The following is a 57,671-nucleotide window of genomic DNA, read 5'->3' as shown; positions in this document are numbered from 1 at the left end:
TAACAAAGCTGCGGCTTCTGCCTTGTTTTCCGTGATCAAACTACTGAAGCGGATTTCGTTATAAGCATAGTCTTGCAGCGGAATATCAGGCGCTAAAGAATCAAGACAAAATGGATTAACCCCGGCACTGATCAACGCAGGATTAAAGCGAAGTAGTGGCCAGAATCCACTTTTTACGGCCAGTTGTTGTTGTCGCATGCCATGACGCATATCAATGCCATGAGCAATGCAGTGGCTATAGGCAAGGATGATTGATGGGCCATCATAGGCTTCCGCTTCTCTGAACGCTAAAATACATTGTTGCGGGTTGCTTCCCATTGCCACTTGTGCGACATAGATGTTGCCGTAAGCGATGGCTTGCAATGCCAGATCTTTTCTGGCGACTCGCTTACCCGCGGCGGCAAATTTTGCAACTGCACCTAAAGGCGTGGCTTTAGAGGCTTGACCGCCAGTATTGGAATAGACTTCGGTATCGAGCACCAGAACATTCACATTTCTGCCACTGGCTAAAACGTGATCCAGTCCGCCAGAGTCGATGTCATACGCCCAGCCATCGCCACCGACCAACCAGATACTGCGCCTGACCAGATGATCAACGAGTGACAATAGATTACGTGCCTGATCAGAATTAAGCCGATGAAGAATCTTTTTTAAACTCGCGATGCGCAGTCTCTGCTGTTGAATTTCAGATTCTTCAATTTGTCGGGCAGCGAGGATGTCGCTGACAAGTTGATCGCCTATTTGTTGCGTCATCATTTTCAGGATGTCTTGTGCCATCGCTAAATGTTTGTCAGCCGCGAGCCTGAACCCGAAACCAAATTCGGCATTGTCTTCAAACAGAGAATTTGACCATGCTGGACCTTGTCCTTTTGCATTCAAAGACCAAGGGGTAACAGGTAAATTGCCGCCATAAATGGAAGAGCAACCTGTTGCATTCGCAATTTGGGCACGATCTCCGAATAACTGCGATAATAATTTAAGATACGGCGTTTCGCCGCAACCGGCACATGCACCCGGAAATTCAAATAAGGGTTGCAGAAATTGGACACCACGTACGTTATCAAAGTCGACCAGGGAACGACTGTTAATGGGGATCGTTTCAAAAAAACGCAAATGTTCTTTGGCATTTTCTAATATTGGTGCTTTTTCTACAAGGTTGATGGCCTTTGATGTAGTGTCCGATTGTGTGACGACAGGACAGGCTTCAACACACAGTCCGCAACCAGTGCAGTCTTCCAGATAAACATCCAGACTAAAGCGCTCTTCCGGATAACCGCGCGCATTGATAGCAGCTGTTTTAAAATTGGCTGGCGCACCAGAGAGTTGATCCTGATTATAAAATTTTGCCCGAATGACGCTATGAGGGCAGACGATAGAGCATTGCCCGCACTGAATACAGGTCTCTGCATCCCATTCGGCGACCCAATCTGAGATATTACGTTTTTCAAAAGAGGCTGTACCGGACGGAAAACTACCATCGGCCGGCATCACACTGACGGGGATGCTGTTGCCTTCCTGGCGTAACATTTTGGCAGTCATTTTTTGAATGAAAATAGGTGCACCAGGTGGCACAGCAGCGATCAATTCCAGCGAGTTGCTTACTTTGTCTGGTATCTTGACTTCATGCATGTTGGCGATTGCCATGTCGACTGCGGCATGATTTTTCTCAACTGTGCCAGCACTTTTTCCGCCATAGCTACTGCTAATCGCGGCTTTTATGTGCGCTATCGCCGTTGCCACTGGTAATACTTCACTCAGCGCAAAGAAGCAAGTCTGTAATATCGTATTGGTCAGGTTACCTAGCTGCGCTTTTTCTGCAATTGCTTGAGCGTCGATGACAAATACTTTCAATTGTTTATTGATGATGCTCTGTTGCACAGACCGCGGGAATTGATCCCACACCGTGCTTGCAGAGAAAGGGCTATTCAATAAAAATGTCGCCCCCGTTGCTGCCAGACCTAGTAAGTCTTGCCGGAATAAAAAATCAAAGTGATGGCAGGCGACAAATTCTGCAGAGCTAATCAGATAGGGGGCATGGATTGCTTCGTGTCCATAACGTAAATGAGAAACAGTTTGCGCCCCGGATTTGTGTGAATCGTACACAAAATAACCTTGGGCAAAGAAGCCAGCGCTTTCTGCCAGTATTTTGACGGTATTTTTATTAGCACCCACGGTGCCATCTGCTCCCAGGCCATAAAAGACCGCGCTTCTATTTTTGTCAGGAATCGCAAATTGCGCATCAAAGCTAAGGCTAGTATGTGAGAGATCGTCATCAATGCCAACCGTAAATCCGTTTTTAGGTTCCACTTTTTGTAGCTCAGCAAAGACCGCCATGGCCATGCCGGGAGAAAAATCTTTTGAACCCAGACCATATCTGCCGCCAATGACTTTTGGCATGGTGCCGCGTTTGCCGCTCGTGTAGTCTTGGGCAATGCTGGAGATTACGTCAAGATATAAAGGCTCACCACTGGCACCAACTTCTTTGCATTGCTCTATGACAGCGATACCTTTGACGCTATCCGGGAGACAGGCAAGGAAATGCGAAGCAGAAAAAGGGCGGAATAAACGAACCTGAATGACACCAATTTTTCTGCCGTTCTGGTTCGCCAGCTTGACGGTCGCTTTCACTGTCTCAGCACCAGAACCCATTACAATGATGACGTGTTCTGCATCTGCCGCGCCAGTGTATTCAAATAAATGATAATGGCGACCGGTAAGGGCAGCAAATTGCACCATGACTGATTCACAAATGTCTGGCAAATCTGCATAGTAGGGATTGACTGCTTCTCGCGCTTGAAAAAATGTATCTGGGTTTTGTGCTGTCCCACGAATAAATGCATGTTCAGGATTTAATGCGCGCGCTCTATGTGCCAGAATCAGGCGATCATCGATCATGGCGCGTATTTGCTCATTGCTTAACAAAATGAGTGTATTGAGTTCATGCGAGGTGCGAAAACCATCAAAGAAGTGCAGCACTGGAACGCGCGACATTAAGGTCACCGCCTGCGCAATCAAGGCTTGATCATGTGCTTCTTGTACTGAAGCGGAAGACAATAGCGCAAAACCGGTGGTTCTGACGGTCATGACATCCGAATGGTCGCCAAAGATCGACAATGAAGACGTTGCTAATGAACGCGAAGCAATATGAAAAACCGCACAGGTCAATTCGCCAGCGATTTTTATCATGTTTGGCAGCATCAGCATCAGCCCTTGGGACGACGTAAACGTGGTTGTTAATGCCCCTGACTGTAATGCACCGTGAACCGCACCAGCGGCGCCACCTTCACTTTGCATTTCTTGTACTACCGGTACGTTGCCCCATATATTGGTGATACCTTTGGCTGACCATTCATCGGCCAGTTCTGCCATGGTGGAGGAGGGCGTAATTGGAAATATAGCGCAAATTTCATTCACCCTATATGCGATATGTGCCACTGCAGTATTGCCATCCATGGTCGTATATTTGCTCATGATGTTCTTTCCCGGAATTTTGTCCCGTTATTTTGTGTGAGCTGAGTCTGTTGCTTGTTTTAGCAATCAGACTGAACAAGATCCTGCATCATTTCCATCGCATGACTAGGACAATGATCAACGCACACGGCGCAACCAGTGCACAGATTCAGATTGACCTGGTAGGTTGGGGTCTCTGCGTGTTTTGAGATTGCGGTTTCCGGGCAGGCGGCGTAACAACTGTCACACTCAAAGCAATTACCACAAGATAAACAACGTTTTGCTTCATGCAGTGCCTCGGACGGTGTTAGTGTGCTGATGACCTCGTCAAAGCTCACTAGCCGCTCTGAACCTTGAAGCTCTTTCTCTTCTAACGAAACTGCCGGACTGTAGACGGGCAAGCGCAACATATCAAAACTCACAACAGGGTGTTTTTTATATGCCTCGTATTTGGTTTTACGTAGCCATGCATCCATATAGGCAGCAGCTTTTTTGCCCATGCCAGTCGCGGCTGTGACGCTATGTTGACCATCGGTGGCATCACCACCGCTAAAAATGCCGTCCACTCCCGTCATGAATTGACGATCAATATGAATATTTCCGTGAGGACTGCGTTGAATTTGCGGTACTTTTTCTAAAAAACCACTCGCACAATCCTGACCTATCGCCAGCACTAAGGCATCTGACGGAATATCTTCAAATTCGCCGGTACCTATAATATTTCCGTGTTCATCCGTTTGCATTTTTTCGACCTTTACGTGGTCTGCAAAGACTTCAGCAACGCCCCGCATCCAGGCGAAGCGTACACCTTCGCTTACGGCTTCTTTCACTTCAAACGGTAGCGCACTCATATGCGCGGCATCACGTCGATAGACGATGATGGTGTCATCTGCTCCAAGGCGTTTTAAAGTGCGCGCCGCATCAATGGCGGTGTTGCCACCACCTAAAACCACCATCTTGCGGCCAATCCGTGGAATTTCTTCTTCATCAAAGTGGTGAAGCAGGGTGATCGCATCCATGACCTTTCTGGTATCTCGCGTTGGAATATCGATGTGTTTAGAAATTCCGGCGCCTATCGCAACAAACACAGCATCAAAATTGCCTGCCTTTTGTTCTTCGACAAGATCACTGACCGCATGGTTTAAAATGATGCGAATACCGATTTCTTGTAATCGATTAATTTCGGCTGCAACAATATCGCGTGGCAAGCGATAAGCTGGTATCCCATATTGCAACATACCACCCGGCAATCCGTTTGAGTCATGAATCTCCACTTCATGCCCACGCATATGCAAATGATAGGCTGCGGACAAGCCAGCTGGTCCTGCACCGATGATCAGGATGCGCTTGCCAGTAGGTGACGCATCAAATGGTAAGTGCCATTTTTGTGCTATCGCTAAGTCACCGAGATAGCGTTCTACCGAATGAATACTGACGGCGCTATCCAGTTCATTGCGATTGCATTTGCTCTCACAAGGGTGGTAGCACGCACGCCCATGTATGGCGGGGAACGGATTGTCTTTGACGATGTCCTCCCACGCCAGTCGATCGTGACCGGCTTGCGCATGTGCCAGCCATGCCTGAATATTTTCACCAGCGGGGCAAGCTTCATTGCAGGGTGGCAGCAAATCGACATAAATTGGATGTTGTGTCCGGCGAGGACCAACGCCAAGTGATTTTGCCAAATTTACTTCCGGGGTCAGGTCTTGTAGTATCGAAGAGCGCATATTGAATTGCCTTTACTGTACTTGTCTGATTTTGTTCAGCTTGCTTGCCGTTCCGGCAGCGCCTTACTACCGGTTTCTTTAATAAAACAAGCCATGACGATGGCGGCAACGATACCTACAATGCCAACGGTACCTGCCTGTTGAAACGTTTCCAAAGTCATCGGTGTGTCGCCAGATAAATGGTTTAACAGCCAGCCATAAGCTGGAGCCATCAAAGCACTTAACGTGAAAACCAGAAAATTGATCGCGCCAGTTGCACTACCTTTGACTTTGTCCGGATTTAATTCTTTGATCATGGTGTACGGAATCATCGCTGCACCCGAGCCTAAGCCGAGTAACAGCCCTGGCCAATAAGCTGGCAGGAGTTCTCGTGGTGCGTAAAGAATCACCAAAGAGATCGCCAGCATAAATACGCCGCCAGCGATCAACACTGGTTTTCTGCGACCAATCACATCGGTCAGATAGCCGAGTAAAGGGCAACCAATCACCCAACCCAACGGAACCATGGATACTTGTCTGACCGCTTCATTAAATTCAAGGTGCGAAGCCACGCGTAAGAATGGGACGCCCCAGATCATGTCTCCGATCGTTGTCGGCAAAAATAAGAGCCCAGCACTAAAGCCGCACAAATATGATTGCGGATTCGTCAGGACTATTTTGTAGGGCGCAAACATTGCCCACAAAGAGGTTTTTTCAGAAACGGGTGAAGACTCAGAACGTGGAGTGAGTACCATCATGATGACAGCGACGATAAAGCAAGCAATACCGGCATCGATCCAGAATTGTTGCCACGTTATGATGCCGTGTATCAAAGGCGCGACCAGGAATTGCCCTGCTGAACCACCCAGCATCCCAACGCATTGAGTAAAACCAATTGCCGTTGCCAGATATTTTCCGGGAAACCCATGTGTTGCCAGATACACTGCACCAGTAAAGGCGAATGCCCCGCCAGTCCCTTGCAGCAGTCTGCCAAATTCTGCCGATAATGAAGAACCCCATCCGAATAAAATTGAACCAGCTGCCAGCATTGCTATCCCGGCAGGTACCACAAGTCTGGCACCGAAGCGATCCAGAAAAGCGCCTGCGATCAGAGCGAATAGAGAATACGTGTAATAGTACAACCCGATTAAGGTGCTGATGCCTAATGCGGTCAAAGAAAATGCTTGCGTCAGCTCCGGCAACATCACACCGGGCGCCGAACGCATCGCGTACTGCGCAAAATAAAAAGTCAGGCAAAACAACCATGCAACGATAAATTGAATTTGTACTTTACTGCTGACAACTGGTTGCATTAATACACTTTTTTTGCTGCTGCTCAAACCTGTTACCTGCGGAGTCGCGTTAGAAATGAATGTGGGGTCAGTAGACATCAGAACTCCTGTAAGCAAAAGGGTGTAGCCCGAATCACTTAACTTTATTTGGATAGGTGTGTGTCATCTGTACGCCACCGAACTTGATGTCTAAAAAATGTCTGTACTCTGAATCCTTTTTCTAACGTGGGTTGTCGCACAGATGAAAAGATAGCTGTTGAGCAAAATGTTCTTTCCGGACAGAACACGAATTTGTGACGTTCAAATCTACTTGAAAGGTTTTATATGCAAAGCGAACATTCTGCAATTTACGTATTTAATACGCACAGTGATGCCGAAGACGCGATAAGAGCCTTGGGGAAATCAGGATTTGATGTCAAGAAACTGTCCTTAATCGGTAAGGGGTATCACAGTGAGGAACATCCGATTGGCTTTTACAGTACCGGCGACCGAATTAAATCCTGGGGCGGTATTGGTGCATTCTGGGGCGGAATCTGGGGCTTGTTAGTAGCACCGGCAGTATTTGTTTTGCCAGGTCTTGGGGTAGTAGCGATGGCTGGCCCCATTGTTACCACCATTGTTGCTGCATTAGAGGGGGCAGTCGTGATTGGCGGCATATCCGCAGTTGGTGGCGCATTATCAATGATTGGAGCATCTAAGGATGAATTGATCAAATACGATACAGCAGTCAAAGCGGATAAATTTGTATTGATCGTTCACGGCGATGCAGAAGATGTATTGCGCGCAAAAAATGAACTGAGCAATTCCCGGGCTGTGGTTGATCTCCAGTGACAAAATAAGACTATTTAGTTTGACTGCCGCTACACCGTCAAACGTGTTTGCGGCAGTCAGAAAATATCGGGATGAATGCATTGTTTTGCTCAAAATACAGCGCAATTTCAGCTATTTCATAGGAGGTCGTTATATTTATTTTAGTTTCAATATAACTTTCTTGCTTACCGGTGTTCTGCGGATAAGTTTTTGTACAGGTTGTTGTGTGGCCTCACTTAATTGAAAAATGGAGACGTGGGCTGATAGGGCTGTCGCCAATGTTTGCAAATGCGATGCAGCGCTTGCAGCCTCTTCGACCATCGCCGCATTCTGTTGAGTTACCTCGTCCATTTCATTAATTGCTCTGTGCACTTCGTCAATACCGGTACTCTGTTCCTCGCTGGCTAACATTATTTCACCCATAATATCGGTTACCTTTTTGACGCTCCCGACAATCTCTTCCATGGTGCTACCAGCCTCTGTCACCAGTTTGCTTCCCATCTCGACTTTTTCCACAGAATCACCAATCAGGATCTTAATTTCTTTGGCAGCCGCCGCGCTTCTTTGTGCAAGATTACGTACCTCGGTAGCCACCACGGCAAAGCCGCGACCTTGATCGCCAGCACGTGCTGCTTCCACAGCGGCATTTAAGGCGAGGATATTTGTTTGAAATGCGATGCCATCAATAACGCCGATAATATCGACGATCTTTTTAGCTGAGTTGTTGATGGACTCCATCGTATGGACCACTCGCGCTACGACGGCACCGCCTTTGACAGCCACATCCGATGCAGAAAGCGCTAACACATTTGCCTGTTTAGCGTTCTCAGCATTCTGTTTGACAGTCGAGGTTAGCTCCGTCATTGAGGTCGCAGTTTTTTCTAAAACTAAGGCTTGTTGTTCTGTACGGATTGATAAGTCCTGATTGCCTGAGGCGATCTCAGAGGAACCGTCATAGATTGCATTCGTAGTACTTCGCACTTCGCTCACTATCCTGACCAGACTCTCACGCATTTCACTCATGGCAGCCAGTACACTGCTATGATCATTGCTGGCGATATGAATTTCTGCCGCCAAATCACCAGCGGCGATATTTTGTGCAATAGAACTGGCATCACGAGGTTCGCCGCCCATTGCCCTGGTAATTGTTCTGGCAATAAATGTAGCGACAATAGCACCAAAGACGATTGCACCGAGACACATTATTAGCATTAAGGTCTGAAAACCATTCGCAGTTTTTCTGGCCGAAGCTGATTCAACACGATTTAAATTTTCTTCGTAGTCGATCAGTTTATTTATCCGCGCCAGCCATTCTACAAATGCAGGTTTAGCTTCGTTGAGCAGCAATAGTTTTGCTTGGTCAAAATCACCCGACTTACGCAGCGAGATTACCTGGTTGATCAATGGAAGGGTGCGTGCTTCAGTTTCTTTTATACTGCTCAGTATTTGCTTTTCATCATCGCTAATTTTTTTTGAACCTGTAAATAGCGTATCCAGCGGGCCGGCAGACTTATTATAATCAGCTGCGAGACTCGTGATCCGTTCTGTAACCACCTGTAGTTCAGTATCAGTAGGCACTAATACGACATCGCGTAAGGCAATTGCGCGGTCATGAACGCTGCCGCGAAAATTGATGGCATAACGCTGCTTTACACTATTGAAGTCACCAATAGTAATCAGCCCTCGGGCAATTGAATTTACTTCGCCAACACCGATCGTCGTAACGACGCACAGTAAGGCCAAAATGACACCAAACCCAAGCCAGAGTCTGCCTCTGATGGTCAGACCATTTGCGATATTGGAATTCATATTAAGACCTTGGAAATGAGTATGCTGTGAACGAATTGCTTTCGTTCAAAATCGGATGCAAGCAAGTAAGCAGAGGAAAATTACTCGTACGTCTCGTTGCGGATTGTGTTGAATGATAATTCTTAAGGCAGCTGCGGACTGGAGTATGCCCTAATTCATTCAAGTTCACCTGAGGCGTGAAATAAACAGCGAGTTTAATAGGACTTACACAAATTTATCCCTGATAACAATAAAACCTGAAAAAGTAGCATATCAAAAAACTTTGTTTTTCTATTGTCGTCGTGGTCATGTCAAATTAGAATAATTTTGCATAAATCCTAGTGAATCTTGCTCATTGAAACAAGTAATACCTTATCTTTTAATTCTGGAAATTTTCGTACCTTCGACACTGATGCTGACCATTAAGCCTTGCTGATCAAAGATAAAGGCGTAAGCGTCATCTTTGAGACTCGAAGTAGAGAAATTTTTTGCAGCACCTTCATTCATTACAACAACAGTGGGTCCAACGCCTACTTCCCATCCCTTTGCTTCACGGATGCTTTGCTCGACACGATCGCTCATTAAGAAAATCACGTATCCGTATGATTGAGCACCAGCTTGCCAGCCCCATGAAGCCGAAACGGAGTTGAAGTATTCATTCATTTGGCCGCTTTTGAGCAAAACGCCTTCGCCAAAACTTCCGCCAAATACCAGGCCAGCTTTGACTATCTTAGGAAATACCAAAATTGAACGGGCTTTTTTTGACAATTCAAGTGCTGTAGGATTGCTGTGATAAAGCGCTTTTAAAGACTCATTTGCCTCAAGATTGAGTTCTGCTGCGGTGCTTGCAGCGTAGGCCTGATTGATCCCACCGGCGAAAAACAGGCTGGCGAACACAAGGGCGGCGGTTTGATAAATAGAACGTAGTTGTTTGTTCATGATGTTATTTTCCTTGTTGTAGCCAATATATAGAGGTTGAAGTGTCTTTACTCCTCAAAGTAAAGACACTTGAATTCTTTATTTAGCAGTAGATTTACAGGCTGTTGCTGTATTTTTTGCGGCTTTGTCACAGGATTTCATTGCGTGATCAGCGCATACTTTTGCCTCTTCCACTTTGTTTTTCGCAAGGTGTGATGCTGCATCCAGATGATGTGAGGCTGCTTCAGTATGATCGTTAGCTGCTTGTTCGTGTAAGCTTACTGCTTCGCTATTTGTTGTCATTTTTATTTCTCCAGTTTGGTTAGTAAGAAAATTTGTATGCCGATCAGCGTTTTGGCACACTCATAGCGTAGTGGACTATCTGTTTCATTTCGGTGCGTTATCGAACATATTCTCAATGCGTTACCGTGTTGCTTTTTAGACGGTAAGGTGAATGCAACCGGCACTGCATTCGCAGTTTGCCGAAACCTAATTCGCTCCCACTGGAGTCCGAAGAAATTCTAAACGTAGTTGATGTGGTTGCTTGTCGTCAACCAGATCAATATGTAATTTTTCAGACAATATCCCATCGAAATACAATTTGGAGATTTGCTCCGGATCGTCGTGAACTGTGACGTCAATGTGGTAGTCAGTGTCGCAATAGCGATAATCGAGTTGATAGCCGTTCCAACTCAGGCGTAAGCACGGTGAAATGTGTAGTTCCGTATTGCGGCGATGGATGCCGAGCAATGATTCCATCATAAACGTGTACATCCATCCCGCAGAACCTGTATACCAGGTCCATCCACCGCGTCCTATGTGGGGTGCAACGCCATAGACATCGGCGGCAATCACATAGGGTTCCACTTTGTAGACTTGGATTGCGGTAGGTGTATTGCCATGGTTGATCGGGTTGATAATGTCAAACGCCTCCCAAGCGTGATCGACTTCACCTAGTTTGGCAAATGCCATTCCCGCCCAAATTGCGGCATGCGTATATTGCCCCCCATTTTCACGTACCCCAGGCACGTAACCTCGGATATAGCCAGGATTTTGTCCGGACTGATCAAATGGTGGATCTAGTAGTTGAATAATCCCTTTTTCTTTGTTGACGAGTCGTTGATACAGAGATTCCATTGCTTGCTTTCTATGCGCCGGATCACCTGTTGAGGTCAAAACGGACCAACTCTGAGAGATCGAATCGATCTGGCATTCAGCATTTTTTGTTGAACCTAAAGCACTTCCATCATCAAAGTAAGCGCGCTTATACCAAGCTCCATCCCACGCCGCCTTATCAATTAACCCTGCAATTCGTTTCGCCTGATCCTCGCAATGCTTGGCGTAGACGTCGTCTTCTTTCTGTAGTGCCAGCGTAGAAAATTGCATTAAGACTTCATGCAGAAAAAAGGCGAGCCAGACACTTTCGCCTTTACCTTCATTACCAACTTTATCCATACCGTCGTTCCAGTCACACGAGCCCATTAAAGGTAATCCGTGTGACCCAAAGCGTAAGCCATGCTCTATGGCTTGTACGCAGTGCATGTATAAGGTTGCTGTTTGCTGTGAACGGGACGGCTGATCATAGTAAGAATCCTCGTCGGAGCTGAGCGCACGACCTTCAATAAATGGAATTTTGACGTCTAAAATGCCGGTGTCGCCACTGTTGTTGACGTAGCGGGAAACTGCTAAAGGTAACCATAAATAATCGTCAGAACAATGTGTACGCACGCCTCTTTGTGTTGGTGGATGCCACCAGTGCTGCACATCGCCCTCAATGAACTGATGGGCGGCGCATAACAAGATCTGTTCTCTGGCTAATTGATGTGCTGTATGCGCCAGCGCCATAGTGTCCTGCAATTGATCTCTGAAGCCAAATGCGCCGCCAGATTGATAGTAGCCACTTCGTGCCCATAAGCGGCAAGCTATCGTTTGATAAAGTAACCAGCCATTTGCCAACACGTTGAGGGCAACATCTGGTGTCGTCACTTTGATAATACCTAAGGTTTTTTTCCAGTATTCTCTGACTTCAGCTAACGAGCGTGCCGCCGCATCGGCGTTCAGATAATGCCGCATTAACGTTTCGGGCGAACTTGATGATTGATCCGTTGCCCCTAAAACGAAAATCAATTCCTTTTGTTGACCGGGATTTAAATCAAAAGCAATCTGTAGCGCAGCACAAGGATCGTAAGCTGCACCCACCTTGCCAGATAGATAGCCCTTACTCATTGCCGCCGGATCATATAAATTGCCATTACGTCCGATAAATTCAGCGCGATTACCGGTAACAGAGCAATTGCTGCTGTTGACGCTAAAGAAGGCTACTCGTCCAGGGAAATCTGTATTGTAAGAATTGCGAGCGCAAATGCCGTTGTGGCTGGCATTCATTTCTGTGACGATATGCATTGCCGATTTATTTGATAAATCTGCCAATACCCATTCAACATAGCCTGTGACGGAAAGTTGTCTATGCAATTGTGATTCGTTGATAATTTTGAACACCACGTACTTGATCGGTGCGTTCAAGGCGACATAAATGGTCAATTCAGTATGAATCGCTTCTTCTGTATGCGTAAAAACACTGTATCCAAAACCATGCCGTACGTAATATTCGCCATTGCCGCAGTGGGGAAGAGCGGTCGGCGACCAGAATTTGCCGGTTTCTTCATCGCGTAAATAAAATACTTCCCCACCCATATCGGTCACCGGATCATTGTTCCACGGTGTCAGCCGGAATTCATGTGCATTTTCTGACCAGGTGTATGACTGACCACTGTTGGAAATGATGCTCCCGAACATAGGATTCGCCAATACATTGACCCAAGGTGCAGGGGTAGACAAGCTATGACTATTTGTGATCAGGTATTCTTGGCCATCGTCCGAGAAACCACCAATACCATTTTCAAATTGACGTGACGGCTCCTTTTCTGCGGGTACCTCTGAAATTGATGGTAAATAAATTTGCTTCTTTTTGATTGGAATAAGATTTCCAGGACGGATATCCGCCAGGTCACGGCGATTTAATTGCTCTAAAAGCGAACCGCGATGATCATTCAAAATGATACGTGCCACCGATTGAAATAAGATTCTGTCTTCATTTGAAATTTGATCGATAGAGCGCACAAAAATGCCGCCCGGTTTCTCTAAGGCGTGCGTTCCGATCACCGATGAAATTAGCCCCAGAATCTGATCTTGAAGAACTTGTCTATAATTGGCGTGATCTTCGTTCCAAATGACCAGATCGACCGCTAAACCTCTTGATTGCCAATAGGCGTGGGCTTGTATCAGTTGGCGCGCCAGTTCTATATGTTCCTGACTGCTAATTTGCAATAAGACAATCGGCACGTCACCTGAAATAGCGTAGCTCCAGAGCGCAGATTGACCTCGATGGTTCTGCATCAGAATATCTTCGCTGGCACGCAGCAGAGGATTAACGTAGATCACAGAATTCGCCAGTCGCGCATAGAGTTGCGCGTCTTTTTCACTGATATTTAATTGACGGAGTACAACCTGACTGTGAGTCCAAGACAAGTCGACCACGCGTTCAGCCAAATGTTGGTCCTGATATTTTTCTATGAGTGCCAGACACGTCTCGCGTGTTTCTGCGATGCCAGTGACGATATCGATGGTCGCAGTTTGTTCTGGGTTTAAGGTAAGTTGATAGCGAATGGCGACAATGGGATCAAGCACTGAACCGGCACTATTCGACAAGGGGCCAGAATGCTTCATGGCATTGGGGTAGGTGCAAGTATTGTTACGGCCAATGAATTGCAGCCGGTCAGTTTCGTAAGAAACTTCATCGGCATTTACACCATGTAGCGCCATTAAATGAAACATCGTTGGCACTTGCTCGGTGCTGGAGCGGGGACGGCGTACGCATAAAATAGCCGCTTGTTCAGGCAGTATTTCGGTTTGGACAAATAATTTACTAAAAGCCGGATGCGAATTATCGGCAGCAGGCAAGGCCAATACGACTTCTGCATAGCTAGTGAATTCTATCGTCCGTCGCCGCCCTGAACGGTTAATGATACGGGTACGACGCAATTCAATATCGTCTTCTGGTGAGACGACAATTTCAGTATGTAAGTCGATATTATTATCGCGCCGGCGAAATTCAGCCCGACCTTCAGAAAATACAACTTCATATTGAGGGGAATTGACCAGGCTTGGCTGAAAAGCGGTAGACCAGAAACGTCCTGTTTCAACGTCACGCACGTAACAAAAGCTGCCCCAGTCATCACAGGTGCTATCTTCCTTCCAGCGAGTCACAGCCATATTATTCCAACGACTGTAACTACCTCCGGCGCTGGTCACCATGACATGATAATGTCCATTGGAGAGCAGTTGCACTTCTGGTGTTTTAGAATTCGCTTGTGAAATAACCCGTAGTGGGGTGGTCTCTTCGTTGGTGCTACTGCGGATATCAGCCAATTCTGTGGTGTTGGCATACTTCGCGGTTACTTTAGGCACGCGCTCATAGAGTAAAGGTATGGTTGCTTTGAGTAAGGGATCGGACTCAAACAGTGCTTGCAGAGGTTGGTCTAATAATAGATACGCTAAGGACAATAAGCCCATACCTTGATGGTGTGACATAAACGAATGGATCAAGGTGTGATCCTGACCACGGGGCAAGCGTGATGGCGTGTAATCTATCGCCTCAAAAAAGCCAAAAGCGCCACAAAATCCAACCGCTGCCATTTGCATCAGGTTCTCGCATGCAGCTTCAGGTTCAACCATCAACGCCATCATAGAAGCATAAGGCGCAATGACCAGGTCATCACCCAGACCGCGTTTAAACCCGAGGCCAGGTACGCCAAACGCGCGATATTGGTAGTTTAGATTAGTATCAAAAGCGTTGTAACCAGATTCAGAAATCCCCCACGGTACGCCGCGCTGGAAGCCATACTCAATTTGTCGTTTTACAGCTGCATGGTAGGTTTGTTCCAGTAGCGTATGCTCAAACGTAGGCATAATCAGCAGCGGCATCAAATATTCAAACATTGAGCCACTCCACGATAGCAAGATAGGTTCACTACCGGCGATCGTGAGTTGACGCCCCAACGCAAACCAACTTTCTTGTGGAAGCTGACCTTGAGCGATACCAATAAAACACGCCAACCTCGCTTCCGAAGCCAGTAAATCATAACGACTGACATCGCAGCGTCGTTCATTGATGTTGTAACCTATCGACAATAAATGGGTGGTCGTGTCGTATAAAAAATCGTATTGCACCTCAGAAAAAGTGGTCGCCATGTCGGCTAAACGATGTATTTCAGCGATACGCAATTCGGCCCGGTGTTGCGCTTCAATGATTAATGCAGTCCACGAGCTATTTTTTTCCTCATCCTGATCATACTGATGTACCGCCAGACTATCTGCCATTGTCTGATGATGGACGCAACTTAAATTCGCCAATTGCTTTAAGCTAGGTATTCCCTTTAATTGCGGAAAGTGTTCAAAGCAAACTGGAATTTGTGCATCGCTGATCCATGGTGCCAGATAAAGTATTTCGCCGACCTGACTTTGACATTGGCTTAGTAAGGCAGTACTCCAGATTGAAACATCAGGATTGACCGGCTGCCCTAGTGAGCTGGTTCTGGATTCTTCAATCAGAGAAATTAAATTGTTGAGATCGCAGTAAGTGGTATGCAAACATAGCGGGCGCGTTTGTAAAAGTTGCATCAGCTTGTCGTTTATGACCGAAATCACAGGGGAGAGAATCCCATTCAACGCCTCTGTCAGTGCTTCAAACGTATCGTAGAGCCCTTGATATAAGCGAGGATGAAGAATCGGTTGCTCAATTAAGTCTATCAATGCAGGGCGTAACGTAAGCAGATGCCCAGATAAATTTCCGCTATCCACCGTTGACACGTACATCGGTTGTAAAGGAGTCAGCGTGAGGGTGTCGTACCAATTATAAAAATGGCCTTTATATCTGTCTAATACTTTCATGCTTTGAAACGTATTATTGGTACGTGTAAGAAGTTGTCCTGCACAGATATAAGAAAATTCGAAAGCAACGACATTTGCCAATAAAGACAAACCAATATTGGTAGGAGATGTACGATGCGCGACAACTGCAACTGGATCCAATTGCACGTTATCTGGTGGCAGCCAATGATCTTGCGAACCCACATATGTCTCGAAGAAGCGCCAGGTTTTTCTGGATAGCAGATGCAGAAACGTATTTTGTGTCGCAGTAAGCTGTTGAATCTCGCGTATTTTGGGTAAGCTGATCCAGTAAGCAAGGAGAGGTGAAAATAGCCAACAAAGGATAAAGGGGGCGCATGCGGAGACGCTACTGTTCATGTCTGATGTGAGGACGATAAATAGCACACCCGCTAACATCGGACCAATCCACATCTTTTTTAAGGCGTAAAGAAAGCTATTCTTGCCTGATAGCATATCCAGGTGAGACGGGTTCCATTCGAGTAAGTGTTGATGCGAATATAAAACACGCCATTGTGTACGCAGGATGGCATCGGTATTTACCCATGCCTCATAAGGCAAAAAACAGAGGTGTAGAAACGCATACGTCAGCTGTAGCTTCGTATTTTTAATTAAGGCGACGAGATGCTGATATAGCAGAATATCTGTCGGTTTCTTGAATAAATTTAATATAAAGGAGGAGATCGATGGAAACGCCAATAAAATTACCAGCGCCCAGGACCAAAATCTGGGGCTGATCTGTGATGAGAGTAATAGCCATCCAACGAGCAAAAACAAGATCTGAGCCAGAGGCGTGACACTACGCCGTAAATTGTCAAATAATTTCCAGCGAGAGAGATACGAAAGTGGATTTTGGCACGTCTTTTTTGCATCGGAATTTTCTGTCAAAGAGCCTGGGACATTTTTCAACATCCACGAAGCTATTTGCCAGTCACCACGCACCCAACGGTGGCGGCGACGCATATCAGTAAGATAGCTAGCAGGATAGGCTTCGATCAATGGAATATCACTAAGCAGGCCCGCGCGCGCATAGCAACCTTCTAAAAGATCATGGCTTAAAATCCGATTTTCTGGCATTCGGTTCGCAAGTGCCTGCTCAAAAACATCAACGTCATAGATACCTTTGCCGATGAAGGATCCTTCATTGAATATATCTTGATACACGTCTGACACCGTTCTGGTGTAGGGATCAATTCCCACATCCCCGCCATACAATAATTCATACCTCGATGCATGCAAGGAGGGGATGCCTACGGTGATACGGGGTTGTAAAATTCCATATCCCTCTGTCACCCGACAAAGATGATCGTCGTATTTAGGCTTGTTTAATATATGCGCCATTGTCGCAACAAATAAGGAGGCGGCGTCACGTGGCAATTCGGTATCTGTATCGAGCGTGATCACGTACTTTATTTTAGCCAAACCGCTGGTGTCACCCACCACCAGAGAAAATGCATTGCCGCTCAAATCGCGCAAGTATGCATTCAGGCTGGCTAACTTGCCGCGCTTACGCTCAAATGACATCCATTTGTTTTCTTGCGGATTCCAGATTCGTGGCCGGTGAAAGAGTAAAAAATAAGAACCACCTGTACGCGGATACTTTATATTTAATTGCTCGATATGGTGGGTTGCCCGTTCCAGTAAAGCATCATCTGAAGCGAGTTTTTCCAGATCTGCATCCGAAAAATCCGTCAGCAAGCCATACTGTAGATGAAAATCCTGGTTTGCCAGAAAGCGTACTTCCATGGCATTACATAATTCATCTATATTTTCGGTGCTAAACAACATGGTAGGCACTACCACCAGACAACTACATTGTTGCGGAATTCTCTTTGAAAAATCCATCCGTGGCAGCGAATGCGGTACGGCCATCAGAGTGGCTAACCAATTGATAACGGAGACAGAAAATTGGCTGGCAACTAAAACACAAACGATAGAAAATGCGACCAACAAATATGATTTATCTTTCAGATCAATCGCCGGCAACACAAGGCATGTTGTGACGATAAGGCTTAACAATACAATGCTGCCTGTATAGATGAGAAAAGCATGTTTTTTTGTACTGCGGCAAATTTTCTCCCATAAACTAAGCTTCACATGTGCCACATCTTCGAGTGTTGGCAAACCCTGATCAATCAAAAAAAAGCCAATGTGCGAGCGACGATCATGTGGAACCTGTTTAATCAATTCTTTGTTGGCTAAATCCAGTGCGGCTTTTGCGACATCGACTTCAGATAATTCACTTTGCTTTGCGATGCTTTCTACAACATGGCGATAACGGTCACGCGTTGCAAAATCCATATGTAGATAAACTTGTGCCGGATCCTGTTGTAAGACTTTGTCCACCGCGCTCATACTTTCAACAAATTCACGCCAATCCATCGCGCTAAGTAGCCGTAAACTGCCAATGCTATTGCTGATCGAAATTTGATCCGCGGCTTGCTTTTGCGATTCCTGCTGAACTAATTTTTCTATCGTTTGCCCTGTTTCAGCAAGACGTTGTGACAACCAATTCAAGGGCAAAATTAATGTTGGCGCCTGACCTTGCAGACGTCTTACCAGCTCAGCGACAAATGAACTATCCAGTGGCGGGTGTGAGCGTGACATGTCAGCCACCAATAGAATCAGATTGCTGGGATCCTTCTCGGCGGTGGTAATCATGGCATCCGCCCAGACAATCGCGAGTTTGCGATTTTCTTGCGTAGTCGCCAGGCGCGCGGCCACGCGGCGGAGGTTTTCTATCAAAGCTAGTCTTAGCATGATAGGAATCGCCCACAACTCGCCTAGCTTTAAGGTGGAGATGACTTGATAAGCCATAATAAAGTGGCGCAAATTTTCAGGGTCGATGCGCCCATCGCCATGCGATATCGTTTCTAAAGCAATTCCATACACCCGTGGTTTCCCGGTGCAATTGCCAGTCGAAAGGCAGGGCAGCTCTTTACTGTAATTTTTAGGAAGATGATGTTTGGCTGTTCTGATCTGGTCTTCGATGAGATAAAAATTATCCAGTAACCATGCCGCGGCCGGAGTGACTTGGTGACCATCTTTGATTACTTCGGTCAGCAGACCACAGGTAGTGACGATAACTTCTTCGTTATTTGATAAACGTGATAGAAGCTGATCTGAATGGAAAGTGGGACTCAGTACATGGCCTATCGCGAGAATTCTTCCATGTTGTTCCATCTGTAGCGCGCTAAACAGTTCAGCCCGTAACGGTGATTCCGTCGTGTTTTGTTGTCGATGCGAACGGAACCATAGACGCTTCATGAGCCAGTTAGTGCGCAAGCTGTAAAAACCATCGGAAAGGTATTGTTGGATAGTTTTCAAATGGCACGCTACTTTCTTTTGACGATGAGTTAAATCTCGATATCACGGTATTGATTGCGGGGGGAACCACACATTTTATTGATCTTAGAGCAATGACCGAAGCTTGTAGGTACGCTGACGTACATAGTGGCTCGGAATGAAGAACAGATCGAAAGTAGATCGAAAGCAGATGGATAGCACTAGGTGCGGCATCGTACAGATACGATATGCCAGTCCAGGATACAAAGTCATTTCAGATTTACTGATTGTCTTTTACGGAGAAAACAATGCTTACCGCACATCCTCAAGCATCAAATTTGTTGCGCCTCATTTTTGCCAGCAGCTTTTTTGCATATATTTTTACAATCAGCGCTTGCAGCAATCTACAGACACCAGCAACGGCGGATGTTGCTGTTTCTACTTCAGCAGTGAATGGTGCTGCAGCAGTTGGCGGTGGTGAATATGCGCCGGCAGAAATGCGCTCAGCCCGGGAAAAACTTGCTCAGGCGAATACGGCAATGGCCGCACATGACTATCAAGCTGCGTCTGATTATGCAGCGCAGGCGCAAGCAGATGCCAAACTTGCTCAAACCAAAGTGAGCTCAACCAAAGCGCAGCAGGCGGCAACGGCTTTGCAGGAAGACATCAGGGTTTTACGCGAAGAGCTAAATCGCGTGAACAACAAATAAATGCAGCAAAAAAAATCAATAATCAAAAATGGAGAAACATCATGAATAAAATTTCTATGACGCCAGGCGCGCTATTGATGGTGGCAATGTTGACTGCTTGCAGCACTGCGCCGAGATCGACGAGTTTATTAGATAACACGCGACAGCAATACCAGATGGCACAAAACAATCCACGCATTGCCCAGTTAGCACCAATAGAAATGCGTCAGGCGGATGATGCAATGGTGTTAGCAAATAATGCTGCAAGCAATAATGAAAGTCGCGAAGAAATAGATAAACTCGCTTACCTCGCTGGTAAAAAAATAGACATTGCAAAAGAAGCGGCAAAACAAAAGAATGCAGAAAATAAGATTGCTAATGCAGGAAAAGAACGCGATGAGATGCGCCTCGATCAACGAACACAGGAAGCGAACCAGGAAAAGAATAGGGCAGATCAGGCAGTTTATGCAGCGCAGGTAGCCCAGGCGAATACGCAGACGGCACAACAAAACGTCACGGCTTTATCAGTAGAGCTGGTAGATCTCAAAGCAAAAAATACCGATCGCGGCATCGTAATTACCTTGGGGGATCTTTTATTTGGCACCAATGATGCACGCTTGAATCCTGACGGGATGCGTGAACTACAAAAATTAGCCACTGTTTTGCAAGTGCATCAACAGCAAACATTATTAATTGAGGGGCACACCGATAGTACCGGTGGTTCAGCCTACAATTTGCAGTTGTCGGAACGTAGAGCCAATGCGGTCAGCAGCGCTTTGCAACTGATGGGCGTGCAAAGAGCACGAATTACAATGCACGGCTATGGCGAACAATTTCCATTATTAGATAACAGTACGGCAGAAAATCGACAGATGAACCGTCGCGTTGAGATTATTCTTTCGGATGACGCAGGGCACATTGTCAATCGCTAAATCATTCGAATATGGGGGTAACGTTGGTACTCCCATGTTTGATTTTTATTTGCCCAGATAACTCTACGTATAGGAGAATCGCATGCATAAAAAAAACAAGTTACATCCCTTACCTGCGTCAGCAAAAGTCGATGTAAAGGAGAAAACAGGTCAATTCGACTCTGATCTCTTGATACAAGAAAGTAAAGCAGAAGAAGCTGCTCTCGATGAAGCTTTATGGGAAACTTTCCCGGCCAGTGATCCGATTGCTATTTGTATTACACCTGTAGAAAAAGTTCTGTGTGATCGACATGAAGTGATACCTTAGCCTTTTATTTTTGGTCAGTGCAGGGAAAATATTATGTCGCCGTTCTTTCAGGAAGCAGGCGATTGTATTCTTTCTTTACAACCATATAGCATTCGCACGTTCGTTTTTCCAGACCAATTCTATCCAGAATTTTAATATGGCCACGCGTATAGCTAATCAAGCCTGCATTTTGTAATTTGAGTGCTGCTTCGGTTACACCTTCACGCCGCACACCTAACATATTAGCGATGAGTTCCTGGGTCATGATCAAATCTACGCCATTCAATCGATCCAGACTGAGTAACAGCCAACGGCATAGCTGCTTATCCAGCGTATGGTGACGGTTGCATACGGCAGTCTGCGACATTTGCGTAATAAGTGCCTGCGTGTAACGGAGTAAAAGATGTAGAACAGGTCCGGCTCTGTTGAATTCTTCCTTGATGGCGGAGGCAGATAGTCGAAAACCCGCTCCTGCGCTCTGCACAACGGCACGGCTAGGTGTTGATTCGCCTCCCATAAACAAAGACACACCAACGATGCCTTCATTGCCAACCACGGCAATCTCGGCCGATCCACCATCCTCGAGAACATAAAGCAAAGAGACAATGGCTGTAGTCGGGAAGAAGACGTAGTTTTGCACCCCCCCCGATTCATATAGAACTTTGCCTAGTGGCATATCAAAAGATTCGAGTTTTGAAACTAATCTTGCTAGTACATCTTCCGGCATGCAAGCTAACAAATGGTTTTCATGCGGTTTCGTACTCGGGTTCATAACGTTTCTTTACCTGAAAGCGATGTTGATGTTACGGCAAGTGTTCAATGCAGCACACTACGAGTTATTGATTAACACCAATTTCACATAAAATTTTTGGGGAAATTTCTAACACTGAACGACATTGCTTGCACTTCTACGTCATGCGGTATTTGTTGTTAGGTTGCTCTAATTGTTACATCTTGTATGTGCGATAGAGCACATAGTGACATAAATATCGTTGCGTACAGCGAAATGCTTGTTACTATCGAATCTGTACATAAGCGTAAAGTTTATTTCGATCAGTATACTGATGTACTTCATTGAACCCTGTAAATCAATTTGCACTGATCGACTACTACTTTAGGTATAGATTTAAAGCATTTAAATGCCTCTTCCGCTAATTAGTCGCAGCAGTATCATAATCACAGCGATCACTAACAGTACGTGAATGAACCCACCTATGGTATAGGCGCTCACCATCCCAATCAGCCACAGAATAATTAAGACGACAGCAATCGTATAGAGCATGAGTTTCTCCGAGTGATGGTTTAAATAGAAGCAAATTTGTTTGATGTCGTTATGTCTTAATACATAGCAACGATCGATAGCGCCTGAATACCTATGATCAGAAAAATTACCTGGCCTGTCGGTGCGCCAGAGCACAAATAGAAACATTGATTTTTTTATGTACGATTTATTTTAGTAATTTTTTGTTTGTTTTTAGTCATATGTCCGTTTCCGCACAGAGATATACTTGACGAAACATTAAGCTTCATTTGCATCGTTGTATTGATGTCTGGTTTTAAATGCTTTTTCGCCGCTTTGTCTTCATCAATCTAATGAATGAAAGCAGGATGTTCACCATGAATAATAGTGCGTATAACCCGAATCAAAATCATCTACTGGGCGCTTTACCTGACAATGAATACGACAGACTTGCTCCTTATCTGGAGTTAGTGAGTCTGAAAACAGGGGATGTACTCTATGAGTCTGACGGTAAACTTAGTTATGTTTATTTTCCGATTTCATTAACCATTTCATTGCAAAACTTGATGGAAAATGGCAGTTCCTCTGAAGTTGCAGGGATCGGAAACGAGGGAATGTTGGGGACGATGTTGTTGAAGGGCGGGCAAACCATGCCAACCCGAGCAATAGTACAGATAGCAGGACATGCTTATAAGCTGAAAGCTGACATACTGCTCAAAGAATTTTATCTTGCCGGTCCTACCTTGCGATTATTGTTGCGCTATACCCAGGCTTTAATTACGCAAACTACTCAAACAGCGGTCTGCAATCGTCACCATTCCATAGAGCAACAATTGTGCAGATGGTTATTGATCACAAACGATCGTGTAGTGTCGAAAGAAATCAAAGTGACCCAGGAAACGATCGCCAACATCCTCGGTGTCAGACGCGAAGGGGTCACCGAAGCAGCTGGTCATCTACAGAATCTTGGTTACATTCATTACCGGCGCGGGCACATTACGATAAGCAATCCGCTTGGTTTGCAAGGACTTGTTTGCGAGTGTCATGCTGTTGTCAAAAAAGAGTTTGCCCGACTCATGTGTGATGACTTGCATCGACAAGGTATGCGTCAAACGTCATCAATCGTATTGGCACCAATATTCACACCTGCCTCGCCTCCGGTAACGCCGAAGCTTCCACCACCACCACGCCCGGTCACGTCGAATAGTTCTGGACTACTTAGTAGCTGAATGGTAGTTGCTAGTTTCGCCTCCCACTCATCGGTACAGTGATACTTTAAGCGGATGAGTGGTTTTTACCTTCGCGATACAATTCAATGAACATGGTTATTTGCGTTTATCTCAATCGCTGGTACAGTATTTTTTTCAATTGCTGCATTCTCACTGATTTCCGAGAGTAGGCGTTGATATTCATTTTTTACTACGCCGTAACATTCGCAAACATGATTTTCCAATTCAGCGCGATTCAGTACACTAATACGACCGTTACGGTAATGAATAATGTTCAAGCGCTCAAGCTCACCCGTCGCTGTACTCACTTTATCCTTGCGGACTCCAAGCATATTGGCGACCAAACCTTGCGTCATGTCGATATCATCGACGGGAATGCGATCCAGACTTAAAAGTAACCAACGACAAAACTGTTGTTCAAGGCTGTGGTGCCGATTGCATACCGCCGTTTGTGTCATTTGCGTAATCAGTGCCTGAGTGTAACGCAGGAGTAACCGTAGAAATGGACCTGCGCGGCTAAATTCATCTTTAAGAAATTCAGCTTTTAAGCGGTAGCCAAAACCTGCACTTTGCACGATTGCCTGGCTTGATGTACTTTCACCGCCCATAAATAAAGAAATGCCTATAATGCCTTCATTGCCGACAATTGCAATTTCAGCGGATGTTCCATTTTCAAGCACGTACAAGAGCGACACCACTGATGTCGTCGGAAAGAACACGTGCTCTATAGCCGAATCTGCTTCGTAAAGTGTTTGCCCCAAAGGCATTTCGACTAATTCTAAATGGGCAATCAGTCTTTCTAACGACGTCGCCGGAATGGCAGCTAACAGATGATTTTTTAAGGGACTGTTCAAGATATTCAATCAAAAAGAAAAGCGTAAGCTTTGTCTGATTGCCTTCAATTAAGATAACAAGAATAGTCTTCCGGTACGCTCAGACCAGACTCGCTCTTCATGTGAAGACATTATTTTTTTAACAATAAAGTAAGTATTTTCTTAACTCTATCGAAAAAAATTGCGTAGTATGCCCAAAGGCTTCTATTGCAATAGAGTATCAGTATTATGTGCCTTGTATGTTCGATAGCGCACACATAATCGATAATCTTGCCAGACTTAGCGCCTGCTAGGCATTTTGATGTTCTTGCGGCTGGTGTAGCATGTGATCAAATTCTTGCCTGATGACCCAGTAACATTCGCAGACTTTTTTTTCAAGACCTGCGCGGTCCAGGATAACAATACTGCCGCGACTATAACGTATTATATGTTGATCTTGCAGTTTGCTCGCAACTTCAGTGATGCGTTCACGTCGAAAGCCCAGGCTATTAGCGATCAACTGTTGCGTCATCTTCATGCTGTTGGACGATGAACGATCCATATTTTGCAATAACCAGCGACACAATTGTTGCTCCACATTGTGATAGCGGTGACAAAGCGCAATTTGCGTCATTTGTGTAATCAGTGCCTGAGTATATCGCAACAGTAAGCGCAAAAACGATCCAGCCCGATCGAACTCTTCTTTGAGATAGCGACCACGTAGCCGATATGCATCGCCGGCGCGTTGCACGGTCGCAGAATTGATCGCGCTATGCCCGCCCAGAAACCAGGAAATGCCAACTATACCCTCGCTACCAATCGATGCAATTTCAGCGAGTTCGCCATCTTCCATCATATACAACAAGCTAATGACCGCTGTCGTAGGAAAATAGACAAATTCCTGACGAGCGCCAGATTCATAAATGATATCGCCAACCGCCAAATTTACCACCTCTAAATTAGGCTTTAGTCGCTCGAATTCAACCAACACTAAGCTTGCCAGGAGACGATTTTGCATCGGACTGATAGGCGTGGACATAATTAATTAACCTTGGTGTCAAAACTTGAACGTCGATGTAAATCGACGCATGAAACAAGTGATTTTGTCGGGAAAAACAGGCATTCCGACGAATCAACAAATAAGAGAAAATATCGTGCATCAAATAGATCCAATAGGATCAGCAAATGGTAGCTGACCCAATGATAAAAACTTTATCCCAAGGCTATCACAGCGGGTAAAAATACTATGCGCGCTGTCACACACATGATTAAAAACAAGTTAAGCAGACGCAAAATTTTTCAATTAATTCTAGTTTTGAAATAAATAGCGCCCCCTGTTGGCAGATTTGCCGTGATCAGTGCCGATAGCAATCCCGATGATTAAATGACTGTGCGATATCGTACTGACGCCGACAATCGTCTACCGTAAATTCTGCTGCAGTTCATCTACCGAAAATCATCATGAATTCACTTCCCGAAAACGATCTGACCTGGCATCTCACTACTTTGGTATTTGAGGTTCGTATATTGATGCACGAGGTCGAGCATATTGTAGAAAAATTGGAAGGGGAGTCAAATCCTCAGATGAGAATATTACGAAATGAATTGGTGCAAAAAGTAGAGTGTCTGGAGCAAATAATGAATCGCATCGCGCCAGCCCCTTCAAGGGTAGTAATAAACGAAACCGTGCAGGATATTGGAGAGAAAATATCCTCAGAATCTCCGTGGCAAGCGTTGGCGGTTGCTGGCTTGGTTGGTATGCTTAACACCTGTGGTGTTGAACAGTTCTGTAAAAAAGAGCGTAAATAATGTTGAAGCTTAGTCTCAATACGGAACATATTTTCATCTCATGACCAATTCAGTCTTGATCGTTTCCAATAACGCTGCAGATATTAAGCAGCTTGACTATGCATTACGCAATGAGGCGGCTGATCAGTACGACATAGAAAGTGCGATCAAACTCTCTGAAGCAATAAGCTACCTGACCTCACATAAAGTAGACGCTATTTTATTGGATTTATCTTTGCCCGACAGCCAGGGAATGAATAGTTTTCACCGTTTGAGCAGAATCGTCCCTTTTACACCGATATTGATATTAGTTGATGAAGCCGCTAATTTATCGATTGATAAATCAGACTCAACCGGAATCGCGGGATACTTAGCGAAGTCGCATTCCCCTAATTATCTGGTTGCGCAGACCGTGAGAAATGTGCTTCAACATCAGTTAAAGCAAACGATGAGCTTTATTGAAAAAACACGTGCAGAAATCATTCTTAACTCTATTGGTGATGCGGTAGTAGGAACCGATTTGGCCGGGAACATTGACTATTTGAATGTCGCTGCAGAACAATTAACACAGTGGACAAGGCAACACGCTAAGGGGCGTGCGATTGCCGATGTTATGCCGATTATCAATGCAGAGACACGGAAGAGTACCCGTAATCCTGTTGATGTTGTACTCGAAAATGACCATCCCAGTACTCTGAAACCAGGAGCTGTGTTGGTTCGTCCTGACGGAAGCGAGCTCAATATTGAAGATTCAACCGCGCCCGTGCATGACTCTAGCGGGTCTTTAGTCGGTGCCGTGATGGTGTTTCATGACATCACTGCAACGCAGGCGATGTCGGCGAAGCTGGCCTATTTCGCTAAGCACGATTTTTTAACCAATCTCCCTAATCGCATACTTTTAAACGATAGAATTTCCCAGGCCATTAACCTCGCTAACCGCAGACATACGCAACTCGCTATTCTATTTTTGGATCTGGATAATTTTAAGCACATTAACGATTCGCTGGGACATGGGGTCGGGGATCTGCTATTACAGTCGGTAACTGAAAAGTTATGTAGTTGTGTCCGTCATTCAGATACCGTGAGTCGGCAAGGCGGGGATGAATTCATTATCCTGATAAATGAAGACCAATCTGGTGAAAACGCCGCACTGACCGCGAACAAAATTCTGCGCGTTTTATCCAACTCGCAGAATGTCGGGGAACATGTTCTTCATGTGACAACCAGTATTGGGATTAGTATTTATCCCAATGATGGTGAAAATGCGGAAACACTGATCAAAAATGCTGACACGGCGATGTACCAAGCGAAAGAACGCGGGAGAAATAACTTCCAATTTTTCAAAAAAGAAATGAATGAGCGTGCGGTTGAGCGGCAATTGATTGAATCCAATCTCAGGCAAGCGATCGACAGAAAAGAATTTGTTTTGCATTACCAACCAAAAATAAATTTGAGAAGTGGTGTAATTACCGGTGCCGAAGCTTTATTACGATGGCCGCATCCATTGTGGGGCAATGTTAAGCCAGCACGATTCATCGGTATTGCGGAAGATTCAGGTTTGATTGTTGAAATAGGTCGATGGGTATTGCGTGAGGCATGTTTACAGATGAAATCGTGGATAGAAAATGGCATTCTGATTCTCAATATCGCCGTCAATATCTCAGCGTTAGAGTTTCGTCGACTTGATTTTGCTACGTCGGTCGCAGACATACTGGCAGATTGCAAATTAGATGGTAAATACCTGCAGTTAGAAATTACTGAAAGCGTGTTGATGCAAGATGTTGATCTCAGCACAGATATCTTACGAGAACTAAAGAAAATGGGCGTGAAAATTGCTGTGGACGATTTCGGTACCGGTTATTCAAGCTTAAGTTACTTGAAAAAATTTCCGATCGATGTGCTAAAAATTGACCAATCCTTTGTCCGTGATATTGGGGCATTAAACGAAGATTGCGCCATTGTCAGTGCCATAGTCGCTATGGGAAATAGCCTTAATTATCTTGTCGTTGCTGAAGGTGTAGAAGATACGACACAAATGAATTTTTTAAAAAAGATACGTTGTGAAGAAGGGCAGGGTTATGTCATTGCTTCGCCGATGGAAGCCAATAAATTTTCTTTCTTCGTTGAGAAAAATCGGTCTGTAGTTTAAGTATTGGAGCGTCTTTTTTTGACCTTTGTTATTCATCATTTGCCGCGAATGTTCTTTGGCGTACAGAAAAATCAAGCAAATCTGCTAGCCTGAATTCCACTCTTAGAAATTAATCCAAGCCAGCATTAATTTTTATTGGGATTAAAAAATGACATTTGTTTTTGAACTTAGCGGAGAAGGAAAATGATGAATAAAGATCAGATGCAGGGAACCGCCAGAGAAATCGTCGGAAAATTTCAGAAAAATTTTGGCGAAATATTTGGAAACAGGTTACAAAAAGAGAAGGGCACGACCAATCAATTATCAGGGAAATCACAAAAATCTCTTGGTGATATTAAGGCATTTATCGCCAAAAATTGAATTTGATTGAGTGGCGAATTAAATTAGTTCGACAATATGTTCCAGGTACTTGCCAGAGTTCATTTTGGAAAAGTACCTTTTTTTGCCTTGCTTTCACTTCCTTATCTTGTTTCCAGATCGTATCTGCTGATGGCTAGTCCCCGTTCCAACTATCAAGCCTCTTGTAAGCAGACACCACAATCAATCTTTCTTTATCGCTGAACAATCCGATATAAGTGTGTTATCGCACAGATGCTTAAAGTGCAAGCCTCTAGTATTTGCCTGACTGCGGAAAACTCTGCATGTGGAGCACATTTTGATAGGGGCAATCATGTTTTTACCGAGTGTCGGCGGCAAACATAAAGAAGTAATTGAGAATTGGCTCAGCCAGGCGAAGGCGTTCGTTAGCCAATATGCCAGGTTCATCTGGACTGTCGGGCGCAATCTTGTGGTCATATTTTTTCTCTGCGCCCTGAGTATTCTCTTGCTTTCCAAGGCGTTTTTTATGCCTCCCATTCCGCTGAATAAGCTTGAAACTGTTGCGCTTACTAGCTTATACGCAGTTAATTTTTATCAATTTCTTCTGTCGCAAATCCCATCTTGGCCAGAAAGTATGCCGTTTAATGGCGCCAACATTCATTTCGATGAGGGATATATCCAGATTTTTGTCTCTCTCATGGCGTCAGTATTGGTATTTATCGTCGTGATTATGATGATTTATGCGGTACGGCACGTACTCTTCACTTTGAATCGTCTTTTTGGCAATCAACGCCACCCCTATCTGGATATCGATTGCGCACGATGGCCTTTGGTGACCGTATTTATCGCTGCACATAACGAAGAGAAAGTGATCGAAGGTTGTCTTAAAGCGCTTCTAAACAGTAATTATCCAGTGAGCGCGTTGAGGATTGTGCCGGTTAATGATCGATCAAGCGATGGCACGCGCGACATCATTGATCAATATGTAAGCCAATTCCCCGGGCGCATTACACCATTTCACCGCACCAGTGGAAAACCAGGCAAGGCCGCTGCACTTAAAGACGCGTTGGTTCATGCGCATGGCGATCTGGCGATCATTTTTGACGCTGACTACATCCCCGGGCGGGGATTGTTAAAGCAATTGATTGCTCCATTTTTTGATCCGGAAGTAGGCGCAGTGATGGGGCGGGTAGTGCCCATCAATGCAGGTGTCAATTTGCTGACACGCATGCTGGACTTAGAGCGTTCTGGCGGTTATCAAGTTGATCAGCAAGCGAGGATGAATCTCAAATTAGTACCGCAATATGGCGGTACTGTCGGGGGCGTTCGCTTGTCTGCCGTTGAAGCTTCAGGTGGGTGGCACGACAATGTTTTGGCCGAAGATACCGATATTACCTATCGGTTATTGATCAATGGCTGGAAAACCATTTATACCAACCGCTCTGAATGTTATGAAGAAGTACCTGAAGACTGGGCAGTAAGGATAAAACAGGTGAAACGCTGGGCCAAAGGTCACAATCAGGTTTTAGTGCGCTATTGGTATTCGTTTATTAAAAGCGATTATTTGAGTTTGCGCGAACGCGTCGATGGATTATTGCTGCTATTCGTCTTTGTGATGCCACCTTTATTGTTGCTTGGTTGGTTTCTGGCCGTTGCTTTGTATTTTTTGAATGCTGGTTCTTTAGTTTCCGCTTTGATTCCTGTGTTTGCATTGCTTGCTTACGGCACCATGGGTAATTTTGCGGCATTTTTTGAAATAACAATTGCCGTTCTGTTAGATGGTAACCGGCGAAGAATTTTGTTGTTGCCGTTTAATCTTTTAGGTTTTTTCATCAGTCTGTTTGCGATTTCTTCATCGGTCACCAGCTTAATTGGGGACCATCTATTCAAGCGCGATATGGTGTGGGAAAAAACCATACGCTATCGGAAGGCGTGAACCATGACCGAACTTTTTTTGTTTTGGCCCGCTTTTGGATTTATTTGTCTTGGATTAATGTTGACCGCATTTCGGCCTGCATGGCGTGAATGGCGCCAACCGACTGACTGCGCGCCCTTGACAGTAGGAATCGACTATAGCAACGACGTTATTTATTTTGCTGAAAAATTCCGAACGATGGTACAGGCATATCGGCGCGGCGAACCACAAGCAAGTTCTTCATTCCAGATGGTGAATGCGGATATAGAGACAATGAGGTGGAGTAATGTAACGCGCCCATTGCTGTCCTTGACTTCGTTGGTGAGCCGACAAGCGATTCATTGCGTTCAGCCATTATTCATTGACGGCGATATCCATTTACATGACGGCGACCGGCTTGCTGCTCTGTTTGCGCAGGGCAGCATACATATGGAGTCCGGTAGTGAAATTTATGGATGGGCACATGCTGAAAAGGGCGTCGTTCTTGGGCCATGCTGTAGTGTGCGACGCCGGCTGTCCTCTATGACTAGCATTGAACTGGGGGTCGAATCTTCTTTTGAGCGTGTTCATGCACCGACAGTCTCTTTCGGTGAGGGAACTCCCAGACTAAGTTCACCTGTTCCGGTTCCTCAAAAAGAACGGTTTTTTAAAGACATGCCCAATGCCATTCTTCGGACGACGGTTCTGTGTCGAGTTACTGGTGACTGCGTATTACCGGCACACGCCATATATCGTGGATCTTTGGTTGTGAGCGGTTGCTTATTTGTCGGCGCCGGAACAACAATTATCGGCGATATCAAAGCACGAATGGGCATCGTGATAGAAGCTGGTGCACAGATTTTGGGCTCTGTGGTGAGTGAACGACGGATACAAATCTTACAATCCGCAGAAATTAGTGGGCCGTTGATTTCAGAAAGCATCATTCATCTCAACGAGCATTCTATTATTGGTTCGCTAGAATTTCCCACGACTGTGACAGCGAAAAATATTGTTGCTGAAGCTGGTGCAATTGTCCACGGTACCGTTTGGGCACGTGAGCTGGGTATCGTATGGTCATTCTGAGAGCTCTTTCAAGAACTATATTTTTCAACTGTATTTTATGTTTATCTGTGCATGCTATTGCTGCGGTCAATGCAATCACAACATTGGATTTATCGACGTACTCTGATAAGGATGGTGCGATTTCAATTCAGGAGCATGGCGACACCATCGATCCCTATTTTGTATTACAAGCCTTATTACTCGCACATGATCATGGACTCAGCAATAAGGTGATCAGCAAAAATTGGATCAACTGGCTGATTGTCAGACAAAAACCCGATGCAACTTTTGATCGTTTTTGTAGGATAGGACCGGTGTGGGCACCATGTAAGACTGCAGATGCCGATGATGCCTTGTTGGCGCTATGGATTAGGTTGCTTGAGGCTTTACCCGACGATCTCAAAGCAAGTCCGACATGGCAGCAGAGCCGTATCCGTAGTATCAACGCTCTATCTCAATTAATTGACGTCAGTCGGGGAATTTATCTGGTCTCTCCCGTTTATCAACACGGCCTGTTTATGGATAACCTGGAAGTTCTCTCGTATCAATCAACAGATAGTGACAACGTAAAGCTATTGCCGACGAAGACGCTGGAAAACAATATCCGTCGCTTATTTTGGGATCAACAAAAGAAAATTTTCCTGGTCTCGACGCAAGCTGAACAAAAAGAGATGGCAAGCAAATTCTACCCCGATCAAGTCGCCCAGATATTCCCTCTACTTTATCGCAACAACGGGATCATTACGACGAATCGCCACCAATATTACCAACAATGGATGCGCAGGCACAGGCAAGAATGGTTGCTGCAGTCACGCGAGGATTTTGCATGGGGGCTGATCGCCGTCATTGCACAGCAAGAGGGCGACAGCGAATCTGCACGTTGTTGGATGCGCGACGCTGGGCGCGCAAGACATACACCACATTGGATAGTCAGCGACGAAGTTGCCTGGCAAATACTATCCAAAGACGGATTAAACCCGGCGGCGAACAACACTAAGTGTCTCTGATTTTTGGCAGCACATGTTTTACCTTCGCTTTACCTTTGTTTTACCAGATCACGCTGTTGAGTTTTTTCCGAATGTCATTTCTTTGATAAAGAAGGCTATAAAATGCAAAATAAAACCTATCTGGCGTGCGTAGGAACGCGTCCGGAAATCATCAAAATCGCACCGATTTATCATGAGATGAAGGCGCGAGGACAGCACATGTTGTTAGTGCACACTGGACAACATGAAGCGGTGACTGATGCACTGTATGCATTTTTTGATATGCCGCCGGATATCACGATTCACTTACAACGGCTTTCACCTTCATTAACAGATCTGACCTGTGCTTTATTGCAGTCGGTGGATACGGCGATCGACAAACTTCACGCTGACGTCATTTTGGTTCAGGGTGACACGACCTCTGCATTTGTCGGTGGTTTGCTTGCGTATTATCATCGTAAGCAACTGGCGCATATCGAGGCCGGATTACGTACCCACGAAAGTGAGCCATTTCCAGAAGAAAAAAACCGCGAAATGTTAGGGCGGTTGGCCGATTGGCATTTTCCTCCGACTGAACAATCTGCACTTAACCTCGTCAATGAAGGAGTTAGACCTGACCGTATCTTTGAAGTAGGCAATACCGTTATTGATGCTGCACTCTGGACGCATCGGAAAATTTCCAGTCCCGGATTCGAATTCGCCAGCGTTGCACCGGCTGCATTGGTGAGTTTTCTGACAGAATTCGATCACCATAGAGTTATCCTAGTAACCGCGCATCGCCGTGAAAATTGGGGTCAACCCATACGTGATATAGCTCAAGCCGTTGCACAATTACTTGAGCAACACGAAGACATCCTGGTAGTTTGGCCAGTTCATCCAAATCCTGCGGTGAGAATGGATGTGGAAGCTGTTATGCGGCAATTACCCGCCAATGCCCAAAGTCGTATTTGCTTAACTGAACCTTTAGGATATCAGGCACTGATTGCTACCCTGGTTCGCTGCGAATTTGTCATTACCGATTCCGGTGGCATACAAGAGGAAGCTTCAGCGTTTGCTAAGCCGGTGTTGATTACGCGTAAAAGTACCGAACGCCAAGAATTAGTCGATTCCGGTGGTGCACTCCTTGTCGGAACTGACATCGCCATGATAATGAAATCTGCAGAATCGCTGCTTTCCGATCCACAGTTTTATCGCAGTATGCAAGTTGCTGATAGTCCCTTTGGAGATGGCTGCAGCGCTCGTCGTATTGTGGATGTGTTGACCTTAGGCCAGGGTAATTTGATGTCAAAGCTTGCCGAACTTCCCATCACCGTTGTCCAGTAACTTCGACCAAGGTTCTCAACGAGGAACTTTTATTTAAAAAATTCCTCGCCTTCATCTCATCAATAGGAAATCGTGAATATGAATGACAACACCATGAAGACTGTACAGCGCGATGCTGCGTCTCTTGAAAAAATATCTGCTAATTGTATTGCGATCGCACTTCTTAGCATCGGAATCCTTCACTGCCAAACGGGTATCGCACAGGAACAAAATAAAGGTATCGCCGACGATGGAAATATACCGGTCTTATTGACGTCAGGCCTGGAATCACAACCGCTTCGCTCCATTGAGATCAGTGTCGGCGATCAACATCTCACCAATGACTACGGCGATTGGCGAGATATTTCCATTAATGGTGTTTATACGTTGGGGCAGCAGATTTTTCAACTTGAACTCGCATCCAAGCGAGAATTCAACACTGCCGGAAATTTTCTTGGCTTCGCGGATACCGTGACGATCAATGACGACTGGTACACCAGGATATCAGCAGGCGCTGGCGACGGCGCATTTTATTTACCACGGTATCGTGGGGATCTTTTTTTATACAAAAAATGGTTGGAGCATCGCAATTTCGTCACTTCTTTCGGAGTGGGTTACTACAGTTCACCGGATGGTCATATTGATCGAAATGTGAATATCGGTGGCGTGTATTACTTTGAATCTCCGTGGATTGTCCAGTTAGGTTTACGTTATAACCGGAGTAACCCTGGCCAGGTGGAAACCCATCAACAACTGATTGCTATCACTTATGGACGTGATAAGCATGATCAGATCACATTGCGCAGCGGATGGGGGGGGGAGGCATACCAACAGATTTCATCGCAAGAGGCCATTGTTAATTTTCAAAGTCGCGAAGTGAGTGTGATGTGGCATCACTGGCTGACCCCGGTTTCAGGATTCATGCTCAGTGCCGAACGCTATAGCAACCCTCTATACGAACGCGCTGGTGGCCGCATAGGCTATTTCCAGCAATTCTGAGCTTGGTCAGCCATGGAACAGCTAAATAAAAGCATACTTACTAAGGCCATAGTTCAGGACGCTGCTTTACAAAAGGGCCTATTTGCCTTGGAGACCATCAGGCAGCGCGACTCCCAAAGTAGCACGCATCGATCTATGGGATCATTTTCGCTAGCACCGGCATTGTTGTTTCAAATAATTGTATTGCCGATCGTCTTTTGTATTTTGCTATTGGGACTCAAACCTTACATTTTTGCCGGGTGGCAGCAATGTATTTTATTTTTTGCCCGTCAATTGTCAATACCGTTATTAGCGTTGAATGAACAGCCAGACCTTTCCCATTTAGGTTTTACGTGGAACGGTGTAATCACGGCAACAGCGGGTGACCTCAATGCGTGGTGGGTCAGTTTTTTTATGACTTTGTTAGCGTTGATCGGCAGCTTTTGGTTGGATAAACATCGTATACCTCTTAAATATTTGTTGCGCATTATTTGCGTTTTACAAATTTTTTCGATGGCTTTTTTCTTTTTTTTTCCAGATCGGTTTCCATACACCATTGACAGCCATAGCCTGAACCTGATCAACATGGGCTACGTCGTAATATTGGGAATTCCTTTCATGCTGAGTCTGGGCTATTACGTGCTTGAAGTAAGCTTGCTACGAAAAATTATCAGCACAATCTACGTTCTTATCTATTTTTTGGTGCTGGTACCGTTTCAGGTGATGTTCCATATGTTGTTGCTGCAGTATTGTTCATTATTGATCATGCCTGTTTTGTACGTGTGTTTAGGCATGTTGTTTGATGTCTTAATATTCGTGGCTTTATATTCGCAACTAGCCAGTAAGATAGGGCAGCAAGCAATGAAGTAAAAAAGATAGGGGTTCACCCCCGATTGTACGTAGTTTGATTTAAACTGAAAATACAGTACCAGAAGCGAGCTATAACCTTACTTCTGGTACGCCTCACGAAAGATAAAAATGTGATTACTTCCATGCCAGAATATTGGCCTTCTTACGTGGAACTGGCAATGCGCTTTCCGCAGCGACGCCCAAGATAATCGGGGCAATGATATGAATCTCGTCGCTTATGCCTAGCTCTTTTTTCCACTCTGACGTGTTTAAGATCTGTACGGCAAAGCCGATCACACAAGTCGCCAGACCATATGCGCACGCTGCAAGCATCAAATTTTCTGCCGCCAACCAGCAATCTGCACTCGCAAATTCACCTACCGGTTTGGCGCATACCAACACCAAACTCGGTGCATTATAAAAAATATTGAAATCTGTCGCAGTAAAGTGCTGATGCATAGCGCTCGCGGTGAATGCTGGTTTTTCAGTAGAAAGGCTTAGGGCATTTTTTGCAGATTCGGATATCCGTTTTAATAGCGTTGGGTCCTGGATGACCATGAATTCCCACGGCTCTTCGTGCATGGCTGTTGGCGCCTGAACCGCGGCATCGAGCAATTGCAGTATCCGTTCGCGGCTTGTTTTCTCATCTGTAAAATTTCTCACCGCCCGTCGCTGATAAATCGCTTCGATGATGCTTAAGTTGTCGCTATTAACGGATTTCATGGGAATATTGTGCACGATTTTTCCTTGCATTGAACGTCTGTGCTTTATGGAAGCGAGCAACAGGTAATGCATCCTAACCTATTGCTCGTGTTGCCTAAGCGCTTAAATATTGTTGATTGCCTTTGCAATATCCGCTTTCGCATCGCCTGCCGTGGCCTGAACGGCACCGGCATTTTTTTGCATATTGCCTTTGACTTGCAGGCCTTTTTTACCTGTAATCTTACCGGCTATTTCCTTTACTTTACCCTTGACTTCTTCTGTTCTTCCGTTGATCTGATCTTTATTCATGATGACTCCTGATATGTTTTGCGGCACATCGCCGAAACATGGCAATTGCCATGCCTGCTTGGACTGTATTTCAACGCATCAATCAAATCTGTTCGATAACAAACACAATTAAAAGTTAATTGACGAGTCAATATTGGGCAGCAGAGTGCGATCAGAAACGCGATATTCATTGTCAAAAAAATTAATATGAAAGTACGTTAGCGTACTGAAAAGCGAACTTCTGCTCTGTAGTGTTTAACTAACGGTTTAACCATAGGTTCTACCATTGGCTTTAAAGGTAGTTTTAAACACGGCACTGCCAGTTTCCTCCCATCATGATCAAAGACCGGGTGGGAATAAATCCAAGTCTGAGCAAAATCTCCGCGCCTCCAGTGGGTATTTCGTCCAAAAAGCATATTGCACCACGTTGATTTACCTTGATATGGAGTCGTCTATGAAAGCTCTCGTCTACCACGGACCCGGCAAGAAGTCGCTTGATGAATGCCCAAAGCCAGAAATTATTGATCCAACTGATGCCATAGTAAAAGTCACGAAAACTACGATCTGCGGCACCGATTTGCATATCCTCAAAGGAGATGTCGCTACCTGCAAGCCTGGTCGTATTCTTGGGCATGAAGGTGTCGGCATTATTGAAAAAGTCGGCTCCTCAGTCAGCGCATTTAAGACAGGGGATAGAGTATTAATTTCTTGTATCAGCGCTTGCGGTAAATGCGCATTTTGTCGCAAGCAAATGTATTCGCATTGCACTACTGGTGGCTGGATACTCGGAAATAGTATTGATGGGACGCAAGCCGAGTTTGTTCGAATTCCATACGCTGATACGAGTTTATATCCGATTCCTGATGGTGCTGACGAAGAGGCGTTGGTCATGTTGAGCGATATATTGCCAACAGGTTTTGAATGCGGTGTTCTGAATGGCAAGGTCCAACCCGGCAATACGATAGCAATCGTCGGTTCAGGTCCTATCGGGCTGGCTGCTTTGTTGACTGCGCAATTTTATTCGCCTGCCGAGATCATCATGATCGATCTTGATGACAATAGACTCGCAGTGGCAAAGAGATTCGGTGCTACAAAAACTGTCAATAGTAAGGATGGTAAAGCCAGTGAAGAGGTCATGACTTTGACTGGTGGCAGAGGCGTCGATACGGCTATTGAGGCCGTAGGCGTCCCAGCTACATTCGAACTTTGCCAGAAAATTATCGGCGCTGGTGGAACGATTGCCAATATAGGCGTACATGGCACTAAGGTAGATCTACATTTAGAAAGCCTTTGGGATCGTAACCTGACGATCACCACCCGCCTGGTAGATACCGTTAGCACGCCGATGTTGCTAAATGTAGTTCAGTCGAAACGTCTGGATGCTACGCAATTAATTACCCATCATTTCAAATTAACCGAGATTCTGAACGCCTACGAAACTTTTGGCCATGCCGCGACGACCGATGCGCTCAAGGTCATCATTGAAACCTGAACCGGATTTTCTCGCCGTGGGTATATATAGCGGGGCCAATCATTAAGCGGAAGTCTCTTGAAAGTAGCGTAATGCAAGAACAGGAAAACAATAGTGCAGCAAGCGATGTAACTGCATCCGATCTGTCACCGATACCAGTCATCGCACTGAATGATCAACGCTTAATTGCTCAATTGGCTAAAACCGAGGCCTTACTGGCCGAGACGTCAGATGCGCTTCTGCGCGCCAGAGCCGATTCAGAGAATACGCGACGGCGTTCACAAGACGACATGGCAAAGGCCAGGAAATTTGCCATAGAAAGCTTTGCTGAGGCGATGGTGCCGGTGAAAGATAGTCTCGAAATGGCCTTGATGCTTGATTGGCCATCGTTTGAGGCTTTGCGTGAAGGTGTGGAGATGACCTTAAAACAATTGAATTCAGCATTTGAACGTCATGGCTTGTTAGAAATCACGCCAGCCAGAGGAGAAAAAATCGATCCTGAAAAGCACCAGGCAGTCGCTTTAATTCCTACCAATGATCAAGAATCAAACACGGTCGTCAGTGTTTTACAAAAGGGATACATGCTGGCTGACAGATTATTACGTCCCGCCATCGTCACTGCTGCGCAGGCTTCTCCTTCAAAAACTTGAAGAGAACCAGCGCTGCGAACAACACTAACCAAGGAAATAAGATGAGTAAAATGATAGGTATCGATCTGGGCACGACAAATTCTTGCGTCGCTGTCATGGAGGGCGGCAAAGCCAAGGTAATCGAAAATTCAGAGGGTGCGCGCACCACACCCTCCATCATCGCCTATCAGGAAAATGGCGAAATTCTGGTTGGAGCTCCCGCAAAAAGACAAGCAGTAACCAATCCGGTCAACACCTTGTATGCCGTCAAGCGCTTAATTGGTCGCAAATTTGATGAAAAAGAAGTGCAAAAAGATATTGATCTGATGCCCTTTAAAATCGTCAAGGCAGATAATGGCGATGCATGGATCGCTGTGCGTGACAAACGTCTGGCGCCACCACAGATTTCTGCAGAAGTCTTGCGCAAGATGAAAAAGACGGCCGAAGACTACCTCGGACATGAGGTCACAGAAGCGGTGATTACCGTCCCGGCCTATTTTAATGACGCACAACGACAGGCAACTAAAGACGCTGGACGGATCGCTGGCCTCGACGTCAAACGCATTATTAATGAACCTACTGCCGCCGCTTTGGCATTTGGTTTAGATAAAAATGAAAAAGGTGATAAAAAGATTGCGGTCTATGATCTGGGCGGCGGTACCTTTGATATTTCCATCATAGAAATCGCTGCTGTTGAGAACGAAAAGCAATTTGAAGTACTGTCTACCAACGGCGACACCTTTCTTGGTGGCGAAGATTTTGACCAACGTATCATTGACTACATCATTGATGAATTCAAATCTTTGCATGGTATCGATTTGAAAAAAGATCCCATTGCACTGCAACGCATTAAAGCTTCAGCCGAACGTGCCAAGATAGAACTCTCATCAGCGCAACAAACTGAAATCAATGAGCCGTATATTGCAATGGCAAATGGTGCTCCCATCCATTTGACGCAAAAAATTACCCGCGCAAAATTAGAATCCTTGGTTGAAGAATTAATCAGTGCCACCATAGAACCATGCCGTATTGCGATGAAGGACGCGGGAATTTCGGTCAAAGAAATCGATGATGTGATCTTGGTCGGTGGTATGACGCGTATGCCTAAAGTTCAGGAGAAGGTCAAAGAATTTTTTGGTAAAGAGGCACGTAAAGATGTTAATCCTGATGAAGCAGTCGCTGTTGGGGCTGCAATTCAGGGGGCGGTTTTATCCGGCGATCAAAAAGATTTGCTGCTATTGGATGTTACGCCACTGTCCCTGGGTATCGAAACCATGGGTGGGGTGATGACTAAGATGATCCCTAAAAATACCACGATACCAACCAAATTCAGTCAAATCTTTTCTACCGCTGACGATAATCAGGCGGCAGTGACGATAAAAGTCTTTCAGGGCGAACGAGAGATCGCGGCTGGCAACAAAACTTTAGGTGAGTTTAATCTGGAAGGAATCCCACCGTCTGCTCGAGGCTTGCCACAAATCGAAGTCACCTTTGACATTGATGCAAACGGTATCTTGCATGTTGGCGCTAAAGATAAAGCGACCGGGAAAGAAAACAAAATCACGATCAAAGCTAATTCCGGATTAACTGAGCAAGAGATACGTCATATGGTGGAGGACGCTGCGGCAAATGCTGAAGGCGATAAAAAACTTCGTGAGCTCGCTGAAGCGCATAACCACGCAGATGCACTCATTCATGCAGCACATAAATCAATGACCGAGGCTGGCGAAAAACTGAATGCATCAGATCGACTTGAGCTTGATGAGGCAATACTCTCTCTCAAATCAGTGATAAAAGAGGGCGATAAAGCGGCGTTATCGACAAGGCATCAATATCTGGAGAGCTTACTGCAAAAACTGAATCAGACTATGCAAGCAGGTGAACAACAAGCGAGCAATGCTGGCGCAAATCAGCATGAAGGGCAGGGGAATGCATCGCAAGGTTCTACACATCCTGATGATGTTATGGAAGCAGATTTTAAAGAGGTCAAACAAACGTGAAACGGTTTTTTTGAACGGCAGCGTTGTTCATTCTCGACTGAAAACCCAAAACACGTTATGTGGAAACCATGAAATACAAAGACTATTATCAGGTTTTGGGTGTTCCGCGCTCAGCAACTGAATCCGACATAAAAAAAGCGTATCGGCAATTGGCGCATCAGTTTCATCCGGATATTTCCAAAGATCCTGCAGGGGAAGAAAAATTTAAAGCAGTTGCCGAAGCGTATGCGATTTTAAAAAACAAAGAGAAGCGAGCAGAATACGATAATTTGGGGCAGCAATCAGCGGGCGACCAATTTACACCACCACCACAATGGCAAGATGAATTTTCTAGTCAGGCAAGTGATTTCGACGATGTCGATATCTCGGATATATTTAATGCGTTCAATCGTTCAAGAAGTGGTGGCGCGAGCGGTATGTGGCACGGTAAAGGACGTGCTCACCGCAAGGCAGTTCCCATCCGGGGGGATGACTATTCTGTCACTGTAGCCATTAGTCTGGATAAGGTGATGTCTGGCGGAGAAGTAGATGTCACCGTTGAATTGCCAGAAACTGATGCTCATGGTTTGCCGCATCGTATGCCACATACCTTTCGCATACAAATACCACGTGGCGCGACTGAAGGGCAACGATTGCGCCTGGCAAACAAAGGCGGTAGTGGCGCAAACGGCGGACCGAATGGGAACTTGTATATCAAATTAACGATCACTCCCGATCTGATATACCGAATTGCGGGGCGCGATTTATATGTTGATTTGCCGATTTCACCTTCGCAAGCTGCTTTGGGCGATAGCGTAGACCTTATTTTCTTTGATACCCGACTCACCATTTACATTAAACCCGGAACTTGTTCAGGGCAACGCTTACGATTTGCCGGCAAAGGTATACCTGCGGACAAAGATGCGATCGCTGAAAGTGGTGACCTTTTTGCAGTGATACAAATTCTGGTACCTAAAAAACTCAGTGACGAGCAGCGCGCACTTTATCTCCAATTAGCAGCGATCACGGTATCGCCAACGCGATCATCTGATGCGAAGGAAACGACATGAGCATGATTCAAGTAGCAAGCGCGAGCCCGCATCAACTTGGGACAGAAAAAACAGTATGCAATGGCTATTATTTGATGGAGGTATCAGGCTTAAGTGAATCTGAAATAGAAGCACTTATCGATCATGATTTGCTCACGCCATTGAGTAACTGCAATGAAACAGGCAAGTCCGTGAGAACAGGTGATACTGCACATTTTGCGCTGCATGCGGTGCTTTTTGCAACGAGCGCAAGGCGGCTGCGTGATGATTTTGAACTTGATTGCAATGGACTGATTCTTGCCTTAAATCTGATGCGTAAAATCGATATCTTACAAGAAGAGCTAAGCGTTCTAAGAGCATGTTTGCCTGCTAGTACCTTTTATTCAGCACTCTCTTAATGGAATGGTGTGTACGCAAACGAACGGAACGTAATCTCAATAAAACGTATCATTTTTACTTCGGAAATATGAAATAACTCGCTGATCACTGGATAGGAATTTTTTGACTATAGATCACTCTTGACACACCAAAAATTAATTTAATGACTCTGCGAGCATTTTATATTTATCCGAACTACCGGGGCTGGCGGTCGGGAAATATTCCAGCACCAAATTGTATATGGTAATGAGTAACCCAGAAATCGATGTTGGGAATTGGCTTAACTATTCAATCACATGGAAAAAATATGACAAATTCAATTCATCTCGATGCCAAGTCGAAAGAACTCAATTACGATCCGAACCATTTATTAAACACTATCATAAAAAATCTCCATCTGAAAAATGACGCTGCGCTGTCGCGAGCACTGGAAGTTGCGCCGCCGGTGATTAGTAAAATCCGGCATCGGCATCTGGCAGTGGGAGCGACGCTGCTGATACGTATGAATGAAATCAGCGGCATAGAGATTAAGGAGTTACGTAAGTTGATGGGTGACAAAAGGAAAAAATTTCTAAACCACGAATTATCTTTAAATATAGATACTGAGCAACCAGCGGCAAATGAGTTCCGGAATGGGGTAGCGGTTCAGTTGTCTGTTTAATGCATAGATCAACTCCTAGACTATCAGATGCGAACTGCCCAGATAAACGCCGCAGAGAAAGCGAGAATTGTGCAAACAGCCCCCAGAAACTTGGAATTTTCTGGCTCTTGGACGGTTTGCCATTTAGGCGCAGTGATACGTGAACTGGATCAATTATTAGACTTGCCACTTACCCAATTAAATCTGGACGGTAAAAAAATAGTCAACATTGACAGTATTACAGTGTGGATTTTGCAATCCAGATTGCAAAAATTGAGAGCGAAGGGTGCACAGATTGATATGCTGGATTGGCCTGCAGAATATCAATTGTTAGTCGATAACTTGCCATCAAAATCACAACCGCCACGCCATCAGCATTTGAAATCAGGGATGTTAGAAACGCTAGGTAAAGATTGCATCACGTTCTGTGCAAACGGTTTTTCTTTGCTTAGCTTTATCGGCGAAACTACCCTCAGCTTGTTGGCCGTATTGCTACAACCCAATCGTGCCAGAGTGCGCAGCGTATTACACAATGTGCAAATCAGCGGTGTCAATGCCTTACCCATCGTCGGCGTAACTTCGTTTTTATTAGGCATTGTCATTGCCTATCAAGGTGCTGATCAACTGCGACATTATGGCGCTAATATTTTTGTAGTGGAACTGGTGGGGTATGCGATGTTGCGGGAGTTCGCTCCGTTGATTACCGCTATTATCGTTGCAGGACGCTCGGGTTCCGCCTATGCCGCGCAGATTGGCACCATGCTGGTGACTGAAGAGGTAGACGCTCTTAAAACCATAGGGATCAAACCGATTAATTTATTAGTGCTGCCCAAGTTGATTGCACTCATGCTTGCCTTACCATTGTTGACTTTGTTTGCAGATGTACTTGGTGTGCTTGGTGGCATGTGGATGGCCAATAATAAGTTGCAAGTAGCACCGCATGAGTTTTTGGCTCGCTTTGGAACAGAAATTCCGCTTAAAACCTTATTCATTGGTCTGGGTAAATCATGGGTTTTTGCGATCGTAATTGTTTTGATTAGTTGTTATCAAGGCTTTCGTACTAAGTCCAATGCCGATAGTGTTGGTCAGCAAACTACGCGTAGCGTGGTGCAATCCATCTTTATCGTGATTGTGCTCGATGCTGGTTTTTCTATTGTATTTAACTTGCTGGATCTTTGATGAATTCCGGCAAGATAGAGTCCGAGGCAAGAAAGGATGATTATGTCATTCAGATGCAGCAGATTTGTACTCGGTTTGGCGAAAAAATCGTCCATGATAGTGTCGACCTGCAAGTGAGGCGTGGTGACATCTTTGCTATTGTCGGTGGTAGTGGCTCGGGAAAATCAACCTTGCTGCGAGAGATGATCTTACTCCACAAGCCTGATAGCGGAAGCGTGAAAATCCTTGGTACAGACCTAGCCGATATAAGTGAGCCAATGACCAAAGATTTGCGTCAACGTTGTGGCGTCCTGTTTCAAAAAGGCGGATTGTTTGGAACCTTGACTGTCAGCGAAAACATAGGCCTCCCTTTGCGCGAACATACCGATTTAGATGATGTCCTGATTGATCAAGTCGCGCTTTGGAAATTAGCACAGACAGGATTGCAGCCGGAGTCCGCCAGTTTATATCCAGCCGAACTCAGTGGTGGCATGTTGAAGCGTGCTGCGATGGCGCGCGCATTAGCGCTTGATCCCGAGTTATTGTTTCTGGATGAACCAACCGCCGGACTTGATCCTACGAGTGCAGATGGGATCGATACCTTGATTTTGCAGCTTCACTCGGTTTATCGCCCGACCATTGTGATGATTACCCATGATTTGGATCTGCTATGGCAAGTGACGCATCAGGTTGCCGTTTTAGGGGACGGTAAAGTGCTTGCAGTTGGCTCGATGATGGAGCTATCTCAGCTAGAAAATCCAGAGATAAGAGCATACTTTGATGGCGCACGTGGACGCGCTGCACAAGAGCAGGCAAGCAATCTTGCAGCAAATCGCACCATAAACGTCAATGATAAAAAGGTGCCGGCATGGAAACCAAAGTGAATTTTGTGGTCGTAGGGCTCTTTGCCATACTTCTCGGGACTCTGTTTGTGGTTATTGTATTGTGGTTGTCTGTCGGCCTGAACCATCATGACAAACCTAAATTATATTTGTCCGTGATAAATGAATCCGTTGCCGGACTCAATCTGGATGCGCCAGTGAAGTATCAAGGCGTGATTGTTGGTAAGGTACATTCAATCACCCTCAATCGACTAAATCCGCAGCAGGTTCTGCTCATTTTTGCCATTGACCCAAGCACGACAATCAAAACCGATACACAAGCGGTGCTCGAAACGCAGGGGCTCACAGGTATTGCTTATGTTGAACTCAGTGGTGGTACGCCCGCGGCACCGGTATTGATGGCTCAATCAGGTTTTGAATACCCACAGATTCCAAGTAAGCCATCTTTAAGTACTCGTCTGGAAAATGTTTTAAGTACTGCAATGGCCAACCTGGATCACACAACAGCCAACATTAATGCAATGTTAAGCGACGAGAACAGGCAATCAATAACAAAAATCCTCATTGATACGTCAAGCTTAATGGCGAGTTTAGCTTCGCAGAAAGCCAATATCAGCCGCGGCATAAACAAGGCAGCCGTCACTATGGACAATACCGCGCAGGCAAGCACCAAACTAGATCCTTTAATTTTACGCATCAGCGATAGTGCCAATGCTATCACTGCCATGGCAAATAAACTGAGCGAAGCCAGTGGAGAGGCGCAAAAAACCGCGCAAGAACTTGGCGGTGGCATCCATCAGGTACGCGTCGATAGTTTGCCTGAACTGCAAAAAATGATGTTAGAAATAACAGAGTTATCCGCTACATTAAAAAGTTTGGCTGAACAAACTCAGCAAGACCCTGGAAGTCTGCTGCGTGGTCGCAAGGCTGCACCGCCCGGTCCTGGTGAAATGCAGAACGAGGTCGTGGCACCATGATTGTCTTTCATTATAGATCCCTCATACTAGCGTTTGCTCTGCTCTTGTCAGGTTGCTCGATATTACAACCGGTATCGCCACCAGTATTGAAAGAGTATCGTTTAGAGGCAGCTTCGATGGCTAAATCGATGGTGTCATTACCATCCTCTTTGAGTATTGAGATTAGCACTATCCGGGCGGTTCCGGAGCTCAATGGCCGTCATATGCTCTATGTTCAACACCCTTATCAAATTGAACGCTTTCAGCAAAGTGAATGGCAGCAAAAACCGGCAAGCATGCTAACGCCTCTTGTGGTGGCAGCGCTTGAAGCCAGTGGCTTATTTCAAGTTGTTTTGCGGTCACCTAATCCGATCAATGTTAACTACCGTTTAGAGTTGGAGCTCGTTCAACTGGAACAGGAATTCACAACGTATCCAAGCGTGATTCATTTAGGGCTGCGCGCTTATTTAACTGAAAATAAATCCCATACGATCGTCGCTTGGCAAGAATTTAACGTCACGCAGGCTGCACCTACTGAGGATGCCTATGGTGGAGTTATCGCTAGCAGGCTGGCAACGACTGAAGTATTACGACAATTAGTAGAGTTATGTCGCTCGCATGTAGGGCAGACGAATGCTACACCTTGATCACCGAGTTGATGAGATGTTGGTGTTTGTCTCGTTTATGTGATTTTGTAGTAGTTGCGCCCCGATCTGACAGTCACCCGGTTTGAAGTGTGGAATTGTCAGATCAAATTCAGTTATTTAGTTTTGTGATTTTATCGTGCCACGCCTCCTTTCCGTCAATTAGTGTTTGAATTGGTATGCGACCACAACACATTTTTCCTTGATGAGTACGTTCGTGATTGTAGTAATGCAGCCAGTCGTCCAGGTCTTTCTGCAACGCATCAATCGACAAGTAAATCTTTTTCCGAAACGTGACCTGGTAAAACTCATTCAGAATGGTTTTATGGAAGCGTTCGCAGATGCCATTCGTCTGAGGATGACGCACTTTGGTTTTTGCGTGTTCGATTTCATTTAACGCAAGATAGAGTTGATAATTGTCCGCTTCTTGTCGGCCGCAATAGTCGGTTCCTCGATCAGTCAGGATTCGAATTAAGCCCATTTCGTATTAGGCAAAGAGCGGTAACACCTTGTCATTGAGCAGATCAGCAGCCGTAATCGGGGTTTTGGTGCTGTAGAGCTTAACCTTTGCGACGGACAATCGCTTGAAATTGATACGGGCCGCGGTGATTGATAGTTGCCATACTCTGATGCTCCAAATTATTAAGGAACAAGGTATAGCTATGCTTTTTATCCACGTATTAAAGATTTTTTATGCTGCTAAGTGCAGCATAAATGCAGCAAAAAATACGTTTTAAAAGCAAAAAAGGCCTACAGAAATCTGTAAGCCTTTGATTTTATTGAATTTGTTTGGTTGCGGGGGCAGGATTTGAACCTACGACCTTCGGGTTATGAGCCCGACGAGCTGCCAGACTGCTCCACCCCGCGTCTGAGAGGGCGAACTATACAGGGCGCAGTGCGAATATACAAGTGACTAAGCAAAATATTTTAAATTGATTCCGTTGAATTGGTTTAGTTTATTTGTATGGCTGATGTTAATTGAAGAAAAGATAGTAGATATAACAAGCATTTTCATTAATCCGTGCATAATGAAGTCTGGCTAGAAATGCTGCTGCATTTATTTTTAAACATATCCAGGAGTGGCATCGCAGTGACTTTGTTGGTGGCTGTAGTTAAACGGGATATGGTGTGCATGATGAGGAGGTATTACTGTGATCGAATATGACGTAATTGACACCCAAATTTCGCCAGAAGGCCGTATGGAAGTGTTATCGAAGGCCGAGGTTGGCAAATTACTCGACAATAGTCATGGTGGTTTGTACCAGGTGTTTCGTAGCTGTGCATTGGCGGTCTTGAATTGTGGTAGTGGTCTGGATGATGGGAAGGAGTTGCTCGAGCGTTATAAAAGTTTTGATATCAGTATCATCCAACGTGAGCGCGGCATTAAGCTTGATGTCAAAGGCGCGCCAGCAAGTGCGTTCGTCAACGGTGTCATGATCAAAGGTATACAGGAACATTTGTTTGCAGTCCTGCGCGACATTTTGTTTATCAATGTTGAGATTGCCGATGGTAAGAAATTTGACCTGAACTCGTCAGAAGGTATTACCGATACGGTTTTTCATGTGCTGCGGAATGCGAATTTGTTGCGCCCTCAGGTTAGCCCTAATTTGGTGGTTTGCTGGGGTGGACACTCGATTTCAGGAACGGAGTACGACTACACCAAGCAGGTTGGCTATCAACTGGGCTTGCGCGGCATGGATATTTGTACTGGTTGTGGCCCGGGCGCAATGAAAGGCCCAATGAAGGGCGCAACCATAGGTCACGCTAAACAAAGATTGACGCATAGCCGTTATCTTGGTCTGACTGAGCCTGGCATTATTGCTGCTGAGGCGCCTAATCCTATCGTGAATGATTTAGTGATTATGCCGGATATAGAAAAACGGCTTGAGGCCTTTGTTCGGGTTGGTCATGCGGTGATTGTGTTTCCTGGTGGTGCCGGAACAGCGGAAGAGATTTTGTATCTGCTTGGGATTTTATTGCATCCTGAAAATGCTGAATTGCCGTTCCCATTGATTTTCACGGGTCCAGAAAGTGCCGCTGAATATTTTGCTCAAATTGATCGCTTTATTGCTGATACCTTGGGTGTTGAGGCGCAAAAACATTACCAGATTATTGTGAATAATCCGGCTCAGGTGGCACAGGAAGTGGAAAAGGGCATTAAGCAAGTACGTGAATATCGCAAACAAAAAGGTGATGCTTACTATTTCAACTGGTTATTAAAAATTGACGCTGAATTTCAAAAGCCATTTGAACCTACCCATGAAAATATGCGTAGTCTGGAACTTCACAAAAATCAGGAGCCACATTTGCTGGCAGCGAATTTGCGACGTGCATTTTCGGGTGTGGTGGCTGGAAATGTGAAAAATCAAGGAATTCGTGCCATTGAACAATACGGAAACTTTGAAATTTGTGGTGATATTGCTATTATGGAATCGATGGACGCATTACTAAGTTCTTTTGTTGTGCAAAATCGCATGAAATTACCAGGTAAAGCTTACACTCCTTGCTATCGCATCATAAAATAGTGAAATAGACAGGTAATGTTGTTGGGTTATATTGCTACACCGCTTATTGTGAATTTATGTGGCATCGTCCTTGATGGCGCTGTCGGGTTTCAATTTCGTACTATGATGAACATTTCTGAAAAGACATAAATTTATTTTGGGCAATTTGTTTGAAGTTGGTAAGATGTTGGCAAATCAATTCTATAAATTTAGAGGATCATAATTATGAGCACCGTACAGCAAGAAGTTGATGAGCGCACCAATCTTACCGGTTCAAACAAGTTTGAATTGCTGCTTTTCAGATTGGGTGGCGATGGTGGTGGTGATCGCTCCGAGTTGTTTGGTATTAACGTTTTTAAAGTACGCGAAATCGTTGCTATGCCTGCGATTACTGCGGTTGCCGGTTCATTGCCACATATGTTGGGTGTAGTTAACTTGCGCGGTCAAATTATCCCTGTGATCGATTTGCCATCAGTGGTTGGCTGCGTGCCAAAAACCGGCTTAAACATTATGCTGGTCACAGAATATGCGCGCACGACCCAAGGTTTTGCGGTTGAATCAGTCGAAGAAATCGTGCGCCTCGATTGGAGTCAGGTGTTGTCAGCGGAAAACAGTGCCGTCGGTGGTATGGTTACCAGTATCGCTCGTCTGGATGGCGATACAGAAAATACCCGCTTGGCACAAGTACTGGACGTAGAGCAAATCTTGCGTCAGATTACACCATCAGATGCAAAAGACGTCGACCCTGAGACAATAGGCGATCGTTTGCAGATGAAAGAAGGTTCTGTGATTTTGGCGGCCGATGATTCAGGTGTAGCTCGCAGCCTGATCGAAAAGGCGTTGGGTGCGATAGGTGCGCCATTCATTATGACCAAAACTGGTAAGGAAGCATGGGATAAGCTGCAAGTTCTGGCTGCTGCTGCCCAATCTGAAGGTAAGGGGTTACGTGATAAAGTCGCAATGGTGTTGACTGATCTTGAAATGCCTGAGATGGATGGTTTTACGTTAACACGTAAAATTAAGCAGGACGACCGCTATAAGTCTTTGCCTGTCATTATCCATTCGTCGTTGTCTGGCCAGACAAATGAAGAACATATTAAAACGGTTGGTGCTGATGCGTATGTTGCAAAGTTTGTGGCTGAAGAGCTGGCTGCTGCAATTCGCAAGGTATTGGCCGCTAAGTAAAATATATTCAAATAAAAAAAGGGGGGGCAATTTATATTGCTCCCCTTTTTTTTTAGGGTGAGAAAGCTTATTTACTTATTTTTCTCCATCCCCCCGGACAGTCCTTGATGGCAGGGTAGAAGCCATCTGGCTGGTCGCAATATAGCCATTCATTGCCATTTAATGCCGGTGCAGAAGGCTGAGCTTCGTACATGTTATAGGTTGAGGTGGTCGCAGGTGCGGTGGAATAGCTTGGGGGGCTATAAATCACCGTTGGAGATTGAATAACGACTTCACGTGGATAAGAATAATACGGTGAACCGTAGTAATAAGAATGACCATAATAAGAATGACCATAATAAGATGGGCCATAATAAGTCGGTGCGTAGTAAGGTGTGCCGACCACGATTGGAAATGGGTTGATATAAACACCAAATCCAACTCTGGGTCCTCTCCAGTATCCATATGGGCCAGCAAAGCTGCTACTTACCATCGACAGACTGAGTAAGAGTAGTAAGGAAATTTTCAAGGTTTTCATGTTGTGACTACCTTTTATTGTAAATAGATAAGTTTGCGTCAAAAAAACGAAACTATTTGCGTAAATTGTACTCTGTTACCAGTGGTTGAAATTCCCAAAAACGTTTAAAAGACTTCGGGGTTGACTTTTCTACTGGTATTCATCAATGCACCTTACTTAGTGCAGTTATTTCGCCAAAAAGTTCAATTGATAAAAATAAAGGACGACATGTTTTTACAATTAAAAAAAGTATTATTTATATTTGCAATTATTTCAGTTGGCGGGGATGCATTAGCCGCTACGACTGCCGTCGCTTCCATTTCGGAAAGTACAGAAACAGTCACGTCGAATGTGCGTGAACATTATACAAAATACGAATACCAGGTCCCCATGCGTGATGGTACTCGCTTGTTCACGGTGATTTATGTACCCAAAGACAAGGCACATACCTATCCGTTCTTGATGGTACGTACACCATACGGGACGGGGGTGCATTACAACGATGAATTACATTATGGTGTTGATTTTTATCCCAAAAATCTTGGTCCATCCAAGGATTTTGAAGATTGCGGTTATATTTTTGTAAATCAAGATGTTCGTGGTCGTTATATGTCGGAGGGGGTGTGGCAAGAAATGACTCCGCATAACAATTCTCGCCTTCAACCTGGTCAGGGGATAGAAAGCCAGGACATGCACGACACGGTCGATTGGTTGTTGAAAAACATACCAGGCAATAATGGTAAAGTCGGGATTTGGGGGATTTCTTACCCAGGCTTTTATACATCGGCCAGCATCATTGATTCGCACCCGGCGATTAAAGCGGCCTCACCACAGGCACCAGTGACTGATTTGTTTATGGGCGACGATTCTTATCATGGTGGCGCGTTCATGTTGGCGGCAAATTTTGATTTTTACTCTAGTTTCACAACAGAAAAAAATCCTACACCACTGCCTAAAAACTGGGGATCTTTTGATTATGGGACAAAAGATGCTTATCAATATTTTCTGAAATATCAAAGCCTTAAAAATATCGCTGCACAACTCAGTGATAAGCAGCGTGAACTATTCATGCCGAATGTTGAGCACAGTACTTACGATGATTTTTGGAAGTCCAGGAATATTGCCCCACATCTCAAAAATATCAAAGCAGCGGTATTAACGGTAGGTGGTTGGTACGACGCTGAAGATGTTCATGGTCCGGTGGCCACCTATGACAGCATTAAAGCTAATAATAAAGGTCAATTTAATGGTCTTGTACTTGGCCCTTGGGTTCATGGTGGCTGGGCCGGAGCCGACGGAAGAATGTTGGGAGACGTCGACTTTGGAGCCAAAACGGGCGAATACTACCGCAAAAACATCCTTTTCCCATTCTTTGAACACTACTTGAAAGGCGTAGAGGCGAAACCCTTGGCCGAGGCAACTGTGTTCGAAACTGGCACCAATGTCTGGCGTGAATATGCGAGCTGGCCGCCTCAGCAGGCACAAAGCAAGACCTTGTATTTTGGTGCTGATCGTACTTTGAGTTGGACGCCGCCGGCTGCGACAGCCGCGGCCTATGATGAATACGTTAGCGATCCTAAAAAGCCTGTACCGTATATTTCTTACGTGGCGATTGGTGTTCCGCGTGAGTACATGGTGTCGGATCAACGCTTTGCTTCAACCCGTTCAGATGTGTTGGTGTACCAATCTGAAGTGCTGCAAGAAGACGTTACGGTAGTCGGGCCGGTTATGCCTAAGTTATTTGTGTCTTCAACAGGCACTGATGCGGATTGGGTGGTTAAGCTGATTGATGTGTATCCATCAGATTATCCGGATGAACATGCACCGCGTGAACGAGGTCATGATGTGCCACCGCCTACGGTGACGATGGCTGGTTATCAGCAACTGGTACGTGGCGAACCGATGCGTGCAAAATTCCGCAATAGCTTCGAGCGTCCAGAGCCTTTAGTTGCTAATCAAATTACACCCTTGACATACAAAATGCCGGATATTAATCACACCTTCCGTCGTGGTCACCGGATTATGGTGCAGGTGCAAAGTTCCTGGTTCCCGTTGGTGGATTTGAATCCGCAACAATTCATGGATATTCCTAAGGCCAATCCGGAAGATTTTCAAAAAGCGACGCAACGCGTTTATCGCGCGCCAGGTCAATATTCAGGCATAGCTGTACAAGTTTTGGCAAAGTAGAATGCCAGATCTGAACAAAATAGACATTCACACTTCACTTCTTTCGATAAATAGGATGCAATTCATGCTATCTCCATATTTCAAACGTACTTCTATCAGCACTCTGGTTGGTTTGGTCTGCGCAGCTTCTGCTCATGCACAAACGCCAACAACGGCACCAGCAAATACTGCGGCCTCAAACCAACTCGTGTTGGAATCTGCGACCATGGATTTGAAAGTAGATCCTTGTACGGATTTTTTTGAGTACGCAAATGGTACCTGGTTAAAAAACAACCCAATTCCCGCCGATCGCTCCCGTTATAGCGCGTATGACGAAGTGACTGAGCGCAATCTGACAGCATTGAAGCAAATTGCAGAAGCCGCAGCAGCAGGCGAAGTGAAATCGAAAGTCGGTCAGTTAGTCGGTGCGTTTTATGCCAGTGGTATGAATGAGGCGCAGATTGAAAAAGATGGTGCAACGCCGTTGAAACCACAATTGGATGCGATTAATAATATCAAAGACAAACAACAATTAATGGCGGTTATTGCGAGTTTGCATAAGCAGGGTGTGAATGCTTTGTTTGGTTTTGATGTCCAGCAAGATGCAAAAAAAGCAACGCGCTACATTCCTCAATTGATGCAAGGTGGTCTTGGCTTGCCGGACCGCGATTACTATCTGAAGACAGACGCAAAAACGGTAGAAATTCGCAATAAGTATCAAGCTTATGTTGCGCAAATGTTTGAGTTGGTTGGTGATGCACCTGATGTCGCTAAGCAAAATGCTAAGACAGTCATGGACCTGGAAACGCGCCTGGCAAAAGCATCATTGACCAAGGTTGCCTTGCGTGATCCGGAAGCCAGCTATCATTTGTCAGATCTGAATGGCTTGCATAAAATTGATCACTTTACATCTTGGCCGACTTACTTTAATGCGGTAGGTTTAAATCAGCCGGGTCAACTGAATGTCGCCCATCCAAAATTCATTGCTGAAGCGGGGCGTATGATTAATGGCGTTTCACTCGATCAATGGAAAACCTATTTGCGCTGGCATTTGGCGAACGATTATGCCAATGAATTGAGTTCGCCATTTGTGAATGCGCATTTTGATTTTTACGGTAAAACGTTGGCTGGCACCAAAGAGCTGCAACCGCGCTGGAAGCGCGTTCTGGCGAAGATAGATATGGATGCCGGTGAGGCACTGGGCGAATTATACGTGGCTAAATTCTTTAGTCCGGAAGCCAAGGCTGGTGTGCTTGAAATGGTCAATAATATCAAAGATGCTATGCGTGAAAGCATAGGCAAGTTGGAATGGATGTCTGACATCACCAAGCAACAAGCCTACAAAAAGCTTGATACTGTCATGGTAAAAATAGGCTATCCAGATGTCTGGCGTGATTACAGCGCTCTGCATATTGACAATGGCTCGTATGTTGCCAACGTTGCTCGCGCGAATGAATTCGAATTCAATCGCGTTCTTTCAAGATTAGGTAAGCCAATTGACCGCAATGAATGGGGCATGACACCGCAGACCGTCAATGCCTATTACAACCCGACGATGAACGAAATCGTTTTCCCTGCGGGTATCTTGCAACCGCCGCTATATCACGTTAATGCTGATCCTGCGGCTAACTACGGCAATACTGGCGCTACCATTGGCCATGAATTGACGCATGCATTTGACGATGAAGGTAGCCAATTTGATGCACAAGGTAATCTGAAGAGCTGGTGGACCAAACAAGATCAAAAGCAATTCCTGGCGCGTGTCAAAACCATAGAGCAGCAATTCGATGAATTTAATCCTATCGATCAATTGCATATCAATGGCAAATTAACGGCCGGTGAAAATATCGCCGATCTTGGCGGTATGAAGATCGCCTTGCAAGCTTTGCGTAAATCCCTGAAGACGAAGCCACAGGCAGCAGAAATTGATGGTTTGACGCCAGAGCAGCGTTTCTTTGTGGCGAATGGTCAAAGTTTCCGTAGCCTGATTCGTGACGAGAGTTTGCGCCTAAAATTGGCTACCGATCCTCACTCTCCAGATAAATATCGCGTTATTGCGCCATTGGCAAATATGCCAGAATTTTCCGAGGCATTTAGCTGCAAAGGTGAACGCTCACCTTTGCGTCATGGCAGTAAGCAGGTAATTATCTGGTAACAGCGTATACTATCGCCTGAATTGATTGTTTTTAATCCATGGTAGCAAGCTAAAAATGTCGCATGGCTTGCTACATGTAGTTAGAAATTTCAGGGTGAGGTAGGAGTATATTTAAAAATACACCCTTTTGTCCTTACGGATATTAGGGTGTTTTTATATACACCTACCCAGTATAGTTTTGAAGGTGAGATTGATCAGACAGTCGACCAAGTTTGAAATGGTTTTCTCACCCATCATTTTTACTTTTTTGCTTTTGTTAGTTTACTTTGACTAAGTATGGAAACCACCAAAGTTATCGAATTTGAACGTCCGCAAATGGACGTAGGCCTGAGCTGTACCGCCAATGCCTGGGCACGTATTCCGGAAGCGCCGGATGCGGAAGAAAAATTGGCTCTGAAAGCCCGCGTTAGACAACTGCTTAAAGAAAAACAGGCTGTGCTAGTGGCGCATTACTATGTTGACGCCGAATTACAAGATTTGGCGGAAGAAACAGGTGGTTGCGTTTCTGATTCTTTAGAAATGGCACGTTTCGGGCGGGATCATCCTGCCAAAACATTGGTCGTGGCTGGCGTTAAATTCATGGGTGAAACTGCCAAAATACTGAGCCCGGAAAAAACAATCCTGATGCCAGATCTGGACGCCACCTGTTCCCTTGATTTGGGTTGTCCTGCTGATGAATTTGCAGCGTTTTGCGATGCGCATCCGGATCGTACAGTGGTTGTTTATGCCAATACCAGTGCCGCAGTCAAGGCGCGTGCTGACTGGATGGTGACATCAAGCATTGGTCTGGATATCGTCGCCCACTTGCACGCGCAAGGTAAAAAAATCTTATGGGCACCGGACAAACATCTGGGCAGCTATATCCAGAAGCAAACCGGCGCTGACATGCTGTTATGGCAGGGTTCTTGTCTGGTACACGATGAATTTAAAGGTATCGAGCTGGATGTGTTGAAAGCCGAATATCCAAACGCTAAAGTCTTGGTGCATCCTGAATCGCCCGCATCCGTCGTGGCGCTGGCAGACGTGGTTGGCTCAACGTCGCAAATGATCCATGCTGCGCAAACGCTGGATGCGCAAGAGTTTATCGTCGCGACCGATAACGGCATTCTGCATAAAATGCAAATGGCTGCACCTGGCAAACGCTTCATCGTTGCGCCAACTGCTGGTAATAGTGCGACTTGCAAGAGCTGCGCTCACTGCCCATGGATGGCAATGAATGGCTTACGCAATCTGGTGCAGGTACTAGAGCAAGGTCATAATGAAATCCAGGTTGACCCTGACACGGCCGACAAGGCTAAATTATGCATCAACCGCATGCTGGACTTTGCTGCCGCGAAAAAAGCGAATGTCCGTCCATCCGGCGATCTGGCGAAAGACGGCGCTTTGTTTTCTGGGATAGGCCCCGCCTGAGTAGTTTCGTCATTTGATTGAATATTTATCTGAAACAAGGATAGTTTTTTATGTCCAGTAATTTAAAAAATAAGCATTATCCGTTTGATGCAGATTTGCAGCAGGCATTTGATCGCAATGTCCGCGATGCTTTGGTGGAAGATGTTGGCGTGGTCGATCTGACGGGCTTGCTGGTCCCCTCTGAAGAACGTGTTAAGGCGCAAGTGATCGTACGTGAAAACGCGATCCTGTGCGGCGCACCATGGTTTGATGCAGTGATGGAACGCTGTCATCCGGATATTCGCATCGAATGGAAATATGCAGAAGGTGATGCAATGATCGCCAATTCTGTTGTTTGCAAAATCGATGCGCCAGCGCGCGCTTTGTTGACTGCAGAACGCTCAGCACTGAACTTCTTACAATTGCTCTCTGCCGTTGCGACTGCCACCGCCAGATATGTTGCCATGATCGCCGGTACTAAAGCAGCTATTCTGGATACGCGCAAAACCATGCCAGGATTGCGCCTTGCCCAAAAATACGCAGTCCGGGTTGGTGGTGGTAAAAATCAACGACTAGCTTTGTACGACGGTATTTTGATCAAGGAAAATCACATTGCTGCAGCAGGTGGAATCGCAGCGGCGATGCAGCAGGCGTTTGATTTGAAATCCAACGCGATGATACAAATTGAGGTAGAGAACATCGCTGAATTGCGTGCTGCTTTAGCTGCTGGCGCTACTTCAGTGCTGCTCGATAATTTCACCACTGATATGATGCGCGAAGCCGTTGCGTTGAATGCTGGTCGTGCATTGCTGGAAGCATCAGGTGGTGTCGATGAGCGTACTGTACGTTCCATCGCAGAAACCGGCGTTGACCGCATCTCTATTGGCAGTTTGACCAAGGATATCAAGGCAACAGATTATTCTTTGCGGGTACTCTGATTTAGCCTTCAATGAGAAAAATAAGCGCCACGCCCCAATAGAAGGGGTGTGGCGTTTTTTTATTTCCAATGAGTTATCAGCGTTATTGCTTGGTTCGGCTAGCCCTGGTAGATGTGCTATCGGACATGCAGGGATGTTTAGACATGCGAAATTATAAGCATGTGGGGTAGTGCTTGTGCCGCGTTACATGAGGGTGCAAACCAAAGTAAGTCAAAAAATTTATCGTTCAGGATAATTTTTTTGACTTTAGATAAATGAATAGTAATACGCGAGTTCAATTTTGAAGTGCAAGCGTATTTTTGAAGAATACCTGATTGGGTGTAAGGTATCCTAACCTTTTTCTTGGTCGATTATTCAGTCTATTCATGGCGTGATCAATCTCCTGTTGTGTAA

Annotated in this window: 44 protein-coding genes, 1 tRNA gene and 2 pseudogenes (1 of these 47 running past the window's edge); 30 read left to right on the top strand and 17 right to left on the bottom strand. The window is 45.4% G+C overall.

Annotated features, from left to right (window positions below):
* The 3 genes in view from nifJ to H8K32_RS14770 are tightly spaced (at most 59 nt apart) and all read right to left on the bottom strand, a layout consistent with a single transcriptional unit that may run on beyond the window.
* Positions 1–3,471, bottom strand: partial view of a pyruvate:ferredoxin (flavodoxin) oxidoreductase gene (gene nifJ / locus H8K32_RS14780; protein ID WP_222613128.1) — the 5' portion only. The gene continues 120 nt to the left of window position 1, outside the view; the window shows 3,471 of its 3,591 coding nt (coding positions 1–3,471); it begins with the start codon at positions 3,469–3,471; the stop codon falls past the left edge of the window.
* A 59-nt stretch (positions 3,472–3,530) separates the two neighbouring features.
* The gene (locus H8K32_RS14775) at positions 3,531–5,177 is read right to left on the bottom strand and encodes an NAD(P)-binding protein (RefSeq protein WP_186913311.1); all 1,647 of its coding nucleotides are present in this window, start codon (positions 5,175–5,177) and stop codon (positions 3,531–3,533) included.
* Positions 5,178–5,212: 35 nt separating this feature from the next.
* The gene (locus H8K32_RS14770; RefSeq protein WP_222613127.1) at positions 5,213–6,547 is read right to left on the bottom strand and encodes an MFS transporter; all 1,335 of its coding nucleotides are present in this window, start codon (positions 6,545–6,547) and stop codon (positions 5,213–5,215) included.
* A 225-nt stretch (positions 6,548–6,772) separates the two neighbouring features.
* Between H8K32_RS14770 and H8K32_RS14765 the strand changes: the two genes are divergently transcribed.
* A complete protein-coding gene (locus H8K32_RS14765) occupies positions 6,773–7,279 on the top strand; it encodes a DUF1269 domain-containing protein (protein ID WP_186913310.1) in 507 nt (168 codons plus the stop codon).
* 135 nt (positions 7,280–7,414) lie between these two features.
* Here the strand turns inward: H8K32_RS14765 and H8K32_RS20610 are convergent, their stop codons facing one another.
* From H8K32_RS20610 to H8K32_RS14745, 4 genes are all read right to left on the bottom strand, one after another.
* Complete coding sequence (locus tag H8K32_RS20610; RefSeq protein WP_186913309.1) at positions 7,415–9,067, bottom strand: methyl-accepting chemotaxis protein; 1,653 nt, start codon at positions 9,065–9,067, stop codon at positions 7,415–7,417.
* 351 nt (positions 9,068–9,418) lie between these two features.
* Positions 9,419–9,985 carry a lipid-binding SYLF domain-containing protein gene (locus H8K32_RS14755; RefSeq protein ID WP_186913308.1) on the bottom strand — a complete coding sequence of 189 codons (567 nt, stop codon included), beginning with the start codon at positions 9,983–9,985 and terminating at the stop codon, positions 9,419–9,421.
* A 78-nt stretch (positions 9,986–10,063) separates the two neighbouring features.
* Positions 10,064–10,267 (bottom strand): hypothetical protein, encoded by a 204-nt coding sequence (locus H8K32_RS14750; protein WP_186913307.1) that lies wholly within the window; start codon positions 10,265–10,267, stop codon positions 10,064–10,066.
* A 186-nt stretch (positions 10,268–10,453) separates the two neighbouring features.
* Complete coding sequence (locus H8K32_RS14745) at positions 10,454–19,237, bottom strand: glycoside hydrolase family 94 protein (protein WP_246447381.1); 8,784 nt, start codon at positions 19,235–19,237, stop codon at positions 10,454–10,456.
* A gap of 266 nt (positions 19,238–19,503) precedes the next feature.
* Between H8K32_RS14745 and H8K32_RS14740 the strand changes: the two genes are divergently transcribed.
* The 3 genes from H8K32_RS14740 to H8K32_RS14730 all read left to right on the top strand — a co-directional run bounded on the left by H8K32_RS14740 (position 19,504) and on the right by H8K32_RS14730 (position 21,123).
* Positions 19,504–19,905: a DUF4398 domain-containing protein gene (locus H8K32_RS14740; protein WP_186913306.1), complete on the top strand. Its 402-nt coding sequence runs from the start codon at positions 19,504–19,506 to the stop codon at positions 19,903–19,905.
* Between the two features lie 41 nt (positions 19,906–19,946).
* Complete coding sequence (locus H8K32_RS14735) at positions 19,947–20,816, top strand: OmpA family protein (protein ID WP_186913305.1); 870 nt, start codon at positions 19,947–19,949, stop codon at positions 20,814–20,816.
* Positions 20,817–20,898: 82 nt separating this feature from the next.
* Complete coding sequence (locus H8K32_RS14730; protein ID WP_186913304.1) at positions 20,899–21,123, top strand: hypothetical protein; 225 nt, start codon at positions 20,899–20,901, stop codon at positions 21,121–21,123.
* Between the two features lie 31 nt (positions 21,124–21,154).
* On the opposite strand, the gene H8K32_RS14725 is transcribed toward H8K32_RS14730, so the two are convergent.
* Complete coding sequence (locus H8K32_RS14725) at positions 21,155–21,874, bottom strand: Crp/Fnr family transcriptional regulator (protein ID WP_246447379.1); 720 nt, start codon at positions 21,872–21,874, stop codon at positions 21,155–21,157.
* Between the two features lie 363 nt (positions 21,875–22,237).
* Entirely contained in the window at positions 22,238–22,384 is a 147-nt protein-coding gene (locus tag H8K32_RS14720) for a lmo0937 family membrane protein (RefSeq protein WP_186913303.1), read from the bottom strand.
* A gap of 335 nt (positions 22,385–22,719) precedes the next feature.
* On the opposite strand from H8K32_RS14720, the gene H8K32_RS14715 reads away from it, so the two are divergent.
* A complete protein-coding gene (locus tag H8K32_RS14715; RefSeq protein WP_343068024.1) occupies positions 22,720–23,571 on the top strand; it encodes a Crp/Fnr family transcriptional regulator in 852 nt (283 codons plus the stop codon).
* An 83-nt stretch (positions 23,572–23,654) separates the two neighbouring features.
* Here the strand turns inward: H8K32_RS14715 and H8K32_RS14710 are convergent, their stop codons facing one another.
* Both H8K32_RS14710 and H8K32_RS14705 read right to left on the bottom strand, forming a co-directional pair.
* Complete coding sequence (locus H8K32_RS14710) at positions 23,655–24,434, bottom strand: Crp/Fnr family transcriptional regulator (protein ID WP_186913301.1); 780 nt, start codon at positions 24,432–24,434, stop codon at positions 23,655–23,657.
* A 259-nt stretch (positions 24,435–24,693) separates the two neighbouring features.
* Positions 24,694–25,422, bottom strand: coding sequence for a Crp/Fnr family transcriptional regulator (locus H8K32_RS14705; protein WP_186913300.1), 729 nt, complete (start codon positions 25,420–25,422; stop codon positions 24,694–24,696).
* A 422-nt stretch (positions 25,423–25,844) separates the two neighbouring features.
* On the opposite strand from H8K32_RS14705, the gene H8K32_RS14700 reads away from it, so the two are divergent.
* The 9 genes from H8K32_RS14700 to H8K32_RS14660 all read left to right on the top strand — a co-directional run bounded on the left by H8K32_RS14700 (position 25,845) and on the right by H8K32_RS14660 (position 35,730).
* Positions 25,845–26,192: a hypothetical protein gene (locus tag H8K32_RS14700; protein WP_186913299.1), complete on the top strand. Its 348-nt coding sequence runs from the start codon at positions 25,845–25,847 to the stop codon at positions 26,190–26,192.
* A 40-nt stretch (positions 26,193–26,232) separates the two neighbouring features.
* Positions 26,233–28,320 carry an EAL domain-containing protein gene (locus H8K32_RS14695; RefSeq protein WP_186913298.1) on the top strand — a complete coding sequence of 696 codons (2,088 nt, stop codon included), beginning with the start codon at positions 26,233–26,235 and terminating at the stop codon, positions 28,318–28,320.
* A gap of 183 nt (positions 28,321–28,503) precedes the next feature.
* The gene (locus H8K32_RS14690) at positions 28,504–28,680 is read left to right on the top strand and encodes a CsbD family protein (protein WP_246447377.1); all 177 of its coding nucleotides are present in this window, start codon (positions 28,504–28,506) and stop codon (positions 28,678–28,680) included.
* A 310-nt stretch (positions 28,681–28,990) separates the two neighbouring features.
* A complete protein-coding gene (locus H8K32_RS14685; RefSeq protein WP_343068023.1) occupies positions 28,991–30,574 on the top strand; it encodes a glycosyltransferase family 2 protein in 1,584 nt (527 codons plus the stop codon).
* 3 nt (positions 30,575–30,577) lie between these two features.
* Complete coding sequence (locus H8K32_RS14680; protein ID WP_186913296.1) at positions 30,578–31,615, top strand: bactofilin family protein; 1,038 nt, start codon at positions 30,578–30,580, stop codon at positions 31,613–31,615.
* Between the two features lie 47 nt (positions 31,616–31,662).
* Positions 31,663–32,601: a hypothetical protein gene (locus tag H8K32_RS14675; RefSeq protein ID WP_186913295.1), complete on the top strand. Its 939-nt coding sequence runs from the start codon at positions 31,663–31,665 to the stop codon at positions 32,599–32,601.
* A gap of 102 nt (positions 32,602–32,703) precedes the next feature.
* Positions 32,704–33,903: a non-hydrolyzing UDP-N-acetylglucosamine 2-epimerase gene (gene wecB, locus H8K32_RS14670; protein WP_186913294.1), complete on the top strand. Its 1,200-nt coding sequence runs from the start codon at positions 32,704–32,706 to the stop codon at positions 33,901–33,903.
* Between the two features lie 78 nt (positions 33,904–33,981).
* Complete coding sequence (locus H8K32_RS14665; RefSeq protein ID WP_186913293.1) at positions 33,982–34,881, top strand: YaiO family outer membrane beta-barrel protein; 900 nt, start codon at positions 33,982–33,984, stop codon at positions 34,879–34,881.
* A gap of 135 nt (positions 34,882–35,016) precedes the next feature.
* On the top strand, positions 35,017–35,730 hold the full coding sequence (locus H8K32_RS14660; protein WP_222613126.1) for a hypothetical protein: 714 nt from the start codon (positions 35,017–35,019) through the stop codon (positions 35,728–35,730).
* Positions 35,731–35,844: 114 nt separating this feature from the next.
* Here H8K32_RS14660 and H8K32_RS14655 read toward each other — a convergent pair whose 3' ends face one another.
* Positions 35,845–36,447 (bottom strand): nitroreductase family protein, encoded by a 603-nt coding sequence (locus tag H8K32_RS14655; RefSeq protein WP_222613125.1) that lies wholly within the window; start codon positions 36,445–36,447, stop codon positions 35,845–35,847.
* A gap of 87 nt (positions 36,448–36,534) precedes the next feature.
* The gene (locus tag H8K32_RS14650) at positions 36,535–36,720 is read right to left on the bottom strand and encodes a CsbD family protein (RefSeq protein WP_186913291.1); all 186 of its coding nucleotides are present in this window, start codon (positions 36,718–36,720) and stop codon (positions 36,535–36,537) included.
* A gap of 433 nt (positions 36,721–37,153) precedes the next feature.
* On the opposite strand from H8K32_RS14650, the gene H8K32_RS14645 reads away from it, so the two are divergent.
* The 10 genes from H8K32_RS14645 (at position 37,154) to H8K32_RS14600 (ending at position 46,448) form a co-directional block, all read left to right on the top strand.
* Positions 37,154–38,191, top strand: coding sequence for a zinc-dependent alcohol dehydrogenase family protein (locus tag H8K32_RS14645; RefSeq protein ID WP_186913290.1), 1,038 nt, complete (start codon positions 37,154–37,156; stop codon positions 38,189–38,191).
* 71 nt (positions 38,192–38,262) lie between these two features.
* Complete coding sequence (gene grpE, locus H8K32_RS14640) at positions 38,263–38,820, top strand: nucleotide exchange factor GrpE (protein WP_186913289.1); 558 nt, start codon at positions 38,263–38,265, stop codon at positions 38,818–38,820.
* 41 nt (positions 38,821–38,861) lie between these two features.
* Complete coding sequence (dnaK, locus tag H8K32_RS14635) at positions 38,862–40,799, top strand: molecular chaperone DnaK (RefSeq protein ID WP_186913288.1); 1,938 nt, start codon at positions 38,862–38,864, stop codon at positions 40,797–40,799.
* A 68-nt stretch (positions 40,800–40,867) separates the two neighbouring features.
* Positions 40,868–41,848 carry a DnaJ C-terminal domain-containing protein gene (locus tag H8K32_RS14630; protein WP_186913287.1) on the top strand — a complete coding sequence of 327 codons (981 nt, stop codon included), beginning with the start codon at positions 40,868–40,870 and terminating at the stop codon, positions 41,846–41,848.
* Complete coding sequence (locus H8K32_RS14625; RefSeq protein ID WP_186913286.1) at positions 41,845–42,225, top strand: chaperone modulator CbpM; 381 nt, start codon at positions 41,845–41,847, stop codon at positions 42,223–42,225. The genes H8K32_RS14630 and H8K32_RS14625 overlap by 4 nt, the downstream gene beginning before the upstream one ends.
* 287 nt (positions 42,226–42,512) lie before the next feature.
* Positions 42,513–42,866, top strand: a complete 354-nt coding sequence (locus tag H8K32_RS14620) for a hypothetical protein (protein ID WP_246447375.1) — start codon at positions 42,513–42,515, stop codon at positions 42,864–42,866.
* 69 nt (positions 42,867–42,935) lie between these two features.
* Positions 42,936–44,024: an MlaE family ABC transporter permease gene (locus H8K32_RS14615; RefSeq protein ID WP_343068021.1), complete on the top strand. Its 1,089-nt coding sequence runs from the start codon at positions 42,936–42,938 to the stop codon at positions 44,022–44,024.
* Complete coding sequence (locus H8K32_RS14610; RefSeq protein WP_186913284.1) at positions 44,024–44,887, top strand: ABC transporter ATP-binding protein; 864 nt, start codon at positions 44,024–44,026, stop codon at positions 44,885–44,887. The genes H8K32_RS14615 and H8K32_RS14610 overlap by 1 nt, the downstream gene beginning before the upstream one ends.
* A complete protein-coding gene (locus H8K32_RS14605) occupies positions 44,872–45,822 on the top strand; it encodes an MlaD family protein (RefSeq protein WP_186913283.1) in 951 nt (316 codons plus the stop codon). Before H8K32_RS14610 ends, H8K32_RS14605 begins: the two co-directional genes overlap by 16 nt.
* Positions 45,819–46,448 carry an ABC-type transport auxiliary lipoprotein family protein gene (locus tag H8K32_RS14600; protein ID WP_186913282.1) on the top strand — a complete coding sequence of 210 codons (630 nt, stop codon included), beginning with the start codon at positions 45,819–45,821 and terminating at the stop codon, positions 46,446–46,448. The genes H8K32_RS14605 and H8K32_RS14600 overlap by 4 nt, the downstream gene beginning before the upstream one ends.
* Before the next feature lie 109 nt (positions 46,449–46,557).
* On the opposite strand, the pseudogene H8K32_RS14595 reads toward H8K32_RS14600, so the two are convergent.
* Together H8K32_RS14595 and H8K32_RS14590 are read right to left on the bottom strand one after the other, a co-directional pair.
* A pseudogene (locus H8K32_RS14595) lies at positions 46,558–47,019 on the bottom strand (integrase core domain-containing protein); the annotation flags it as partial.
* Positions 47,020–47,235: 216 nt separating this feature from the next.
* Positions 47,236–47,312, bottom strand: a tRNA-Met gene (locus H8K32_RS14590).
* A 287-nt stretch (positions 47,313–47,599) separates the two neighbouring features.
* On the opposite strand from H8K32_RS14590, the gene ppnN reads away from it, so the two are divergent.
* Together ppnN and H8K32_RS14580 are read left to right on the top strand one after the other, a co-directional pair.
* Positions 47,600–48,970 (top strand): nucleotide 5'-monophosphate nucleosidase PpnN, encoded by a 1,371-nt coding sequence (gene ppnN / locus H8K32_RS14585; RefSeq protein ID WP_343068029.1) that lies wholly within the window; start codon positions 47,600–47,602, stop codon positions 48,968–48,970.
* A gap of 204 nt (positions 48,971–49,174) precedes the next feature.
* A complete protein-coding gene (locus H8K32_RS14580; RefSeq protein ID WP_186913281.1) occupies positions 49,175–50,134 on the top strand; it encodes a chemotaxis protein in 960 nt (319 codons plus the stop codon).
* Between the two features lie 67 nt (positions 50,135–50,201).
* On the opposite strand, the gene H8K32_RS14575 is transcribed toward H8K32_RS14580, so the two are convergent.
* On the bottom strand, positions 50,202–50,651 hold the full coding sequence (locus tag H8K32_RS14575) for a hypothetical protein (RefSeq protein WP_186913280.1): 450 nt from the start codon (positions 50,649–50,651) through the stop codon (positions 50,202–50,204).
* Positions 50,652–50,858: 207 nt separating this feature from the next.
* Here H8K32_RS14575 and H8K32_RS14570 point away from each other — a divergent pair, with 207 nt between their 5' ends.
* From H8K32_RS14570 to nadC, 4 genes are all read left to right on the top strand, one after another.
* Entirely contained in the window at positions 50,859–52,817 is a 1,959-nt protein-coding gene (locus H8K32_RS14570; protein ID WP_186913279.1) for a CocE/NonD family hydrolase, read from the top strand.
* A gap of 64 nt (positions 52,818–52,881) precedes the next feature.
* Positions 52,882–54,951, top strand: a complete 2,070-nt coding sequence (locus tag H8K32_RS14565; protein ID WP_186913278.1) for a M13 family metallopeptidase — start codon at positions 52,882–52,884, stop codon at positions 54,949–54,951.
* A 276-nt stretch (positions 54,952–55,227) separates the two neighbouring features.
* Positions 55,228–56,361: a quinolinate synthase NadA gene (gene nadA / locus H8K32_RS14560; protein ID WP_186913277.1), complete on the top strand. Its 1,134-nt coding sequence runs from the start codon at positions 55,228–55,230 to the stop codon at positions 56,359–56,361.
* 50 nt (positions 56,362–56,411) lie between these two features.
* Positions 56,412–57,278, top strand: coding sequence for a carboxylating nicotinate-nucleotide diphosphorylase (gene nadC, locus H8K32_RS14555; protein WP_186913276.1), 867 nt, complete (start codon positions 56,412–56,414; stop codon positions 57,276–57,278).
* A gap of 274 nt (positions 57,279–57,552) precedes the next feature.
* Here nadC and H8K32_RS20735 read toward each other — a convergent pair.
* Positions 57,553–57,671, bottom strand: a pseudogene (locus tag H8K32_RS20735) (IS30 family transposase); the annotation flags it as partial.

The sequence above is a fragment of the Cognatundibacterium jejuense genome (assembly GCF_014284255.1).
Taxonomy (GTDB): domain Bacteria; phylum Pseudomonadota; class Gammaproteobacteria; order Burkholderiales; family Burkholderiaceae_D; genus Undibacterium; species Undibacterium jejuense.
Note: the sequence above shows the minus strand (reverse complement) of the source record. Positions and strands in the feature narration are given on the sequence as shown.

Coding starts and splice junctions, on each gene's coding strand:
- H8K32_RS14580 (WP_186913281.1), top strand. CDS start 49,175: ATGAGCACCGTACAGCAAGAAGTTGATGAGCGCACCAATCTTACCGGT.
- H8K32_RS14755 (WP_186913308.1), bottom strand. CDS start 9,985: ATGAACAAACAACTACGTTCTATTTATCAAACCGCCGCCCTTGTGTTC.
- H8K32_RS14645 (WP_186913290.1), top strand. CDS start 37,154: ATGAAAGCTCTCGTCTACCACGGACCCGGCAAGAAGTCGCTTGATGAA.
- H8K32_RS14650 (WP_186913291.1), bottom strand. CDS start 36,720: ATGAATAAAGATCAGATCAACGGAAGAACAGAAGAAGTCAAGGGTAAA.
- H8K32_RS14735 (WP_186913305.1), top strand. CDS start 19,947: ATGAATAAAATTTCTATGACGCCAGGCGCGCTATTGATGGTGGCAATG.
- H8K32_RS14565 (WP_186913278.1), top strand. CDS start 52,882: ATGCTATCTCCATATTTCAAACGTACTTCTATCAGCACTCTGGTTGGT.
- H8K32_RS14630 (WP_186913287.1), top strand. CDS start 40,868: ATGAAATACAAAGACTATTATCAGGTTTTGGGTGTTCCGCGCTCAGCA.
- wecB (WP_186913294.1), top strand. CDS start 32,704: ATGCAAAATAAAACCTATCTGGCGTGCGTAGGAACGCGTCCGGAAATC.
- H8K32_RS14715 (WP_343068024.1), top strand. CDS start 22,720: ATGAATAATAGTGCGTATAACCCGAATCAAAATCATCTACTGGGCGCT.
- nadA (WP_186913277.1), top strand. CDS start 55,228: ATGGAAACCACCAAAGTTATCGAATTTGAACGTCCGCAAATGGACGTA.
- nadC (WP_186913276.1), top strand. CDS start 56,412: ATGTCCAGTAATTTAAAAAATAAGCATTATCCGTTTGATGCAGATTTG.
- H8K32_RS14740 (WP_186913306.1), top strand. CDS start 19,504: ATGCTTACCGCACATCCTCAAGCATCAAATTTGTTGCGCCTCATTTTT.
- H8K32_RS14690 (WP_246447377.1), top strand. CDS start 28,504: ATGATGAATAAAGATCAGATGCAGGGAACCGCCAGAGAAATCGTCGGA.
- H8K32_RS14750 (WP_186913307.1), bottom strand. CDS start 10,267: ATGACAACAAATAGCGAAGCAGTAAGCTTACACGAACAAGCAGCTAAC.
- dnaK (WP_186913288.1), top strand. CDS start 38,862: ATGAGTAAAATGATAGGTATCGATCTGGGCACGACAAATTCTTGCGTC.
- H8K32_RS14775 (WP_186913311.1), bottom strand. CDS start 5,177: ATGCGCTCTTCGATACTACAAGACCTGACCCCGGAAGTAAATTTGGCA.
- H8K32_RS14700 (WP_186913299.1), top strand. CDS start 25,845: ATGAATTCACTTCCCGAAAACGATCTGACCTGGCATCTCACTACTTTG.
- H8K32_RS14725 (WP_246447379.1), bottom strand. CDS start 21,874: ATGAACCCGAGTACGAAACCGCATGAAAACCATTTGTTAGCTTGCATG.
- H8K32_RS14720 (WP_186913303.1), bottom strand. CDS start 22,384: ATGCTCTATACGATTGCTGTCGTCTTAATTATTCTGTGGCTGATTGGG.
- H8K32_RS14600 (WP_186913282.1), top strand. CDS start 45,819: ATGATTGTCTTTCATTATAGATCCCTCATACTAGCGTTTGCTCTGCTC.
- H8K32_RS14575 (WP_186913280.1), bottom strand. CDS start 50,651: ATGAAAACCTTGAAAATTTCCTTACTACTCTTACTCAGTCTGTCGATG.
- H8K32_RS14770 (WP_222613127.1), bottom strand. CDS start 6,547: ATGTCTACTGACCCCACATTCATTTCTAACGCGACTCCGCAGGTAACA.
- H8K32_RS14695 (WP_186913298.1), top strand. CDS start 26,233: ATGACCAATTCAGTCTTGATCGTTTCCAATAACGCTGCAGATATTAAG.
- H8K32_RS14610 (WP_186913284.1), top strand. CDS start 44,024: ATGAATTCCGGCAAGATAGAGTCCGAGGCAAGAAAGGATGATTATGTC.
- H8K32_RS14765 (WP_186913310.1), top strand. CDS start 6,773: ATGCAAAGCGAACATTCTGCAATTTACGTATTTAATACGCACAGTGAT.
- H8K32_RS20610 (WP_186913309.1), bottom strand. CDS start 9,067: ATGAATTCCAATATCGCAAATGGTCTGACCATCAGAGGCAGACTCTGG.
- H8K32_RS14660 (WP_222613126.1), top strand. CDS start 35,017: ATGGGATCATTTTCGCTAGCACCGGCATTGTTGTTTCAAATAATTGTA.
- H8K32_RS14570 (WP_186913279.1), top strand. CDS start 50,859: ATGTTTTTACAATTAAAAAAAGTATTATTTATATTTGCAATTATTTCA.
- H8K32_RS14730 (WP_186913304.1), top strand. CDS start 20,899: ATGCATAAAAAAAACAAGTTACATCCCTTACCTGCGTCAGCAAAAGTC.
- grpE (WP_186913289.1), top strand. CDS start 38,263: ATGCAAGAACAGGAAAACAATAGTGCAGCAAGCGATGTAACTGCATCC.
- H8K32_RS14705 (WP_186913300.1), bottom strand. CDS start 25,422: ATGTCCACGCCTATCAGTCCGATGCAAAATCGTCTCCTGGCAAGCTTA.
- H8K32_RS14685 (WP_343068023.1), top strand. CDS start 28,991: ATGTTTTTACCGAGTGTCGGCGGCAAACATAAAGAAGTAATTGAGAAT.
- H8K32_RS14625 (WP_186913286.1), top strand. CDS start 41,845: ATGAGCATGATTCAAGTAGCAAGCGCGAGCCCGCATCAACTTGGGACA.
- H8K32_RS14680 (WP_186913296.1), top strand. CDS start 30,578: ATGACCGAACTTTTTTTGTTTTGGCCCGCTTTTGGATTTATTTGTCTT.
- H8K32_RS14665 (WP_186913293.1), top strand. CDS start 33,982: ATGAATGACAACACCATGAAGACTGTACAGCGCGATGCTGCGTCTCTT.
- H8K32_RS14605 (WP_186913283.1), top strand. CDS start 44,872: ATGGAAACCAAAGTGAATTTTGTGGTCGTAGGGCTCTTTGCCATACTT.
- H8K32_RS14620 (WP_246447375.1), top strand. CDS start 42,513: ATGACAAATTCAATTCATCTCGATGCCAAGTCGAAAGAACTCAATTAC.